The organism is Streptomyces sp. NPDC090083 (assembly GCF_044747445.1).
Classification (GTDB): Bacteria; Actinomycetota; Actinomycetes; order Streptomycetales; family Streptomycetaceae; genus Streptomyces.
This window is the reverse complement of sequence record NZ_JBIVED010000013.1, coordinates 170,667-226,096: the sequence shown is the minus strand read 5'-3', so window position 1 is coordinate 226,096 and position 55,430 is coordinate 170,667. Positions and strand designations below refer to the sequence as shown.

Annotated in this window: 54 protein-coding genes (2 of these 54 cut by a window edge); 27 read left to right on the top strand and 27 right to left on the bottom strand. The window is 71.6% G+C overall.

From position 1 onward, the window contains the following. Positions 1-135 carry the start of a hypothetical protein gene (locus ACIPTO_RS35765; RefSeq protein ID WP_401199001.1) on the bottom strand. 2,208 nt of this gene lie to the left of the window's left edge, so the window shows 135 of its 2,343 coding nt (coding positions 1-135); the start codon lies at positions 133-135; its stop codon lies beyond the left edge, outside the window. A 289-nt stretch (positions 136-424) separates the two neighbouring features. Here ACIPTO_RS35765 and ACIPTO_RS35760 point away from each other — a divergent pair, with 289 nt between their 5' ends. Together ACIPTO_RS35760 and ACIPTO_RS35755 are read left to right on the top strand one after the other, a co-directional pair. Further along, the gene (locus ACIPTO_RS35760; protein WP_366320288.1) at positions 425-1,252 is read left to right on the top strand and encodes a DeoR/GlpR family DNA-binding transcription regulator; all 828 of its coding nucleotides are present in this window, start codon (positions 425-427) and stop codon (positions 1,250-1,252) included. Between the two features lie 70 nt (positions 1,253-1,322). Next, positions 1,323-1,793 carry an SRPBCC family protein gene (locus ACIPTO_RS35755; protein ID WP_401198999.1) on the top strand — a complete coding sequence of 157 codons (471 nt, stop codon included), beginning with the start codon at positions 1,323-1,325 and terminating at the stop codon, positions 1,791-1,793. Between the two features lie 45 nt (positions 1,794-1,838). On the opposite strand, the gene ACIPTO_RS35750 is transcribed toward ACIPTO_RS35755, so the two are convergent. Continuing rightward, complete coding sequence (locus ACIPTO_RS35750; RefSeq protein ID WP_401198997.1) at positions 1,839-2,963, bottom strand: PLP-dependent cysteine synthase family protein; 1,125 nt, start codon at positions 2,961-2,963, stop codon at positions 1,839-1,841. A 342-nt stretch (positions 2,964-3,305) separates the two neighbouring features. Between ACIPTO_RS35750 and ACIPTO_RS35745 the strand changes: the two genes are divergently transcribed. Together ACIPTO_RS35745 and ACIPTO_RS35740 are read left to right on the top strand one after the other, a co-directional pair. Then, the gene (locus tag ACIPTO_RS35745; RefSeq protein WP_266774568.1) at positions 3,306-3,629 is read left to right on the top strand and encodes a hypothetical protein; all 324 of its coding nucleotides are present in this window, start codon (positions 3,306-3,308) and stop codon (positions 3,627-3,629) included. A gap of 443 nt (positions 3,630-4,072) precedes the next feature. Next, positions 4,073-4,618: an ATP-binding protein gene (locus tag ACIPTO_RS35740; RefSeq protein ID WP_366320294.1), complete on the top strand. Its 546-nt coding sequence runs from the start codon at positions 4,073-4,075 to the stop codon at positions 4,616-4,618. Positions 4,619-5,035: 417 nt separating this feature from the next. On the opposite strand, the gene ACIPTO_RS35735 is transcribed toward ACIPTO_RS35740, so the two are convergent. Genes ACIPTO_RS35735 through ACIPTO_RS35725 form a run of 3 tightly spaced genes read right to left on the bottom strand, consistent with a single transcriptional unit; the run spans position 5,036 to position 8,654 of the window. After that, on the bottom strand, positions 5,036-7,597 hold the full coding sequence (locus ACIPTO_RS35735; protein WP_401198994.1) for an ABC transporter permease: 2,562 nt from the start codon (positions 7,595-7,597) through the stop codon (positions 5,036-5,038). Further along, complete coding sequence (locus tag ACIPTO_RS35730; protein WP_401198992.1) at positions 7,594-8,346, bottom strand: ABC transporter ATP-binding protein; 753 nt, start codon at positions 8,344-8,346, stop codon at positions 7,594-7,596. The genes ACIPTO_RS35735 and ACIPTO_RS35730 overlap by 4 nt, the downstream gene beginning before the upstream one ends. Continuing rightward, positions 8,343-8,654 carry an SHOCT domain-containing protein gene (locus ACIPTO_RS35725; RefSeq protein ID WP_366320300.1) on the bottom strand — a complete coding sequence of 104 codons (312 nt, stop codon included), beginning with the start codon at positions 8,652-8,654 and terminating at the stop codon, positions 8,343-8,345. Before ACIPTO_RS35725 ends, ACIPTO_RS35730 begins: the two co-directional genes overlap by 4 nt. Positions 8,655-8,956: 302 nt before the next feature. Here ACIPTO_RS35725 and ACIPTO_RS35720 point away from each other — a divergent pair, with 302 nt between their 5' ends. The 6 genes from ACIPTO_RS35720 to ACIPTO_RS35695 all read left to right on the top strand — a co-directional run bounded on the left by ACIPTO_RS35720 (position 8,957) and on the right by ACIPTO_RS35695 (position 13,238). Further along, a complete protein-coding gene (locus tag ACIPTO_RS35720; protein ID WP_401198990.1) occupies positions 8,957-9,517 on the top strand; it encodes a TetR/AcrR family transcriptional regulator in 561 nt (186 codons plus the stop codon). Positions 9,518-9,529: 12 nt separating this feature from the next. Continuing rightward, a complete protein-coding gene (locus tag ACIPTO_RS35715; RefSeq protein ID WP_401198988.1) occupies positions 9,530-9,925 on the top strand; it encodes a cupin domain-containing protein in 396 nt (131 codons plus the stop codon). Positions 9,926-9,936: 11 nt separating this feature from the next. After that, positions 9,937-10,521, top strand: a complete 585-nt coding sequence (locus ACIPTO_RS35710) for a DUF4865 family protein (protein WP_401198986.1) — start codon at positions 9,937-9,939, stop codon at positions 10,519-10,521. Between the two features lie 8 nt (positions 10,522-10,529). Beyond that, complete coding sequence (locus ACIPTO_RS35705) at positions 10,530-11,429, top strand: phosphotriesterase (protein WP_401198984.1); 900 nt, start codon at positions 10,530-10,532, stop codon at positions 11,427-11,429. 67 nt (positions 11,430-11,496) lie between these two features. Further along, positions 11,497-12,507 (top strand): permease, encoded by a 1,011-nt coding sequence (locus ACIPTO_RS35700; RefSeq protein WP_366320310.1) that lies wholly within the window; start codon positions 11,497-11,499, stop codon positions 12,505-12,507. After that, positions 12,504-13,238: a TIGR03943 family putative permease subunit gene (locus tag ACIPTO_RS35695; protein WP_401198982.1), complete on the top strand. Its 735-nt coding sequence runs from the start codon at positions 12,504-12,506 to the stop codon at positions 13,236-13,238. Before ACIPTO_RS35700 ends, ACIPTO_RS35695 begins: the two co-directional genes overlap by 4 nt. On the opposite strand, the gene ACIPTO_RS35690 is transcribed toward ACIPTO_RS35695, so the two are convergent. Beyond that, entirely contained in the window at positions 13,195-14,730 is a 1,536-nt protein-coding gene (locus ACIPTO_RS35690) for a ketol-acid reductoisomerase (protein WP_401198980.1), read from the bottom strand. The genes ACIPTO_RS35695 and ACIPTO_RS35690 overlap by 44 nt on opposite strands. 88 nt (positions 14,731-14,818) lie before the next feature. On the opposite strand from ACIPTO_RS35690, the gene ilvY reads away from it, so the two are divergent. Continuing rightward, positions 14,819-15,670 (top strand): HTH-type transcriptional activator IlvY, encoded by an 852-nt coding sequence (gene ilvY / locus ACIPTO_RS35685; RefSeq protein ID WP_401198978.1) that lies wholly within the window; start codon positions 14,819-14,821, stop codon positions 15,668-15,670. A gap of 96 nt (positions 15,671-15,766) precedes the next feature. Here ilvY and ACIPTO_RS35680 read toward each other — a convergent pair whose 3' ends face one another. From ACIPTO_RS35680 to ACIPTO_RS35665, 4 genes are all read right to left on the bottom strand, one after another. Beyond that, positions 15,767-16,948 carry an SPFH domain-containing protein gene (locus ACIPTO_RS35680; RefSeq protein WP_401198976.1) on the bottom strand — a complete coding sequence of 394 codons (1,182 nt, stop codon included), beginning with the start codon at positions 16,946-16,948 and terminating at the stop codon, positions 15,767-15,769. A gap of 10 nt (positions 16,949-16,958) precedes the next feature. Continuing rightward, positions 16,959-17,210, bottom strand: a complete 252-nt coding sequence (locus ACIPTO_RS35675) for a hypothetical protein (RefSeq protein WP_366320320.1) — start codon at positions 17,208-17,210, stop codon at positions 16,959-16,961. Between the two features lie 119 nt (positions 17,211-17,329). Continuing rightward, on the bottom strand, positions 17,330-18,571 hold the full coding sequence (locus ACIPTO_RS35670; protein ID WP_366320322.1) for an ROK family protein: 1,242 nt from the start codon (positions 18,569-18,571) through the stop codon (positions 17,330-17,332). Between the two features lie 115 nt (positions 18,572-18,686). Then, the gene (locus ACIPTO_RS35665; protein WP_401198974.1) at positions 18,687-19,328 is read right to left on the bottom strand and encodes an alpha-ketoglutarate-dependent dioxygenase AlkB family protein; all 642 of its coding nucleotides are present in this window, start codon (positions 19,326-19,328) and stop codon (positions 18,687-18,689) included. A 77-nt stretch (positions 19,329-19,405) separates the two neighbouring features. On the opposite strand from ACIPTO_RS35665, the gene ACIPTO_RS35660 reads away from it, so the two are divergent. Next, the gene (locus tag ACIPTO_RS35660; protein ID WP_401199087.1) at positions 19,406-20,539 is read left to right on the top strand and encodes a methyltransferase; all 1,134 of its coding nucleotides are present in this window, start codon (positions 19,406-19,408) and stop codon (positions 20,537-20,539) included. A 7-nt stretch (positions 20,540-20,546) separates the two neighbouring features. On the opposite strand, the gene ACIPTO_RS35655 is transcribed toward ACIPTO_RS35660, so the two are convergent. Beyond that, positions 20,547-21,395, bottom strand: coding sequence for a ketose-bisphosphate aldolase (locus tag ACIPTO_RS35655; protein WP_401198972.1), 849 nt, complete (start codon positions 21,393-21,395; stop codon positions 20,547-20,549). 232 nt (positions 21,396-21,627) lie between these two features. On the opposite strand from ACIPTO_RS35655, the gene ACIPTO_RS35650 reads away from it, so the two are divergent. Next, positions 21,628-22,407 (top strand): DeoR/GlpR family DNA-binding transcription regulator, encoded by a 780-nt coding sequence (locus ACIPTO_RS35650; protein ID WP_401198970.1) that lies wholly within the window; start codon positions 21,628-21,630, stop codon positions 22,405-22,407. Between the two features lie 25 nt (positions 22,408-22,432). Here ACIPTO_RS35650 and ACIPTO_RS35645 read toward each other — a convergent pair whose 3' ends face one another. The 4 genes from ACIPTO_RS35645 to ACIPTO_RS35630 form a co-directional block, all read right to left on the bottom strand. Then, positions 22,433-23,023 carry a dihydrofolate reductase family protein gene (locus tag ACIPTO_RS35645; RefSeq protein ID WP_401198968.1) on the bottom strand — a complete coding sequence of 197 codons (591 nt, stop codon included), beginning with the start codon at positions 23,021-23,023 and terminating at the stop codon, positions 22,433-22,435. A 49-nt stretch (positions 23,024-23,072) separates the two neighbouring features. Continuing rightward, a complete protein-coding gene (locus tag ACIPTO_RS35640) occupies positions 23,073-23,525 on the bottom strand; it encodes a phospholipase (protein ID WP_401198966.1) in 453 nt (150 codons plus the stop codon). A 240-nt stretch (positions 23,526-23,765) separates the two neighbouring features. Beyond that, complete coding sequence (locus ACIPTO_RS35635; RefSeq protein WP_401198964.1) at positions 23,766-24,533, bottom strand: TIGR03943 family putative permease subunit; 768 nt, start codon at positions 24,531-24,533, stop codon at positions 23,766-23,768. Further along, positions 24,530-25,573 carry a permease gene (locus ACIPTO_RS35630; protein ID WP_401198962.1) on the bottom strand — a complete coding sequence of 348 codons (1,044 nt, stop codon included), beginning with the start codon at positions 25,571-25,573 and terminating at the stop codon, positions 24,530-24,532. Before ACIPTO_RS35630 ends, ACIPTO_RS35635 begins: the two co-directional genes overlap by 4 nt. Positions 25,574-25,690: 117 nt before the next feature. On the opposite strand from ACIPTO_RS35630, the gene ACIPTO_RS35625 reads away from it, so the two are divergent. Then, positions 25,691-26,548 (top strand): PhzF family phenazine biosynthesis protein, encoded by an 858-nt coding sequence (locus ACIPTO_RS35625; RefSeq protein WP_401198960.1) that lies wholly within the window; start codon positions 25,691-25,693, stop codon positions 26,546-26,548. Between the two features lie 98 nt (positions 26,549-26,646). Further along, positions 26,647-27,120 carry a DUF5990 family protein gene (locus ACIPTO_RS35620; protein ID WP_366320340.1) on the top strand — a complete coding sequence of 158 codons (474 nt, stop codon included), beginning with the start codon at positions 26,647-26,649 and terminating at the stop codon, positions 27,118-27,120. A gap of 7 nt (positions 27,121-27,127) precedes the next feature. Here the strand turns inward: ACIPTO_RS35620 and ACIPTO_RS35615 are convergent, their stop codons facing one another. The 3 genes from ACIPTO_RS35615 to ACIPTO_RS35605 form a co-directional block, all read right to left on the bottom strand. Further along, positions 27,128-28,858 (bottom strand): LCP family protein, encoded by a 1,731-nt coding sequence (locus tag ACIPTO_RS35615; protein WP_366320342.1) that lies wholly within the window; start codon positions 28,856-28,858, stop codon positions 27,128-27,130. Positions 28,859-29,040: 182 nt separating this feature from the next. Next, complete coding sequence (locus ACIPTO_RS35610; RefSeq protein ID WP_401198957.1) at positions 29,041-30,795, bottom strand: hypothetical protein; 1,755 nt, start codon at positions 30,793-30,795, stop codon at positions 29,041-29,043. Between the two features lie 211 nt (positions 30,796-31,006). Then, positions 31,007-32,773 (bottom strand): esterase, encoded by a 1,767-nt coding sequence (locus tag ACIPTO_RS35605; RefSeq protein ID WP_401198955.1) that lies wholly within the window; start codon positions 32,771-32,773, stop codon positions 31,007-31,009. Positions 32,774-33,133: 360 nt separating this feature from the next. Here ACIPTO_RS35605 and ACIPTO_RS35600 point away from each other — a divergent pair, with 360 nt between their 5' ends. Continuing rightward, positions 33,134-34,084 (top strand): serine protein kinase RIO, encoded by a 951-nt coding sequence (locus ACIPTO_RS35600; RefSeq protein ID WP_401198953.1) that lies wholly within the window; start codon positions 33,134-33,136, stop codon positions 34,082-34,084. A 161-nt stretch (positions 34,085-34,245) separates the two neighbouring features. Here the strand turns inward: ACIPTO_RS35600 and ACIPTO_RS35595 are convergent, their stop codons facing one another. Beyond that, positions 34,246-35,121: a PhzF family phenazine biosynthesis protein gene (locus ACIPTO_RS35595; protein WP_401198951.1), complete on the bottom strand. Its 876-nt coding sequence runs from the start codon at positions 35,119-35,121 to the stop codon at positions 34,246-34,248. Between the two features lie 486 nt (positions 35,122-35,607). On the opposite strand from ACIPTO_RS35595, the gene ACIPTO_RS35590 reads away from it, so the two are divergent. Beyond that, positions 35,608-36,744, top strand: coding sequence for a sugar ABC transporter substrate-binding protein (locus tag ACIPTO_RS35590; RefSeq protein ID WP_401198949.1), 1,137 nt, complete (start codon positions 35,608-35,610; stop codon positions 36,742-36,744). Between the two features lie 436 nt (positions 36,745-37,180). Beyond that, complete coding sequence (locus ACIPTO_RS35585) at positions 37,181-38,482, top strand: MFS transporter (protein ID WP_401198947.1); 1,302 nt, start codon at positions 37,181-37,183, stop codon at positions 38,480-38,482. A gap of 77 nt (positions 38,483-38,559) precedes the next feature. Here ACIPTO_RS35585 and ACIPTO_RS35580 read toward each other — a convergent pair whose 3' ends face one another. Continuing rightward, entirely contained in the window at positions 38,560-40,140 is a 1,581-nt protein-coding gene (locus ACIPTO_RS35580) for an MFS transporter (protein ID WP_401198945.1), read from the bottom strand. A gap of 309 nt (positions 40,141-40,449) precedes the next feature. On the opposite strand from ACIPTO_RS35580, the gene ACIPTO_RS35575 reads away from it, so the two are divergent. The 3 genes from ACIPTO_RS35575 to ACIPTO_RS35565 all read left to right on the top strand — a co-directional run bounded on the left by ACIPTO_RS35575 (position 40,450) and on the right by ACIPTO_RS35565 (position 43,935). After that, the gene (locus tag ACIPTO_RS35575; protein ID WP_401198943.1) at positions 40,450-41,238 is read left to right on the top strand and encodes a peptidoglycan-binding protein; all 789 of its coding nucleotides are present in this window, start codon (positions 40,450-40,452) and stop codon (positions 41,236-41,238) included. After that, on the top strand, positions 41,235-42,113 hold the full coding sequence (locus tag ACIPTO_RS35570; RefSeq protein WP_401198941.1) for a DUF2690 domain-containing protein: 879 nt from the start codon (positions 41,235-41,237) through the stop codon (positions 42,111-42,113). Before ACIPTO_RS35575 ends, ACIPTO_RS35570 begins: the two co-directional genes overlap by 4 nt. 229 nt (positions 42,114-42,342) lie before the next feature. After that, on the top strand, positions 42,343-43,935 hold the full coding sequence (locus tag ACIPTO_RS35565; RefSeq protein WP_366320364.1) for a peptidoglycan-binding protein: 1,593 nt from the start codon (positions 42,343-42,345) through the stop codon (positions 43,933-43,935). A gap of 91 nt (positions 43,936-44,026) precedes the next feature. Here the strand turns inward: ACIPTO_RS35565 and ACIPTO_RS35560 are convergent, their stop codons facing one another. Next, the gene (locus tag ACIPTO_RS35560) at positions 44,027-44,983 is read right to left on the bottom strand and encodes a DUF4232 domain-containing protein (RefSeq protein WP_401198939.1); all 957 of its coding nucleotides are present in this window, start codon (positions 44,981-44,983) and stop codon (positions 44,027-44,029) included. 180 nt (positions 44,984-45,163) lie between these two features. Between ACIPTO_RS35560 and ACIPTO_RS35555 the strand changes: the two genes are divergently transcribed. Then, the gene (locus tag ACIPTO_RS35555; RefSeq protein ID WP_401198937.1) at positions 45,164-45,772 is read left to right on the top strand and encodes a flavin reductase family protein; all 609 of its coding nucleotides are present in this window, start codon (positions 45,164-45,166) and stop codon (positions 45,770-45,772) included. Positions 45,773-45,859: 87 nt separating this feature from the next. Beyond that, complete coding sequence (locus ACIPTO_RS35550; RefSeq protein WP_401198935.1) at positions 45,860-46,498, top strand: TetR/AcrR family transcriptional regulator; 639 nt, start codon at positions 45,860-45,862, stop codon at positions 46,496-46,498. Between the two features lie 67 nt (positions 46,499-46,565). On the opposite strand, the gene ACIPTO_RS35545 is transcribed toward ACIPTO_RS35550, so the two are convergent. Both ACIPTO_RS35545 and ACIPTO_RS35540 read right to left on the bottom strand, forming a co-directional pair. Further along, complete coding sequence (locus tag ACIPTO_RS35545; protein WP_401198933.1) at positions 46,566-48,203, bottom strand: MFS transporter; 1,638 nt, start codon at positions 48,201-48,203, stop codon at positions 46,566-46,568. A gap of 302 nt (positions 48,204-48,505) precedes the next feature. After that, entirely contained in the window at positions 48,506-48,961 is a 456-nt protein-coding gene (locus tag ACIPTO_RS35540) for a transcriptional regulator, SarA/Rot family (protein WP_366320374.1), read from the bottom strand. 213 nt (positions 48,962-49,174) lie between these two features. On the opposite strand from ACIPTO_RS35540, the gene ACIPTO_RS35535 reads away from it, so the two are divergent. Next, complete coding sequence (locus ACIPTO_RS35535; protein WP_401198931.1) at positions 49,175-50,143, top strand: alpha/beta hydrolase; 969 nt, start codon at positions 49,175-49,177, stop codon at positions 50,141-50,143. Positions 50,144-50,171: 28 nt separating this feature from the next. Here the strand turns inward: ACIPTO_RS35535 and ACIPTO_RS35530 are convergent, their stop codons facing one another. After that, positions 50,172-50,549: a MarR family winged helix-turn-helix transcriptional regulator gene (locus ACIPTO_RS35530; protein WP_401198929.1), complete on the bottom strand. Its 378-nt coding sequence runs from the start codon at positions 50,547-50,549 to the stop codon at positions 50,172-50,174. An 87-nt stretch (positions 50,550-50,636) separates the two neighbouring features. Here ACIPTO_RS35530 and ACIPTO_RS35525 point away from each other — a divergent pair, with 87 nt between their 5' ends. Both ACIPTO_RS35525 and ACIPTO_RS35520 read left to right on the top strand, forming a co-directional pair. After that, positions 50,637-52,118 (top strand): MFS transporter, encoded by a 1,482-nt coding sequence (locus ACIPTO_RS35525; protein ID WP_401198927.1) that lies wholly within the window; start codon positions 50,637-50,639, stop codon positions 52,116-52,118. A 100-nt stretch (positions 52,119-52,218) separates the two neighbouring features. After that, positions 52,219-52,506, top strand: a complete 288-nt coding sequence (locus ACIPTO_RS35520) for a DUF6332 family protein (RefSeq protein WP_401198925.1) — start codon at positions 52,219-52,221, stop codon at positions 52,504-52,506. Here ACIPTO_RS35520 and ACIPTO_RS35515 read toward each other — a convergent pair. The 3 genes from ACIPTO_RS35515 to ACIPTO_RS35505 form a co-directional block, all read right to left on the bottom strand. Beyond that, a complete protein-coding gene (locus ACIPTO_RS35515; RefSeq protein WP_366320384.1) occupies positions 52,467-53,132 on the bottom strand; it encodes a response regulator transcription factor in 666 nt (221 codons plus the stop codon). The two genes, ACIPTO_RS35520 and ACIPTO_RS35515, sit on opposite strands and share 40 nt — an antisense overlap. Beyond that, positions 53,129-54,337, bottom strand: a complete 1,209-nt coding sequence (locus ACIPTO_RS35510; protein WP_401198923.1) for a sensor histidine kinase — start codon at positions 54,335-54,337, stop codon at positions 53,129-53,131. Before ACIPTO_RS35510 ends, ACIPTO_RS35515 begins: the two co-directional genes overlap by 4 nt. Positions 54,338-54,507: 170 nt before the next feature. Then, positions 54,508-55,200, bottom strand: coding sequence for a TetR/AcrR family transcriptional regulator (locus ACIPTO_RS35505; protein ID WP_401198921.1), 693 nt, complete (start codon positions 55,198-55,200; stop codon positions 54,508-54,510). Positions 55,201-55,367: 167 nt separating this feature from the next. Between ACIPTO_RS35505 and ACIPTO_RS35500 the strand changes: the two genes are divergently transcribed. Further along, positions 55,368-55,430 carry the 5' portion of a nitroreductase family deazaflavin-dependent oxidoreductase gene (locus tag ACIPTO_RS35500; RefSeq protein ID WP_401198919.1) on the top strand. 387 nt of this gene lie beyond the right edge of the window, so 63 of the gene's 450 nt are visible here — the first part of the coding sequence; the start codon lies at positions 55,368-55,370; its stop codon lies beyond the right edge, outside the window.

Here is a 55,430-nt window from a genome sequence, read left to right as displayed (position 1 = left end):
ATCGCCGAGCATCTCCTCGGGTGTGGTGCCGCCGACTCCGTGGACCAGGAGTTCGAGCGCGGGTTCGGTCTGATCGGGCCGTCCGGCGGGGCTGTCGGCCTCCGTGGTGGCGGCAAGGTCCTGTACACGCTCCACTGTTCGCACATCCCCCGTGACGCACTGTTCGTCTGTGTTCCGTGTGCACACCAGGATCGTCTCTTCCGTCGCGTCGCACACGCCCCGTCACCGAATTTCCCCGATCCGGGTGACACACGAGGGACGACGGGTGGCCGAATGACATGTGCGCGTCGGGACAGGCGGTGGCGCGGTGATTGCGGAGGCGTGCGAGGATGGGACGTCCGCGTGCCGCCGCCGCGAAGAACGACCTGGTCGGGGCGGGTGCGTCGGCAGTCTGACGGGTTGCGGCGAAAGGACCGGAGCGTACGTGAGTGAGAATCAGAACCTCCTCGCGGAGCAGCGGCGCGCCCTGATCCTCGACGAAGTCCGACGCCGCGGCGGTGTCCGCGTCAACGAACTGACCCGCAAGCTCGGCGTGTCGGACATGACCGTCCGTCGCGATCTCGACGCGCTGGCCCGCCAGGGCGTCCTGGAGAAGGTGCACGGCGGAGCCGTCCCGGTCGTCGAGGCGAGCACCCACGAGCCGGGCTTCGAGGCGAAGTCGGGCCTGGAGCTGACCGCCAAGGAGGACATCGCGCGCGCCGCGGCGGAGTTGGTGGCACCGGGCACGGCGATCGCGCTCTCGGGCGGTACGACGACGTACGCGCTCGCCCACCATCTGCTGGAGGTCCCCGACCTCACCGTGGTCACCAACTCGGTGCGTGTCGCCGACGTGTTCCACGCGGCGCAGCGCACGTCGGGGCAGCGGCAGGGTGCGGCGACGGTCGTCCTGACCGGCGGAGTGCGCACCCCCTCGGACTCGCTGGTGGGTCCGGTGGCCGACCAGGCCATCGCGGCGCTCCATTTCGACATGCTGTTCCTCGGTGTGCACGGGATATCGGCCGAGGCCGGCCTGTCGACGCCGAACCTCGCGGAGGCCGAGACGAACCGCAGGCTCGTGCAGTCCGCGCGGCGGGTCGTGGTCGTGGCTGACCACACCAAGTGGGGGACGGTGGGCCTGAGTTCGTTCGCCGCGCTGGAGCAGGTGGACACGCTGGTGACCGACGCGGGGCTGCCCGCGGAGGCACGCGCGGAGATCTCGGAGCAGCTGCGGCTGGTGGTGGCGGGCGAAGTCACTGACGGGGCAGACATCTGACGGACCGCCAGCTATCGTGACGTCGCCCACTCTGGTCAACTTCCCTCAACCGTCAAGGGGGTCAGCGTCCATGGCCAACCAACTGCGGCCCGTCGGGCTCGACTTCATCGATACCGCCCCGGTGCGCCTGGTCTTCGCCCAGGACATGTCCGCGGCGCCGGACGCGGTCTTCCACGCCCTCAACGACGATGTGCCCGGGTGGGCGGAGTGGTTCTCCGCCGTCACCAGCGCGCGGTCCGTCGACGACGGGGCCGGGCGTGACATCCGGCTGACGGGTGGCGGGCACTTTCGCGAGACGGTGATCGCGGCGAAGCCCGCGGAGGTGTACGCGTACCGGGTCGACGTCACCAACGCTCCGGGCGCCCGCGCGATGGCCGAGGAGTGGCGACTGAGCCCGGCCGGGAGCGGGACGCGGGTGCAGTGGACGTTCGCCGTGGACGGGAACGCCGTGTTCCGAGGTGCCGTGCGGGTGGCCCGGCCCGGGTTGAGACGGGCGTTCAGAGGTGCGGTGACGGAGCTGGACCGCCGACTGGCCGGCTAGGAGCCCGCGGACGTACGTCCCCCTTCGGCGGCGGCGCCCATCGGTTCAGGCCGGCCACACTCCCGTGGCCAGCAGCGAGGTGATCGCCGCGCTGTACGGAGTGATGTCCATGCCCTGCTCCGCGAGCCACGTGTCCGAGTAGTACTTGTCCAGGTAGCGGTCGCCCGGGTCGCACAACAGGGCCACCACGCTGCCCTGTTGGCCTGCCGCCACCATCTCGGAGATGATCTTGAGCGCGCTCCAGAGACCGGTGCCGGTCGAGCCGCCCGCCTTGCGGCCGATGGCCTGCTCCAGGGCTCTCACGGCGGCGACGCTGGCCGCGTCGGGGACCTTCATCATGCGGTCGATCGCGCCGGGAACGAAGCTCGGCTCCATACGAGGGCGGCCGATGCCCTCGATACGGGAGCCGCAGTCGCAGCTGACGTCCGGATCGCCGGTGGTCCAGCCCTCGAAGAAACAGGAGTTCTCCGGATCGGCGACACAGACGCGGGTGTCGTGCTGCATGTAGTGGACGTAGCGCGCGAGGGTCGCCGACGTTCCGCCGGTGCCGGCCGTGGCGACGATCCACGCGGGCTCCGGAAAACGCTCCAACTCCAGCTGGCGGAAGATGGATTCGGCGATGTTGTTGTTGCCGCGCCAGTCCGTGGCCCGCTCCGCGTAGGTGAACTGGTCCATGTAGTGGCCGCCGGTCTCCACCGCGAGGGCGGCCGACTCCTCGTACATCCTGCGCGGGTCGTCCACGAAGTGGCACTGCCCGCCGTGGAACTGGATCAGGCGGATCTTCTCGGCGCTGGTCGTGCGCGGCATGACCGCGATGAAGGGGACGCCGATCAGTTTGGCGAAGTACGCCTCGGAGACGGCCGTGGAACCGCTCGACGCCTCGATCACCGGCCGGGCGGGCCGGATCCAGCCGTTGCAGAGGCCGTAGAGGAAGAGCGAGCGGGCGAGGCGGTGTTTGAGGCTGCCGGTGGGATGGGTCGACTCGTCCTTCAAGTACAGGTCGATGCCCCAGCTCTCCGGTAGCGGGAAGCGGAGGAGGTGCGTGTCCGCCGAGCGGTTGGCGTCGGCCTGAACCTTGCGGACGGCTTCTTTCAGCCAGCTCCGGTAGGCCGCGTCACTGCGGTCGACGTCGAGGGTGGCACCGGTCAGGGCCTGTGGGGTGGTGCTCACGGCGGGGCTCCTTACGCTTCGCGCCGACGGCGCGTCGCGCGGCCGACACCTCGATCATATGCACCTTCCGCACGCTTCTCACCTGCATAAACACACCTTTGAGGAGGTCAAAGGCGACCCTGGGGCAGAGCGCGGGAGGACGGGCGCGGCAGCGATTCGGCGGACCTCGGGCCGAGCCCGGGGGCGCACTCGCGCGAGTGCTCCGGATACTCACCGTGACCGCGTCGTGCGTACTGGTGCTCGACGCCCTTGGCGGGCAGACTTCACCGCAGCGGGACGAACGTCCACAACGGGGGCGCACACTGGATCACCAGATGTCCTGGACCAAGGGGGCGGGGAAGCATGGCGGAGCCGGAGTTCACGGCCACGGGCGTGCGGATCGGGAAGCGGCTGCGTTCGCTCACCCGGGCCGGACAGGTCCGGATCAACGACGGCAGGCTTGAGCTGCTCACCAGCTACGGCAGCGAGATCGACAGCGCGCCGGTACAGGCGGTGCGCGCGTCGAAGCCGTGGTTCGCGCCCGAGGACCGGGCGCTCGCCGACCTCAACGGCAACAGATACCTGCTGACCCTCGGCGAGCACGATCCCGCGCCGGGACAGCCGGGGCCGCCCGCGGCCCGCCGGTTCATCGAAGCCGTGCGCAAGGCGGCGGGGCGGGGCGCGTGACCCGTGCGGCGGGGGCGATGCCCGTGCGGCACGAGGGGCGCGAGGTGCCCTTGCGGCGAGGGGTGCGGCGGTGTGCCGGCGCTGAGGGCCGCGGCGGAGGCGGCGACGGCCGCGGCGCGGGGCCGTCGTTGCGGAAGCGGTCGTCGTGGGGGTAACGGCCGTCGCGGAAACACCGCCGGCGTGGAGATGGCATCCGCCGTGGAAGCAGCCGTCGCGGGGATAGCCCTCGCGGGAGCGGTTCATTCGCGGCATTGACCAGCGGGGGCCTACCGCGAGTTGCGCGACCGTGACCCCTGAGTCACTCTGGTCTCACGTCACTCTGGGTTTACCGGCGATAACGCTGCGAACCAGCCCGCCGGACACAACAGCAGGCGGCCGTCCTTGACCTCCCTGCTGGATCCGAACTCCGTGTTCTTCCGGACCTAAGTCGGGGAGTCGCAGCCGTGATCAGTCACCCAAGCAGGCACTGCACGGTGGAGCTCCAAGCCCTGCCGTCGCGGATCGGCCAGGTCCGCAGAATCGTATCTGCGCAGTTGCGCTACTGGCATCTGGATCCTCTGATAGACCGGGCCGCGCTCGGTGTGACAGAGCTCCTCACCAACGTCCACCGGCACGCCCAGCCCGACAAGACGTGTGTCGTCGAGATCGAGCTGCTTCTCGACCAGCTCATGGTCTCGGTGCGCGACCACGATCCCCGGCTTCCCGTGGTGGGCGAGATCGACGAGGTCTCCCCTACGGCCACGTGTGGGCGCGGGCTCGCGATGGTCGCCGCCGTCAGCGAGACCTGGGGCGTGCGGCCGGACGGGGACTCCGGCAAGGTCGTGTGGTTCACGCTCACAGCGCCGGCGCCCGCCGCGGCCACGCCGAGCCGCCCTCCGCGCCGTGCGGCCACCGAGAAACCCGCGCACCGGTTCGTCACCGAGGTCGAGCACCCGGTCGACGCCCATCGGCCTCAACACGCTCCCGCCCGGTCGGCCGTTGCCGGTTGATCGGGCGGTGATTCGTTGCGGGTGGTTGTGTATGCGGGGGGGGAGGCGGTTCCTGCGGCCGTGGGTCGGCTGGGTGGGAGCGTGAGTGCGTGAGTGGGTGGGTGGGTGCGCAGGGGGTTTGGGACGGGTGGAGTCTCGGATTGCGGTCCGGTCCAGAAACCTCGCGTTACCTGCCCGGCATCTCAGACCAACCGCGCGCACCTCTTGTTTGTTCAGTCGCCTACGGGGCGCTGGAAGCCGGTGACTTGGGACCCACCGTGCTCGGCGCTGCGCGCCTCCGCGCGCTGGGTCCCAAGTCACCGGCGCGCCCCTACGGCTCCCTCTCGGCCGTCCGCGTGGGGGCAGTCCCGCTTGGTGGGCCCTCGCCGTCCGCCGAGGCGACGCCGTCCGCTTCTCTGCCCGGGGTGGATGGGGTGATCACTCGGTGGCGATCGCCCTGAGTACGTCCAGCCGGGCGGCCCTGCGTGCCGGGCGCAGGCCCGCGAGGGCCCCCGCAGATACGCCTACCAGGGCCACTAGTACGAGTTGGACGGGTGGGATCGCGAAGGCGAAGGCGCTGTCGCTCGCGCCGTCCGAGGCCTTGACCAGGACCCAGCCCAGGAAGGCTCCCAGGACGAGTCCTCCCAGGGTGCCGAAGGCAGCGATCAGGACCGACTCCCAGCGGACCATGGCCCGGAGTTGGGAACGGGTCTGGCCGACCGCCCTCAACAGGCCGAGTTCCCGAGTGCGTTCGTGGATCGCCAGCGTGAGGGTGTTGGCGATGCCCAGCAGCGCGATCAGGACCGCGAGGGCGAGGAGCGCGTAGACGAGGGTCAGCATCATGTCGATGCCGGAGGCCGCGGACCGGGCGTAGTCGTGGCGGGTCTGTACCTGCGGGTTGCCGTACCGGGCCGCGATGCTCTCTACCGCCGCCTTGCCCTTGGCCGTGCTGACGCCGTTCTTGAAGGAGACGGCGACCAGCGTGTCCGAGTCCTGGGTGCGGTGCGGGGCCCAGGCGGCCCGGGTGATGACGTAGTCACCGGCGAGCTCGGAGCGGCCGTAGACCGCGCGGACCGTGAAGGTCTCCTTTCTGCCGTCGGTGAAGGTGAGCCGTGTCCTGCTGCCGGTGGTGAGGTGGTGGCTGTCCGCCTCCGTTCTGGTGATGGCGATGCCGTCGGCGCCCAGGGCGCGGAGTGAGCCCTGGACCGTGCCTAGGTCGAAGGTGCGGGACAGGGCCGCGGGGTCCGTCACCGTCAACGCCCTTCCCCGGCCGTCGACTTCGGCCACTCCTCGGCCCAGGCCCACCGCCGTGTCCACTTCGGGCAACTGGGCGACGGCTCCGGCGAGCCGGGGGCTCATACCGCTGCCGCCCGCGCCGAAGGACGGGGTGCTGACCACCACGTCACCGGCGAAGGAACGGGACACCGTCCGGTCCATCGTCGCCTTCAACGACGCGCCGAACACGGTGAACAGGGACACCACGGCCACCCCGATCATCAGCGCGCTCGCGGTGGCGGCCGTTCGGCGGGGGCTGCGCAGGGCGTTGCGGCGGGCCAGGCCGCCGGTGACGCCGCGCAGCCGGTCCAGGGGGCCGCCCAGGACACAGACCGCGGAGGAGGAGGCGACCGGGCCGAGGACCACGAAGGCCAGCAGGGCGAGGACCGCGCCAAGTCCCGCCAGCAGCAGGGTCGGTGAGACCAGCACGCCGGTGAGGGTGGCCACGAGGGCCAGGACCGCCAGGGCTGTTCCCGTCAGCGCGCGGACGCGGGACGTCCCGGACCGGTCCACCGCCGTCTCGCGCAGTGCGGCCAGGGGTGCGGTGCGACCAGCGCGGACGGCCGGCATGAGCGCGGAGGCCAGGCAGACGATGACGCCGACCGCGAGGGGCAGGGTCATGGAGAGCGGCCGGATCACCAAGTCGCCGCCGGGGAAGGGGAATCCGATCGCCGGGAAGAGGCTCTGCAGGCCTGCCGCGATCCCGATGCCGCCCGCGAGTCCCGCGGCCGACGCCGCGAGGGCGACGACGCTCGCCTCGGTGAGGGTGGCCGCCGTGACCTGGCGGCGGGATGCGCCGAGCGCCCTCAACAGGGCGTTCTCGCGGGTGCGTTGGGCGATGACGATGGCGAACGTGTTGTGGATGGAGAAGGTGGCGACCAGCAGGGCGATGCCGGAGAACACCAGCAGGAAGGTGGTGAAGACGGTGAGGAACTGGGCGGAGATCATGTCCGTGTCCTCCTGCGCCGACCGCTGACCCGTGATCGCCTCGACTCCCTTGGGGAGGTGGGGAGTCAGGCGGTCGACCAGCGTCTGCTGGCTGATGCCCGGTCCTGCCCTCACCTTGATGGTCGACGCCTCCCCCGGCTTCGCGGTGAGGTACTTCTCGGCGTCGGACCGGGTCATGCCGGTGAAGGTCACCTGGGCCATGCCGTCCTCGCCGCCGAAGGTCGCGAGGCCCACGATCGTCACCTTGACGGGGTCGGGGGTGCGCAGCGTCGTCGTGTCGCCGATCTTCAGGTGACCCTTGTCCGCGGCCCCTCGGTTGATGACAACCTCGCCCGGCCTGGCGGGAGTTCGGCCTTCCGCAAGCCGATAGGGGTTGAGTCCCGGGTCGGGGATCCAGTTGCCCGCGAGGGTGGGCGGGCCCTTGCCGCCGATGGCCTCGCCGTCGGCGCCGACGAGTTGGCCCGCCCCTTGGATGTCCGGGGCGGCCGCCGCGACGCCGGGGACCGCCTCGACGGTCTTCACCAGCGCCGTCGGCACCGGTTGCCGAACTCCCTGGCTCTCGCCGGGTGTCGTGATGGCGTCGGCGCTGCGGACCACGGCGTCCGTGCCGCTGGTGGCGTCGCCGAACATGGTGCCGAAGTCGGCGCGCAGCGTGTCGCCCATGACGAGGGTGCCGGCGAGGAAGGCGACCCCGAGGAACACGGCGAGGAACGTGCCGGCGAAGCGTCTTCTGTGGGCTCGCAGCGAGGACATGCTCAGCCGTACGGACGCGTTCATGAGCTCACGTCCTCGAAGGCCTTCAGGCGGTCCAGGACCTTCTCCGCCGTAGGTGACTCCATCCGGTCCACCAGGCCGCCGTCCGCGAGGAAGACGACCTCGTCGGCGTGGGCGGCGGCCACCGGGTCGTGGGTCACCATCACGACCGTGCGGTCGGTCCGTTCCACGGCGCGGCGGAGCAGGGCGAGGACCTCGCCGCCCGCGCGGGAGTCGAGGTTGCCGGTCGGCTCGTCGGCGAAGACGACCTCGGGCCGGCCCGCGAACGCCCGTGCCACGGCGACGCGTTGCTGCTGTCCGCCGGAGAGTTCGGAGGGGTGGTGGTGGAGCCGGTCGCGCAGGCCGACGACGTCGACGAGCGCGTCGATCCAGTCCTGGTCGCCGCTGGTTCCGGAGAGGTCCAGAGGCAGGGTGACGTTCTCCGCCACGGTCAGTGTCGGCACCAGGTTGAACGCCTGGAAGACGAAGCCGACGCGGTCACGGCGGAGGAGGGTGAGCCGCCGGTCGTCGAGGGAGCCGAGTTCCGTGTCGCCGATGAAGGCGGAACCGGAGGTGAGCGTGTCGAGGCCTGCCGCGCAGTGCATCAGGGTGGACTTGCCGGAGCCGGAGGGACCCATGATCGCGGTGAAGCGGCCGGCCGGGAAGCCGACGCTCACCCCGTCCAGGGCGCGTACGGCGGTGTCGCCGACGCCGTGGACCTTGACGGCGTCGACGACCCGCGCGGCCGTGCGGGTGGTGGTCACGGTGGTCATGCGGGGCCGCCGCCCTTGCCCGCGGCGCGGCCGAACTGCTCGTCCAGGACGGACAGACGGCGCCAGTACTCGTCCTCGTCGATCTCGCCGGAGGCGAAGCGACGGCCGAGGACGGCAAGCGGGGAGTCACCGGTGGGGCGCGGGTCCGCCATCGCGCGCCACGGGCCGCCGCGCCCGATCCCCCGGCCGCGCCAGGCGGTGCGGCGCAGGACGGTCACCACGCCGACCACCACGGCCGCCCAGATCAGCGGAAGGAACAGGATCCACGGGCCGGGACCCCCGCCGTGCCAGTTCGCCAGAGTCTGCATGTCGATTCATCTCCAAGTGGTCCGGAGCCCCGGAAGGGATTCCGTCGGCGTAGCCCTCGACGGGCTTCCTGTGATGTATCGAGACTCGCTCCGGGCAGGGGCCCGGGTCGTCGTACGGGCAGCGGCAGTGTGCGTACCTCCCGGGGAGTACGCGGGCGCGTTTCGCTTGCTCCCCAGGGCCTCGACGCCTGCGCCCACCGGATCGGCTCCCGTTCCCACCGAATCGGCTTCCGTTCCTATCGCCTCGGCTTCTGTTTCCTACCACCTCGACATCTGTACCTACTAGTATGTACAGTTCTTTCATGAGCACCCCGGAGCGACTGATCGAGTCCACGCGCGAGCTGCTGTGGGAGCGCGGCTACGTCGGTACCAGCCCCAAGGCGATCCTGGAGCGGTCCGGCGCCGGGCAGGGCAGCATGTACCACCACTTCAAGGGCGGAAAGCCGGATCTGGCGCTGGCCGCGATCCGGCGGACGGCCGAGGAGTTGCGGGCGACCGCCGAGGCGGTCCTCGACGGGCCGGGCACGCCGTACGAGCGGATTGAGGCGTATCTGCGGCGCGAGCGTGACGTGCTGCGCGGGTGTCCGGTCGGGCGGCTGACGATGGACCCGGACGTGATCGCCAGCGCCGAGCTGCGGGAGCCGGTGGACGAGACGCTCGACGCGATCCGTGAGCGGCTCGCCGGAATCGTCGAAGAGGGCAAGGAACAGGGGCAGTTCGGGCCGGAGCTGGACGGCGAGGAGATCGCCTCGGCGATCCTCGCGACCGTGCAGGGCGGCTATGTGCTGGCCCGCGCCTCCGGTTCACCGGCCGCCTTCGACGCCGGTGTCCGGGGTCTGCTCTCCCTTCTCTCGCCCCGATAGGAGCCCCGGTTCATGCACATCACCAGGCAGCGCCCCGACACCCGGCAGGGCCGGGCGGAGAACTTCACCGGCTCGGTGTGGCTCGACGAGCTGGCCGCGCCCGGACCGCCGTCCCGGCTGAGGATGTTCAGCGTGCACTTCGCGCCGGGTGCGCACACGGCGTGGCACACCCATCCGCACGGGCAGGTGCTGCACGTCGTGGAGGGCGAGGGGCTCGTGCAGCGCAGGGGCGGTGCCGTGGAGGCGATCCGCGCGGGCGACACCGTGTGGATCGAGCCGGACGAGTGGCACTGGCACGGCGCCGCACCGCGCACCTTCATGACGCACCTCGCGGTCGTCGAGGCGGCGGAGGACGGTACGACCGCGCACTGGTACGAGCACGTCGACCCGGCCGACTACCCGGCCTGAGGGGGCACTTGATGCACGCGACGCAGTACGAACTCACCCTGCCCGCCGACTACGACATGGACATCGTCCGGGGACGGGTCGCGCGGGTCGGCCGTCTGCTCGACGACTGGGACGGCCTCGGGATCAAGGCGTATCTCCTGCGGGAGCGCGGGGTGCACGGCTCGCCGGTCAACCAGTACGCGCCGTTCTACCTGTGGAACACGGTCGAGGGCATGAACCGCTTCCTCTGGGGCGGCGCCTTCCAGGGGCTCGTCGACGACTTCGGGCGCCCGGAGGTGCTGGGCTGGTCGGGGCTCGCCTACGAGGAGGGGGACGCGGCGGGCTCACCGGCGGTCGCGGCCGTGCGACGGCGTCAACCGATCGCGGACGGCGGCGAGTTGGCGACGGTCATGGAGAACGCGGTGGGTGAGACGCGGCGGTTGGCCCGGGAGGACGGTGTCGTGCTCGCGGCGGCGGCCGTGGACCCGCACCGCTGGGAGCTGGTCCACTTCTCGCTCTGGGAACACGACATGCCGAAGGCGGAGGGCGAGGTGTTCCAGGTGCTGCATCTCTCGGCGCCGGGCCGGGGCGCCCTTGCGCGAGGCCGGCAGTGGTGAGTGCCGTCGTGCGTACGGTACTTGGGGACGTGGACGCCGGGCTGCTGGGCGTGTGCGACGCGCACGACCACCTCTTCCTCAGGAGTCCGCGGCTCCCCGGCCAGGAACTGGGCGACGCCTCGGCCGCGCGGGCCGAGCTGGCCGCGTTCCGTGCCGCCGGCGGCGGTGCCGTCGTGCAGTGGACGCCGTACGGGATGGGGCGGCGGGTCGCCGATCTGCCGCTGCTGTCCCGGGACACCGGGGTGCGGGTGGTCTGCGCGACCGGGTTGCACCAGGCGGCGCACTACAGCCCTGAGGTGCTGAAGAGCCTGCGGGGCAGGCTGGCCGAGGTCTTCGTCGGCGAACTCACCGAGGGCATCGGGCCGTCGGGGGTACGCGCCGGGATCATCAAGGTCGCGGGCGGCTTCCACGGGCTCGACGCGCATGCCCGCTGGACGATGACGGCCGCCGCCGAGGCCCACCGGGCGACGGACGCGCCGATCGCCGTCCATCTGGAGGCGGGCACCGGCGCGCTCGACGTACTCGACCTGCTCTGCGGCGAGTTGGGGGTCGCGCCGCACCGGGTGATCCTCGGCCACCTCAACCGCTCCCCCGACCTCACGGTCCAGCGGCAGGCCGCCGCGTCCGGCGCCTACCTGGCCTTCGACGGACCGTCCCGCGCCCATCACGCCACGGACTGGCGGATGCCGGACGCGGTGCGGGCGCTGGCCGAGGCCGGCTACGGGGACCGGCTGCTGCTCGGCGGGGACACGGTGGTCTCGGGGGCGCGGTCGGTGGACGGCGGTCCGGGGATGCCGTACCTGCTGCGGCGGGTGGGGCCCCGGCTCGCGGTGGAGGTGGGCGAGGAGCTGGTGGGACGCATTCTCACGGAGAACCCGGCGCGGGCGTTCGCCCTGAACCGCTCCTGAGGCCGGTCGCCGAGCGCTGACGCGGGACCGCTATGTTCGACGCGAACACCGAACATGTGGAGCTCGTGTGCAGACGACAGTGGAGCCGCCGAGAACGGCGGAGGCGGAGGCCGCGACGAACGGCTGGCCCCGGTCCTGGCCGCTCATGCTGCTCGGCGCGGCGGTCGTCCCCGGGCTGCTGCTGTTCGCCGTCGGGCGCTGGCTGGACGCGCCGGCCGTGCAGGCCTGGCGGACCGTGTGTCTCGCGATCACCACCCAGGCGCTGCCCTTCCTGCTGCTGGGCACGGCGCTGTCGGGGGCGATCAACGCGTTCGTGCCCGCGCGGGTGTTCACGAAGGTGCTGCCCAGGCGGGCCGCGTTCGCCGTGCCGGTCGCCGGGGTGGCGGGGGTCGTGCTGCCGGGCTGCGAGTGCGCGTCGGTGCCGGTCGCGAACAGTCTGATCGGGCGGGGGGTCACCCCGGCCGCCGCGTTCGCGTTCCTGCTCTCGGCGCCCGCGATCAACCCGGTCGTGCTCACGGCCACCGCGATCGCGTTCCCGGCCAGCCCGGTCATGGTGCTGGCCCGGCTGCTCGCCTCGCTCGCGACCGCCGTGGTGATGGGCTGGCTGTGGCTCTGGCTGGGGCGTGAGGAGTGGCTGCGGCCGGTCGCGCGGCATACCGGGCACCAGGAGGGGCACAGCCGTTTCACCGAGTTCCGGACCGGTTTCCAGCACGACTTCCTGCACGCGGGCGGTTTCCTGGTCGTCGGCGCGATGGCGGCGGCGACCTTCAACGTGGCGGTACCGCGCTCCGTGCTGGACACCTTCGCCGGTTCGCCCTGGCTGTCGGTGCTGTTCCTGGCGGCGCTGGCGATCATCCTCGCGGTCTGCTCCGAGGCCGACGCGTTCGTGGCGTCCTCCCTCACGGGCTTCTCCCCCACGGCCCGGCTCGCCTTCATGGTCGTGGGCCCCATGGTCGACCTGAAGCTGATCGCCCTCCAGGCGGGCACGTTCGGCCGGGCGTTCGCGGTCCGCTTCTCCGCCGCCACGACGGTCGTCGCGGTGCTGTCCAGCACGCTGATCGGAGCCGTACTGCTGTGAGACGCCCTCTCCAGGTGACCCTGCTCGTCCTCAGCGGCCTGGGCCTGCTCCACGCCTCCCTCTTCACCGACCTGTGCCTGCGCTACGTCAAGCCGGGCATGCGCCCGATGCTCGTGGCCTCGGGGTTCCTGCTGATCCTGCTGGGCATCGCGGAGGCCTGGTCACGGGCACGGCAGAACCCGCACGCGGAGGACGACCACCCGGGCCACAGTCACTCCAGGGTCCCCCGCGTCGCCTGGCTGCTCTTCCTCCCGGCCCTCAGCCTCCTCTTCTACGCCCCTCCCGCCCTCGGCGCCTACACCGCCTCCCGCGCCGACACCAAGGCCGTCCCCGTGCAGGACGGCTTCGACCCGCTGCCCGCGACCTCGCCGCTGCCGATGACGCTCACGGACTTCACGACCCGCGTGCAGCAGGACCGCACGCGGGTCATCAAGGGCCGTACCGTCCAGATGACCGGCTTCGTCACGCCCCACAAGGGGGCCGAGTACTGGGACCTGACCCGGATCATGATCTCGTGCTGCGCGGCGGACGCCCAGTCCATCAAGGTCCGGGTCTACGGCATCCCGGCCCTGTCCGCGAACACCTGGGTGACGATCACCGGGACCTGGCACGCGAGCGGAACCCTGGGGACGAGTTCGGCCGCCGCCTCGCTCGACGGCGTCACCGTCCAGAAGGTCGCCAAACCGGTCAACGCCTACCAGGACGCGCTGCCGTTCGGAACTCCGCGCTGAGCCGGGCCGCTGGGCCGTCCGGCTGGGCCACCGAGATGTCCACGGAGGGGCGCAGCTTCGCCGCCGAGGCCAACGCCTCGTGCACGGGATGGGTGTCGAAGGCCGTCAACAGGGCTTCGTCCGCCGGGAGTTCGGACTCCGGGTAGGCGATCTGCTCGTAGGCCGCCTGGAAGCGCGGGCCCCAGCGGCGGGCTCCGAGGCGGGCCGTGCGGGAGCAGTTGTCGACCATGTACGCCACGTCCCGCGCGTGCATGTATGGCAGCAGGGAGTCGACCGCCTCGATGACGGACTCGTTGACGATCTCCGACCAGGGGTGACCGCGCTCGGCGAACTCGTCGACCTGGGCGGTCATCGTCGCGACGAACGCCCCGGCGGTGAACGGCTCGACGGGCAGGGCGCGTTCGGCTCGGCGTGCCCGCACCTCCGGCCCGGCCGCCCACATCGGTGAACCGCCGATCCCGCTCATCTCCCGTGCCCCGAGCCGCCGTTCGGCCAGGACGACGCTGCGCAGCTCGGTGCCGTCGGCGACCTCGTCGTAGATCTCGGCGACGATCTCGCGGGCGGGACCGTAGGTCGCGGAGTACGCGCGGTCGAAGACCTCCCGTCCGGCGGGGGTCAACTCCGCGCGGACGGCGCGGAGTCCGGCGTGGGAGATGGTGCGGGCGATGGGCCCGGTGACGTTCTCGCAGGACCGCTCGTACGAGGTCACCGCGTCGTCGCCGGCCAGCCGGTAGCGGGTGAAGAGGCTCTCGACGATGCCGTGGACGGCACCGAGGAGGATGGCGCGCTCGCCGACGATGTCGGAGCGGTACTCGCTCTCCAGCGTGGTGCGGAAGGTGTACGGCGAGCCGAGCGCGACCGACCAGGCGAGCGCGCGGTCGGTGGCGCGGCCGTCGGGGTCGGCGTGGACGGCGTAACTGCTGTTGATTCCGGCGCCGTTGATCTCGGTGCCCTGCTCGTAGAGGCGCCGCACGGAGTCGCCCATGCCCTTGGGGCAGACGGCGATGACGCCGTGTCCCGAGGGGAACTCCCCGCCCGTTTCCCGGAGATGGCCGAGCAGGAAGCCGTGCGAGAGGCCGATGGTGGCGCCGGGCTTGAGGGCGGCGAAGATCTCCTCGTGGTGGGCGGCGAGGGCCGCGTCCGCGATGAGCAGGATCACCAGGTCGCTGTCGGCGGTGACGGCGAGCCAGTCGCCGAGCGTGCCGTCCTCCTCGGTGAAGCCGTGCGCGCGGGCGTCGGCCGCCGATGCCGAGCCGGGACGCAGCCCGACGCTCACCCGGATGTCCGTGCCGGCGAGGGAGTCGCGCAGGTTGCGGGCCTGGGCCCGGCCCTGCGGACCCCAGCCGACGACGCCGATGCGACGGATGCCGTCGAAGGCCCGCGGGAGCAGCGGGAGGAGGTGCCGGCCACCGCGCAGGATGGTCTCCGTGCCGCCGGGCACGTCCATCGTCTCGACGGCGAAGACGGCGGAGGTGTACGTGGTCGAGGTCATGGTGGAGTTGTAGGCTCCGGGCGAGCGTTGCGGCAAGCGCAACCTGTGCAGCGGTCTGTTGCACGAACTGAAAGGGCCAGGTCACGGTATGCGGGACGACCATCGCGAGCTACGGCTTTTCCTGCATCTGGCGCAGACGCTGAACTTCGGGCGGACGAGTCTCGACTGCCATGTCAGCCCGGCGACGCTGACCCGGACCGTGCAGCGGCTGGAGGCGGACCTCGGACACCGGCTGTTCGACCGGGGCGCGCGCGGGGTCTCCCTGACCGCCGAGGGCCACCGCTTCCGTGCATACGCCGTCCGGTCACTTGAGTTGTGGCGCGCCTACCGCGAGGAGCATCCCGACCCGGCCGAACTCACCGGCGGACTGGCCCTGTTCGCCACGGTGACCGCCTGCCAGGCCCTGCTTCCCGACCTGTTGGCACCCTTCCGGGCCGCGCACCCCCAGGTACGGCTCGACCTGCGTACCGGCGACGCGGCGGCGGCGCTGGCCCGGCTCGACGAGGGCGAGGTGGACGTGGCGGTCGCGGGCCTCCCGGCCCGGCTCCCGGAACCGCTGGTGAGCCGCACGGTGGCGGTGACCGAACTGGTCCTGGTCACCGCTCTGGACCGCCCCGACCCGGACCTCGACGGCCCGTTCGTCCTCCCCCACCGGGGTCTGGTCCGCGAGGCCGCCGACCGCTGGTTCCGCACCCGGGGCACGGCCCCGGACGTGGTCTGCGAACCGGACGGCCACGAAGGCCTGTTGACCCTGGTCGCCCTCGGCTGCGGGACGGGCGTGGTACCCCGTCTGGTCCTGGAGAACAGCGCCGTACGGGAACGACTGGCGGTGATCACGGCGACCCCACCGCCGGAGCCGTTCCCGATCGGCCTGTGCGTCCGCAGAACGGACCTGCGCCGCCCCCTGGTAGCGGCCCTGTGGAGCCTCACGGCACCCTGAGCGCGGCCCAAAGGGACGCGGCGAACCGCGCGCCCGGCCACGACGGCACCGCACCGGACCGACGACGCACACCGCACCGGACACCCAGCGGAGCGCTCAGTCCAGGTCGACCGGCCCGTCGTTCTTCTTCTCGTCCTTCTTGGACTGCAGCTGGAGCAGGTTCTTGACCTCGTCACCGGGCCGACGCCCGTCCGGGTCCGCCCCGCTCAGGTTCCCCCGCACCGAGTCGAGGATCGTCAGCCCCTGCGAGACCAGGCCGGCCGCGATCTCACCCAGCCCGTCGGCCCCGTTGAGGACATTGACGTTGGCCCCCGCGAGACCCCCCGCCGCTTCCTTGACGATCTGCGGAAGCTGGTCGATGAGCATCCGGTCCAGCGCGACACGGTCGTACGACGCCGCCGCCTCCGCCTGGATCTTCATCCGGTCCGCCTCGGCGATGGCGAGCAGCTTGATCCGCTGAGCCTCCGCCTCGGCCGGCTTCACGATCTCGGCGACCAGCTGCTGCTGGCGCAATTCGGCCTGCCGCTGGGCCAGTTCGGTCTGCGCGGCCAGCACCTCCTGCTGGGCGTGGGCCTGCGCGAGCGGCCCGGCCTGGGCGGCCTGCGCCTGCGCGCGGTCGACCTCGGCCGAGTACTCGGCCTTGACGACCGCGGTCTGCCGCGCGTACTCCGCCTGGTTGCGGGCCGCGACCTGCTCGGCCTCGACGGACGCCTGGGTGGCCTGCGCCTGCGCGATCTGGGCCTGCCGCTGGATGGCCGCCTTGTGGGGTGCCGACATGGCCTCGATGTAGCCGACATCGCCGTCGTCGATCGACTGGATCTGGAGCGAGTCGACGATCAGCCCGATCTTGGCCATCTCGACCTTCGAGGTGTCCAGCACCTCGGCGGCGAGCTTCTGCCGCTCCGTGACGATCTCCTCGACCGTCATCGAGCCGACGATGGCCCGCAGGTGACCGGCGAAGATACGGCCGGTCAGCACCGACATCTGGTCCTGGTCGGAGAGGAAGCGCTGGCCCGCGTTGATGATGCTCTCGGTGTCGTTGCCGACCTTGAACGCGATCACGGCGCGGACGTGCAGCGCGATGCCCTGCCGGGTCACACAGGTCTCGGTGACCTCGGCCTCGCACATCGACAGCGTGAGGAAGCGGGTCTTGCGGAAGATCGGCAGCACGAACTTTCCGTGCCCTGTGACCACTCGGAACGGCGCGCCCCCCAGTCCCCGCCTGCCACCCGAGATCAGCATCGCCTCGTCGGGGGCGGGAACGCGGTAACCGAACATGTCTTGCTCCTCACTCTGCGCCGACGGGTTCGCCGCCCAGCGCGTCCAATGGATCCGCCCACTCGATGACATGCACGGCACGCCGTCCACGGGACTCGATCACGAGCACCGTGGCCCCCGTGGGCAGGGGATCATCCGACCAGGCCAGGAAGGTCTCGGAGCCGCCTCGGACCCGCACGAGGATCTCGCCGGGGCCCGCACTTCCCCGGGTCTCGATGATCACCTCTCCCGTGCATCCGATCACGGCCTCGTCCTGCGGCATCACCGGCCGCCTCCATCCTCTGGCCTTAGGTTTCCGACGATAGACCCACTGGGGTCACGGACCCAACGGGCCCGCCACAGACCTTTTCCACGGCGTCCGGGGGGCGGCTGCGCGCACGGTCAGGACAGGGCGGCCAGCGGGTCGTCGAGGACCGGCTGCCACGCCAACTCGGCCGCTCCGACGAGGCTGTTGTGATCCAGGGTGCAGGCCAGGATCGGCACGCCCCCGCTCTGCCCCCACAGGCTCCGGTCGGCGACGACCGCGCGCAGCCGGTCCGGGTCGGCGTCCAGGAGCGTACGGTGCAGTCCGCCGAGGATGATCCGGTCCGGGTTGAGGATGTTCACCAGCCCGGCCAGCCCCAGTCCGAGCCGGTCGATCAGCGCCTCGGCGGCCTCCCGGACGGACGGGTCGTCGTAGTGTCCGCGGATCAGTTCGTTCGACTGCTGGAGGAGGGACACCTCGGGGCCCGGCTCGCGACGCGCGGCCGTGAGGAAGGCGAGCGGGTCCGCCTCGACGTCGAGACAGCCGCGGCTGCCGCAGTGGCAGGGGCGGCCCTCGGGGTTCACGGTGAGGTGTCCGACCTCCAGCGCGAGGCCCGAACTCCCGGTGTGCAGACGCCCGTCGAGCACCAGCGCGCCGCCGACGCCCCGGTGCCCGGTGGCCACGCACAGCAGGTCACGGGCGCCCCGGCCCGCGCCGTGCCGGTGCTCGGCGAGGGCGGCGAGGTTGACGTCGTTGCCCGCGAACGCCGGTCCCGTGAGCCCGGCGGCGCGCACGCACTCGGCGAAGATCCGCCGTACGGGCGCGCCCGCGGGCCAGGCCAGGTGGAGGGGGTTCAGGGCCAGCCCGTCGGGCTCGGCGACGGCGGACGGTACGGCGAGTCCGGCGCCCACGCAGCGCCGGCCGGTCTCGCGCAGCAGATCGGCGCCGGCCTGGACGACCGAGCCGAGCACCTTCGCCGGGTCGGCGTCCACGGCCTCGCAGCCGGGCGCGGTCGCGACGATCCGGCCGCCGAGCCCGACCAGCGCGGCGCGGAAGCCGTCGGCGTGCACCTGCGCGGCGAGCACGACGGGGCCGTCCTCCGCCAGGGCGAGCCGGTGCGAGGGGCGGCCCTGCGAACCGGCCGCGGCGCCGGGCCTGGCGTCGACCCTGATCAGGCCCAGCGCCTCCAGTTCGGCGGCCACCGCGCCGGCCGTCGCCCTGGTCACGCCGAGTTCGGCGGTGAGGACGGCGCGGGTGGGGGCGCGGCCGGTGTGCACGAGCTCCAGCGCGGGGCCGAGGGCGCCACGGCCCCGGTCCAGTCGCGCTCTTGAGGTGGTCCCATCCCCCGCCGGCCGGGGGTCCGCCTTGCCGCCGCTCATGAGGGCGAGTCTCCCATGATCCGCAGAGGTGATGACCCTGAGTGCCACACCGTCCGCTCAGGGTCGTGCTCACGGTGCCGGCCGGCGGCGGCCGGTCGCACGGTGCCCCGCGCCTCTAGAAGCCGCTCACCCTGAGGGTGACGTTCAGCCTGCCCTTCAGGCCCAACTCCCCTGGCGCCGTGCCCTCGTGGACCTTCGGCACCCCGTGGTACGCCAGCCTGGACGCGCCCCCGAAGACGAACAGGTCTCCGCTCCTCAACTCCACGTCCGTGTAGGGCTTCGTGCGGGTCTCGGGGTTGCCGAAGCGGAACACGCAGGTGTCGCCGAGGCTGAGCGAGACGACGGGCGCGTCCGAACGCTCGTCGGCGTCGCGGTGCATGCCCATACGGGCGGCACCGTCGTAGAAGTTGATGAGGGCGATGTCGTACGACGCCGTCGGCGTCCCCAGTGCGTCGGTGACCGCTCGCCGCGCGAGGTCGTCGAGCCAGGCCGGGAAGGGTTTCACCGGGGTGCCGTCGCCGTCGGTGACCGTGCGGGCGTAGGCGTACGGGTACCAGTGCCAGCCGAGGCAGACCTGGCGGGCGGTCATCGTGCCGCCGCCGGGGGTACGGACCGTGCGCAGACCTGCAGGGGGCCTGGCCCACTCCCGGCAGGCCGTCAGGAGGTCGCGCTGCCGGCCGGGGTCCAGCCAGTCCGGAACGTGCACCGCGTCCGGCGCGATCTCCGTGCGGGTCCGCGAAAAGAGCTCGGCGTCCATGGCTCCATCCTGCCCCGACCGGCCGTGAGCTGGGACTCGGTTAGCCTTGGCGCACGATGGACGACCGTATCGACCGAATGACGACTCCGTGGGGCGAGCGCGCCCTGTCCCGCTTCCCCGAGGATCCCCGCGACCGGCTGCGCGCCTGGGACGCCTCCGACGAATACCTTCTGCGGCGGCTCGCGGAAGAGGACACCCCGCCGTCCGGGACGGTCGTGATCGTCGGCGACCGCTGGGGCGCCCTGGCAACGGCGCTCGCGGAGCACCGCCCGGTGCAGATCACCGACTCGTTCCTCGCCCAGGTGGCGACGAGGGCGAACCTCGCCCGCAACGGCGTCGACGCGGATTCGGTACGGCTGCTCACGACCCAGGATCCGCCGCCCGAGCGGGTGGACGTGCTGCTGGTCCGGGTGCCGAAGAGCCTCGCGCTGCTGGAGGACCAGTTGCTGCGGCTGGCGCCGGGGGTGCACGCGGACACGCTGGTCATGGGCACCGGCATGGTGAAGGAGATCCACACCTCCACGCTGAAGCTGTTCGAGCGGATCCTCGGCCCGACCCGGACCTCGCTGGCCGAGAAGAAGGCCCGGCTGATCCACTGCACGCCCCGGCCGTCGGCGTCCCGCGCCGTCAACCCCTGGCCGCACAGCTACGCCCTGCCCGACGGCATCGGCCCGGTCTCGGGACGGACCGTGGTCAACCACGCGGGCGTGTTCTGTGCCGAGCGCCTCGACATCGGCACCCGTTTCTTCCTCCAGCACCTGCCCGCGGACCGCGGACCGCGCCGGGTGGTGGACCTCGGGTGCGGCAACGGTGTCGTCGGTACGGCGGTGTCGCTGGCCGACCCGGAGGCCGACGTCCTGTTCGTGGACGAGTCGTTCCAGGCCGTGGCCTCGGCGGAGGCCACGTACAAGGCCAACGGGGTGCCGGGGCAGGCCGAGTTCAGGATCGGGGACGGCATGGCCGGGGTGCCGGCCGACAGTGTGGACCTCGTGCTGAACAATCCGCCGTTCCACTCCCACCAGGCGACGACGGACGCGACGGCCTGGCGGATGTTCTCGGGCGCCCGGCGCGCGCTGCGGCCCGGCGGTGAGCTGTGGGTGGTCGGCAACCGCCATCTCGCCTACCACGTGAAGCTGAAGCGGCTGTTCGGCAACAGTCAACTCGTGGCCAGCGACGCCAAGTTCGTGGTCCTGAAGGCCGTGAAGAGGTAGCGGGTCCTCAGCCGAGCAGCGCGATGATCCGGGACACCGCCCCGACCATCGCCTCCCGGCCCACGCTCAGGTACTTGCGGGAGTCGACCGCCTCGGGGTGCGCCGCGAGGAAGGTGCGGATGGCGCCGGTCATCGCCTGGTTGAGGGCGGTGCCCACGTTGACCTTGGTGATGCCGCCGGCGACGGCCGCGGTCAGTTCGCCGTCGGGGACGCCCGAGGAGCCGTGCAGGACGAGCGGGACCTCCGCGGTGGCGGCGAGCCGCTTGAGGAGATCGTGGTCGAGGGTGGCCGTGCGGGTGGTCATGGCGTGCGAGCTGCCGATGGCCACGGCGAGCGCGTCCACGCCGGAGTCGGCGACGAAGGCGCGGGCCTGGGCGGGCTCGGTGCGGGCGCCGGACGCGTGCGCGTCGAGGGGCGGCTCTCCGTTCTTGCCGCCGACCTCGCCCAACTCGGCCTCGATCCACAGCCCTTGGGCGTGTGCCCAGTCGGCGGCGGCACGGGTCGCGGCGAGGTTCTCGGCGTAGGGCAGGCGGGCCGCGTCGTACATGACGGAGCTGAATCCGGCACCGGGCGCCTGCCGCAGCAGGTCGTCGCTCTGGACGTGGTCGAGGTGCAACGCGACGGGCACGGCGGCCCGTTCGGCGGCGGCGACGGCCGCGCGGGCGAGCGGGAGGAGGCGGCCGTAGCGGAACTTGACGGCGTTCTCGCTGACTTGGAGGACGACGGGCGCCCGCGCGGACTCGGCGCCGGCTATGACGGCCTCGACGTGTTCCAGCGTGATGATGTTGAAGGCGGCGACGGCGGAGCGGGTGGCGGCGGCGCGGCTGACGAGTTCGCCGGTGGTGACGAGGGGCACGGCCTGTCCTTTCCTGGCCTGGGATGCCGGGAGTTCGGGCGTCAGGGGGAGAGGATCACCGAGCGGGTGAGGTGGCGCGGCCGGTCAGCTCGTCCTCGACGTACGTCATGGCGCACCCCTCCCCGTTTATGATTGTTGCTGCAAGATATAGCGAGCTTTCAAGCACAATCAAGCATGCGGACCAAGAGGCTGTGCGCTAGGGTCGCGGAGGATCGAGGAACGGAGAGTGCGGATGTCGCGCGACGCCCGCTGGAAGGCGCTGCTGGACCTGCTCGTCGAGCGCGGTCGGCTGGACGTCGAGGAGGCCGCGGCCGACCTCGCGGTGTCGGCGGCGACGATCCGCCGCGACTTCGACCAGCTCGCCGAACAGCAGATGCTGGTGCGCACCCGGGGCGGCGCCGTCGTGCACGGAGTGTCGTACGAACTGCCGTTGCGGTACAAGACCGCCCGGCACGCCTCGGAGAAGCAGCGCATCGCCAAGGCGGTGGCCGAACTCGTCGCGCCCGGCGAGGCGGTGGGCCTGACCGGTGGCACGACGACCACGGAGGTGGCCCGCGCGCTGGCCGTCCGCAGTGACCTCACCTCCGGCACGCCCGCGCTGACGGTCGTGACGAACGCGCTGAACATCGCCAACGAGCTGGCCGTACGGCCCCAGTTCAAGATCGTGCTGACGGGCGGGGTCGCGCGCCCGCAGTCGTACGAACTCGTCGGTCCCCTCGCGGACGGGGTGCTCTCGCAGATCACCGTCGACGTGGCCGTGCTCGGTGTGGTCGCCTTCGACGTGGCGCACGGCGCTGCGGCCCACGACGAGGCGGAGGCCGCGATCAACCGGCTGCTGTGCGAGCGGGCCGAGCGGGTCGTCGTCGCGGCCGACTCCAGCAAACTCGGGCAGCGGGCATTCGCCCGGATCTGCCCGGCCGAGTCGGTGAACACGCTGGTGACGGACACGGCGGCGGAGCCGGAGACGGTACGGCGGTTCGAGGACGCGGGGGTGCGGGTCGTCGTCGTGTGACGAGCGCACCGCACCGATCGCCTCGTCAGGGCCTGGCCAGCACCTCGAAGCGCAGGTGGGTGATGTCCGGCGACTCGCGCGACCAGAGCCGGCGGAGTTCGACGGGACCGCCGAGGTGGTCGAAGAGCCGCTTGCCCGCGCCCAGCAGCACCGGGACGAGCATGATGTGCACCTCGTCCAACAGACCTGCGTTCAGGGCCTGTTGGGCAACGGCCGCACCGTGGACCCCGACGGTCCGGCCATGGGCGGTCGCCTTGGCGCGGGCCACCGCGGACTCGATGCCGTCGGTGACGAAGGTGAACACGTCGGGGGCGACGACGTCCGCCGGGTCGGGGGCGTGGTGGGTGAGCACGACGCAGGGGACCTTCCCCACCGGCCCTCCGTCGCCCCAGCCGCCCTCGCCCTCGCTGATGTCGTAGGAGTGGCGGCCCATGAGGACGGCGCCGATTTCGTCCGCCATCTCGGCGAGGACCTTCGCGTCGGCGTCGTCCATGTCCCGCACCCACTGGTGCAGGCGGTCGCCGCCGATGCCGAGGGGATGGGCGCGGGTGTCGTCCGGGCCGGTGATGAACCCGTCCAGGGACATGGACATTCCTGAGATCACTTTGTCGGTCATGTCAGGTAGACCTCCCGCGCCCTCCGAACTCATCGGTCGTCGCGGTCCGTCAGCCGAAGACCTTCACGGCCTGGTAGTACGTCCACGCCGTGCTGTTGCAGGCGGTCGCGGTGGCGCCGCCGTAGCCGGCGCAGACGCGCTTGAGATCCTCGTAGAAGGCGCTGTCCAGCCGGGACTTGTTGGCGTCGAAGGCGTTCGCGGCCTTGTAGTTGCGGTAGCCGAAGTCGTGGCGGGCGCAGGAGGTGGCGAAGGGGAAGCCGAAGGGGTTGTCGGGTGAGTCGGAGCAGTAGTCGGTGGACCAGTCGAACCCGTAGGCGGACCAGGCGCCCTGGTTGGCGCGGGCCGCGGCCCAGAGGTTGTAGCTCGACGCGCTGGTCTGCGTCCAGTTGGAGAGGATCTGGGGCTTGTCGGCGGGAGCGGCGTCGGCGGCGGTCGCGGTGGCGACGACGGCTGCCAGGGCCAGGGTCGAGGCGGCTAGTCCGGTGGCGAGTCTGCGGTGCATCCAACACCTCCATGAGACCGCGATCCGCTCGTCGGATCACAGGTTCATGACAAGAGCATCGGCATGTGGACCCCCTCTTCACACCACAGGTGCCCGAATGACCCGTTAACTCTCGGACGTGCCAGGCGATCGGAACGTGAACCCGGCGAGCGGGTCCGGTGCGGGGCCGGTGCGGAGACCGGCAGCAGGGTCGCCCGACTCCCCTGCTGCCGAGCGGAGTTCACCTCCGCACGCCCCTTCTCAGGACGGCGTCAGCGGCAGGTCGTCCGTGAAGGCGTTGACCGGCTGGGCGATGTTCCGGGTGGCGTGGACGTCGAGGGCCGCCGCCGCGGTGCGCGTTCCGAGCGAACCCTGCGTGTGCCAGGTTCCGGTGACGGCCAGCCAGGTGTTGGCGGGCGGGGCCGGGGTGCCGTACATGCGGACCTTGACGGTCTGGGCGTCCGCCGCGCAGCAGGTGAAGATGATCCGGGTCAGGTCCCAGCCGCCGCCCCTGACCGGTGTCGCGAACCCGGTCATCTCGACGCTGCGGCCCTTGATGGCCAGCTCCTTGTCCTGCTGGACCCGGGTGGTGAAGTCCGTGAGGGTCATCGGCAGGGGTGAGGTCGCGGGCAGGGCGGCGAACCCCTTCTGCTTCTTGACGGTCTCGCTGCCCGCGTGGGAGGCCGTGTAGGCGCCGAGGGCGGGTGGCGCGTAGAAGAGGAGGCTGAGCGCGGGGAGGAAGAGGAGCCAGGCGATGCGGGGAGCGGTGGAGTGGTCGTGGCCGTGATCGTGTCCGTGGCCGTGTCCGTCCGCATCGCCGTGGCCGTGGTCGTGGTCCTCCGTCTTCGCGGGGCCTCGGTCGAGCATCGCGTGTGCCAGGCCCAGGAGCAGGAGGAGGACGCCGGAGATGATCAGGAGCGGGCGGAGGCCCTCCTTGACGTAGCGCAGGTAGAGATCGGTGAAGAGGGCGGTGTGCAGGAGGCCCAGGCCGGTGAGGACCAGGAGGAGTACTTGCGCGGCGCGCTTCACAGCAGGGCGCCTCCGATCAGGACGCTGGCGGCCACGGCCACCACGGTGGTCGCGGTGGAGAAGCGCACGGCGAACGCCCGGCCGAAGGTGCCCGCCTGAAGGGCGATCAGCTTCAGGTCGACCATCGGGCCCACGACCATGAAGGCCAGCCGGGCGGTGGGCGAGAAGCCGGTGAGCGAGGCGGCGACGAACGCGTCGGCCTCCGAGCAGACCGCGAGGACCACGGCGAGACCGGCCAGGAACAGCACGGACAGCCAGGGCGAGCCGGAGAAGGTGTCGAGGACGGAGCGCGGGACGGTCACGTTGAAGGTGGCCGCGGCCATGGCGCCCAGCACGAGGAAGCCGCCGGCGTGCAGGAAGTCGTGCTGGAAGCCGAGCCGGAACTCGGTGAAGCGGCTGTGGCCGGACCGGTGTCCGGTGTGCCGTACGACGGGCCGCAGCCATTCCTCGCGCCCCAGCCAGAGCCAGAGCCAGCCCATGACGGCGGCGGTGGCGAGCGAGGCGAGCAGCCGGGCCAGCACCATGGCGGGGCTGCCCGGGAAGGCGACGGCGGTGGCGGTCAGCACGATCGGGTTGATCGCGGGCGCCGAGAGCAGGAACGCGAACGCGGCGGCCGGGGTGACCCCGCGCCGGATCAGGCTGTTGGCGACCGGCACGGACGCGCATTCACAGCCGGGCAGGACCGCGCCCGCGACCCCGGCGACCGGCACGGCGAGCGCCGGGTGCCTGGGCAGCACCTTGGTGAACAGGTCCGCCGGGACGAAGGCGTTGATGGCCCCGGACAGGGCGGTGCCCAGCAGCAGGAAGGGCAGCGCCTGCACGGTGATGGCCAGGCAGACCGTCCGCCAGGCCGCCACGGCGGGGTCGTTCAGCCAGGGCGTCTCCGACAGGACGAGGACGGCCGCGGCCAGGGCGAGCGCGGTCACGACCGCCGTTGCCGGCGGGGGCCTGCGGAGAAGGCGGCGCCGTCGCCCGGGTGCGTGGACGGCGGCCGGGAACACCGCCTCCGTCACATCAAGCAGCTCATCCGTTTTTGGCATTTTTGCTCCGAATGTCTGATGTTGTGACCGAACATAGCGAGGAGTACGGCCGCTGCCGCGCCCACACGCCGTCAGGAGCACAGGTCGGGCCGCGGGGTTCGGGCGTACGGTTCCGGTGTGATCAGCCGACTGCCCGTCACGATCGTCCGCGCGTGTCTGCGGGAGGGCCGGGGCGGGAGCCCGACCGCGGTGCTGGACGAGACGGCGCTGAGCGACGCCGAACGGCGCCGGGTGCCGGTCCTCGCCGGGACCTCGCACGCCGTCTTCGTCGCCCGACGCGGACCGGCCGTGTCCCTGCGCTTCTTCACCGCCGAGGGCGAACTGCCCGCGTGCGGCCACGGCACGGTCGCCGCGCTCGCGTTCCTCGCCGAGCGGGCCGGCGGCACGGAGTACCGGGGCGCGCTGCGGGCGGCGGGGCGCGAGTTCGCGGGCCGGGCGATACGCGAGGACGCGCTCTTCCAGGCCTCCTTCACCTCGGCGCCCGTCGAGTTGCGCGACCCGACCGTCGCCGAGTGCGGGCTCGTCCTCCCCGCGCTGGGCGTCACCCCGGACCGGTCCGCGCCCGGTGTCCGGGTCGCCTCGGTCGGACGGGCGCGCCTGCTGGTGCCGGTCGCGACGCGTTCCGCCCTCATGGCGCTCGCCCCGGACTCCGGCCGACTCGGCGCGGTCTGCGACCGGTTGGGGTTCCTCGGCTGTTACGTCTACTCGGTGCCGGCGCGCTCGGGCCGGATCGCGGCGCGCATGTTCGCGCCGTCCATCGGTGTCCCGGAGGACATCGCGAACGCCAACAGCACGGCCTGCCTCGCCGCCGACCTGGCCGGCCGGGGCGCCACCGCGATCACCGCGATCACCGTGGACATGGGCGACTCGCTCGGCGCTCCCGCCACGATCACCGCGTCGGCGCGGGGCGGTTCGGGGGTACGGCTGGGCGGTGCCGCGGAGATCGTGGGCGTGGACGTGGTCCGGCTGCCCTAGGCGGCTCCAGGACGGCCGCCTCCTCTTGATCGGCCAGGGGTGCGGAGGACGCCGAGGGTACGGAGAGTGCGGAGAGTGGGCGCGGCATGATGGGCCGCATGCGCATCCGTATCGACGCCGTCGAGCTGCCCGGCCGAACCTTTCCCGCCCCCGCCGACAAGCCCGTCGCGACGTACGACAACGTCCATGTCGCCGTGCAGCGCCGGGACCGGCCGGCCGAACTCCTCGACCCGCGGCCGGGGGACGCCCCGTCCGCGACCTGGACCCTGGAGTGCACCGCGGAGGCCACGCCGGACGGCATCGTGGTCACGGGCCCCTATGTGCAGCACCGGATGGGTCTGCGGTTCGTGTACCTGTCGTGGGGAACGGTCGACGCGGCCGGGGTCTTCACCATGTTCCGGCGCGCCAAGCTCATGCTGGACTCCGTGCCGGACGAGGTGCTGGCCGCCGCCGCGCCCGACGGGCTGCTGGTGGGGCGGCTCGGGCTGACCGACGCGAACGGCGGCCCGCTGTGCGCGCGGGTCGATCCCCCGCACATCACCTGGACCGCCGAGAGCGTCGTCAGGCCGTAGCCCCGGGTCAGTCGGCCGAGTCCTTCTTGTTGGTCGCCGCCTGGTACGCCTGGATCGGGGTCATCGGGACGCCGTTGAGACTGACCGTCTTGTACCGGCTGACCTTGGCGCAGGACTTCGACTGGTCGGCGGTGGCGGCCTGGGCGTTGGACGTGGCCGCCTTGGTGTCGGCGGGCGCCGGGGACGAGCCGCCGCCGGGGTACGTCGTACCGCTGGGCCAGTCCGTGCCGATCACCAGGGTGAGGCCGGTGCCGGTGCCCTGCTTGAGGTGCGAGGAGGCGAGGCCGATCGCCTTGGCCACCGTCTGCGCCTCGGCCTTCTGGCCGGAGCCGTAGGTGAGTGTGGTCGAGGTGGCGCTGACGGAGGCGTTGCCCGTGGTGGTGCCGGAGCTGAAGCCGCCGTCTATCAGCGAGGTCGCGACGGTGGACGCGCGCCCGCTGATGCTGGTGCCGTTCTCCACCGTCACGGCGATCTGCGCGGCGGGGACGGACGCGGCGGCGGTCGCGGTGGCCGCCGAGGACTTCTTGCCGGAGCCGGTGGTCAGCGACTGGTCGTTGGCGATCGTCGCGAACAGACTCTTGGCCGCCGCCGCGGGCACCACGCGGTCCGCGTTGCTCGGGTCGGCGCCGGTCTGCATCGTGGTGAACGTCATGCGCTTCGTCGGGACCTTGTCGAGGTCCGCGGCGAGCCCGATCAGCTTCTTGACGGTGCCGAGGCCCGTGTCCACGGTGAGCGCCTTGGTCGCCGCGTCGGCCAGGTTGTAGACCGCGGTCGGGTCGGTGAGCGTGCCCGCGCTCTTGAACTTGCGGATCATCGCGCTCAGGAACAGGTGCTGGGAGACGGTACGGCCGAGGTCGCTGCCGTCGCCGAAGCCGTGCCGGGAGCGGACGAACTCCAGCGCCGCGGTGCCCTTGAGGGTGTGGGTGCCCTTGGCGAGCTTCAGATGCGAGTAGGTGTCGTAGACGTCGGCGTCGACGCACACGGAGACACCGCCGACCGCGTCGGACATCTTCACCACGCCGGAGAAGTCCATCTGCACGAAGTGGTCGATGGTGATGCCGGTGAGCTGGTGGACGGTCTTGACCTGGCACTCCTGGCCGTACTGCAGTGCGCTGTTGATCTGGCCGTAGTAGCCGGCCGTCGACTGGCTGCTGTCCGGGTCCTTGCAGGCGGGGACCTGGGTCATGGTGTCGCGGGGGATGCTCATCACCGTGGCGTTCGAGCGGTCGGCGGAGATGTGGACCACCATCTCGACGTCCGCGTTGCCGTTGCCGGTCTGGACGCCGGTCGACGAGCAGCCGCCGCCCAGCTTGCAGTCGGTGGCGCTGCTGCGGGCGTCGCTGCCCATCACGAGGAGGTTGATCGGCGTGCGGCCGAAGGCGTCGGCCTTCTCCTTGCCGCCCGCGCCGTCGTCGATCGCGATGCTGTTGATGTTGCCGTTCAGGTGCTCGTAGAACCACCAGCCGCCGCCCGCTGTCACCAGGATCAGCGCGGACAGGGATATCGCGCTGATCTTCAGGACGCGCTTGCCCCGGGAGGTCGGCTTGGCGCGGCGGCGCGTGTCGGCGCGTCCGCGTGCGCGGGATCCGCCGCGCGGGGCCTGGCGGGCCGCGGCGCGGGTGGCGGCCCGGCCGCCGGTGGGCAGGGGCTCGTCGGTGTCGACCTCGCGCGGCCTGGGCACCCCTCGTGTGCGACTGCGCGTGGCGTGTCCCACGGGGCCGTCCCCGAGGTCGGTCATCTGGCACTCCCACAAAACGGTCGGGCCGGTCGGGCCGTCGAAGCTGCGGCCTGGGGCTCGCGGCCGTGTCGGGCGAGGCGGGGTTCCCGTCTCTCTTGCGTGGTTGCGCAATATAACAATCTCAGATGAGAACCTCGCAGGGCCTTTCTCATTTACGGGATATCCTTTTACGTCAAACTCGGTCAACTGAGCGGAATCCGTGCGGTGGTGATGGTCATCGGGGTACCGGTGACGGCGATCAGGTAGTAGTGCGGGTCCGACCCTCCGGGCGCCCGCCGCACACCGCCCGGGGGCCGTACGACGTAGGTCGCGGAGCCGTGTGCGGCGAGGGTGTGCGGGCCGTCGGAGGCGGTCCACCAGTCGGAGGCGCCCTGGCCGAGACGGCTGGCGAAGTGAGGGGTGAGCCGGGTGCCGGTGATGTTGACGACATGTACCGCGAGGCGCGTGATGTCCCGGTGGCCGGCCCGCTCCACGAAGCTCGGTGCGACCTTCATCCGCAACGGCGGCGCACTGGCCGCGGCGACCGTCGCGCACACCACGGCGGGTGCGACGAGCGCCGCCGCGAGGACGGCCCTGGCCCGGTGTCCGGTCAGGTGCGGGAGGCGGGGCTGCCATGCCGAGGTGAACGCTGCGGCGGGGACGGTGGCCGCCGCCGCGAGCCACAGCGGGGTCATCATCAGGAAGTAGCCGTCCTGGGACCGGGTGGCGAGGTAGAAGCTCAGCCAGGGCAGCACGGTGATCGCCGGGCCCAGCCGCCGCATGAAGAGCAGCGTGGCCGCGAGCAGGCCGAGCAGGAGCAGCACGCTGGCGTACGAGTAGTAGTCGAGGTGCCTGCTGCCCGCGGTGAAGTAGTACGAGATCCCCATGAGGCCCTGGCCGTGCAGGATCGCCTTCTGGGTGAGCGGGAGCAGCAGGCCGTGCAGCCAGGTGGGGAAGTCCTGGGTGGCGAAGAAGGCGTTGATCGCGGCCCAGGCGAGGGCGGCGGTGCCGGTGTAGCGGGCGACCACGCCCAGGGCGGCCCTGGGGCCGAGGTCGCCGCGGCGCACGGCGTAGAGGCCGACGAGCAGGAACGGCGTGAGGAACCAGGCGAGTTGCTGGGAGGCGCAGGCCGCGCCGAGGCAGAGGGCCCGGACCACTCCGGGCAGTGCGAGCCGGCCGCCGGCTCCGGTGTCGGTCCAGCGGACCACCACGGGGATCAGGAGGGCCAGGGCGAGGACGGCCGGATAGCCGGAGTAGGCGTAGCCCGGCAGGAAGCCGAAGCCGAGGCACACGGCGGTGGCGCCGGACCGCCAGGGGGCGGGCAGCAGCCGCCACAGCAGGACGGCGCCGCCGAGCAGCGCGGCGGTGGTGACGAGGGTGGCGGCGGCCGTCGAGTGGATCACCGCGTACACGGGGGCGGCGAGCAGCGCGGTCAGCGGCGGATAGCCGTACGTGTAGTCGGCGCCGCCCGACATGGTCTTCGTGATGCCAACCGAGGAGCTGTCGAAGAGCCACGGCCAGGGCTGGCCGTAGATCGGGTGTCCCCGCAGGATCTCGTGGGCGGCCTGGGCGGTGAGGACTCCCTCGTCGGTGCCCGCGTGGTCGAGCCAGTAGCCGCAGAGCACCAGGACGACGGCGAGCAGCAGGACGGCCGCGTCGACCCGGGTGAGGGCGCGGCGGGTGCGGGTGGTGAGGGCGAGGACGCCCGCGACGAGTATCCCGGCGTAGCAGACGGAGATGATTCCGGCGACGGGCGGATGGGAGGCCATCGCCCTCGTCCAGGCGTCGCGGGTGCCGATGAACAGGCTGATCGCGGCGACCAGTGTCATCCCCCGGTGCAACTGCTGCGGCGCGGCGGGGCCGGGTGCGGGCGGCCGGACCTGCGGCGGACCGGCCGTGGCGGGCGCGTCGCGCAGTCTCACCTGCGGGCCGGCGCCGGCACGGTGACCGTCATCCATGGCGTCCTTCTCCTCGCTCTCCTCGTTCCGCCCCCCGGGGCTCGGCAGTTCACGCCGGGGTCACCTCCACTACATGTCGTAGAGGTGAAAGGGGGCGGTGAGGTTCATCGGAGAGAGGGAAGAGCCGGGCAAGAAAACGGTGGCCGGAGGATCATGCCGGGCGCCTGAGCGAGGGGGTCGCTCAGGCGCCCGGCGGGGCCGGAGCGGCCGGTCAGTTCCTGACGACGGACTCGACCCAGGTGATGAAGTTCGCCGTCGGGTCGCCGGTGCGCTCGGCCATCGTGTGCGCCTCGGCCCACACGGTGGCGAAGTCGACGTCACGGACGCCGTAGTTCCGCAGCGCCAACGCGAGGTTGATCTCGGTGGTGTTGGCCGTGTCGCCCTGCATGATGCCGGTGCGGATGCGCCAGTGCCGTGCCACCCGCGACTGCCGGTAGCCGTCGAACGCGGGCGAGAGGAAGTACATCGGGTTGTACGCCTGCCCCCGCCAGGCCATGTCCTTGCCGACGCTGTCCTTCTTGGCGAAGTCGCTGTCGTACGCGGCGACGCCGTAGTCGGCGTTCCAGTCGGAGTAGGTGGCGTACGTCGTCTGGTTCGCCCTGACGACGTCGCGGGTGAGCGGCGCGAAGTGCGCCGGGAGGTTCAGTCCCATCGCGAAGACGCTGTTCTCGCCCTGTCCCCGGGCGTATCCGTCGAACGCGCCGACCGGCTTGTTCGCCGTCTTCTGGCTGCGCACGAAGCCTTCGAGGCCGGACACCGTCGCCGTGTTGGTCGTGGCGTCGTAAGTGACCCATGTACTGGCGGAGTTGAGGTACGCGATGTAGTCGTCGACCGTCTCGTACGTCGTCGAGGTCCCCGTCGAACCCGATCCGGGCGGGCCGCCCATCGTCGTGACGGTGTACGGGAAGGTGTTGTCCGACAGGAAGTTGTTCAACGAGGTGGTGATCACCCCGATCAGGTGGTCGTGGTAGCTGCCGGCCAGGTAGGTGCCGCTGCCGGACGGGGTCAGTTCCAGGCGCCTGCCGTGCTCGTCGCGCAGGCCCAGCCGGTTGACGTACGTGGGCCAGGCCTTCGCGAGGTCCGCCGAGTAGGCGCTGGTCCACGTGCTCGACGCGCGCGTGCCGGTCGACGCGAACTGGCCCATGTTCCACTCGTAGGACAGGTTGGCCTCGTGCAGGTCGGTGATCGGGCACCAGGCCATGACACCGGCGACCGCGTCGCTGAGGGGGCGGCCGTCCGCGTCCTCCATGGCGGCGCCGATCGTGCGCAGGTAGGGGTGGTAGAGGGGGCTGTCGCCCGACGTGCCCGCCACGGTGTCCTGGGCGCCGCCGCCGCTCATGCCGAACAGGACGATGTCGTCCGTGCTGCCGGGCAGGACACTCCGGTTGTACCGGAGGAACCGGACGGCGGCCTTGAGGTCGGTGACGCCCCAGGGGGCCGCGTCGGAGCGGGTGCTGGTCGAGCTGTCCCGGCCGCGCAGCCCCGGCCACACGTAGATGAGCCCGGCTTCCAGGTACTCCGACACGCTGTCGTAGCGGTACGAGGTGGCGGGCGCCTGCTGGGCGTAGCCGGGGGTGTTCACCGGGATCACGATCGGCGCCGTGCGTCCCGAGTACCGGCCGACCGTGCCCTTCGGGTCGGTCCTCGCGGTGTACGTGGTCCCGTCGCTGTTCGCGGTGGCCTTCAGATAGGCGCCCGGAACGTAGACCGACAGGTTCTCGTAGTCCGTCGCGGCCGGGTTCCCGACGTACACCTTCCCTATCTGGTAGTACACGTCGTTGGTCGCGTCGTACGACCACGCGGTCGGGTCGAACTCCAGCGAGTACGCCGCGGACGTGCTCGCGGAGCGGCTCGACGAACCGCCCGACGACGAGGTGGCGGCGAAGGCCGTGGCCGTCGCGCCCTCGGCGATTCCGAACGTGGCCAGGGCAGCGGCGCCCGTGACGCTCCGGATGACGGTTCTGCGGTTGATCTCCACCCGTGGACCTCCTTGTGCGGCGAGTTGCGTGGTCACAGCCGTCCTTGGGCACCGCCCCGGCGACGCCGCGGGCACATCGGGCTGTGCGGCTCGTACGAGTCCCAGACTGTAGGCCGGGATCATGAGCCGGCGCCGCACGATTGTTGACAATTTCGATGATAATTTTGTTAGAAGAAATCCGGATCCCGTCGGCCGACCGTCGGCGTTAATTCGGTTGTCGCTCCCGGTGTCCGGCCCTCACCATGGGCGGGACACCGGGAGCTGCCCGGTGCTCCACGAGAGGAGGCGCGACTGTGACCACGACTGTCGTCGGCATGCCCGTAGCCCGCCTTCCTCTCACCCCATGGAGCACCTCCAGCGATGTCTCGCGACGATCTCCCGCAGCACCCCGAGAACTCCCGACACCCGGCGTTTCCTGACGACTTCGGCACCTCGCCGCACCTCGGTGACCCACCGTCGGACGGCATGGACGACATCGACGACCGGTTCGTCTTCGACTTCCACGCGTACGACGACGACCTCGCCGACGGCCGGCGCTGGTCGACCTGGCTCAGCGTCGAACCCCTCAGCCGCGGCCCCGAGCCGCTCCCGGACTGGGTCGTGACCTCCCAGGGCGCGATCGACACCGAGCTGGGCGTCCTCAAGACCGGCAAGGAAGCCGACGTCCACCTCGTCGAGCGCGCCGACCCGCTCGACCCCGACGCCGGCGTGGTGATGGCCGCCAAGCGGTACCGCTCCTCCGAGCACCGGAGCTTCCACCGCGCCGCGTCCTACACCGAGGGCCGCTCGATGAAGCGCTCACGCGACGAGCGGGCGGTCAAGCGGAAGAGCACGTTCGGCCGTCAGGTCGCGGCCGGCGAGTGGGCGGTGTCCGAGTGGGCCGCGCTGGTGCGGTTCTGGAAACTCGGGCTGCCGGTCCCCTATCCGGTCCAGATCGACGGCACCGAGATCCTGATGGAGTGGATCACCGTCACCGACGAGGACGGCACCGTCCGGACCGCGCCCCGGCTCGCCCAGACCCGCCCCTCACCCGAGCTGCTGGCGTCCTACTTCGCCCAACTCACCGACGCGCTCGCGACGATGGTGCAGAACGGCATCGTGCACGGCGACCTCTCGGCGTACAACATCCTGGCGGCGGGCGACCGGCTGGTCGTCATCGACCTCCCGCAGATCGTCGACCTGGTCGGCAACCTCAACGGGATGAGCTTCCTCCAGCGCGACTGCGCCAACATCTGCGCCTGGTTCCGTTCCCGGGGCCTCGACGCCGACGAGGACGCCCTGTTCGGCGAACTGATGGCACACGCCTTCTGAAACACCGGGCGCGGTGGGCGCCGTGACGTGGCGGGGGGCCGGTGTCCGGCAGGGCGGTGGGGAGGGCCGGTGTCTCGAAGGGCGGTGGGGAGGGCCGGTTCCCGCCTCACCGCCCTGGCGCGGCGCGCCGCCGTGGCCGACCTTCCGCAGTCGCCGACCCGTCAGCCGATACGGGTCCCCGTGCCCCCGACACGGACGCGCGGGTCGCCGGCGCGCAGCGTCACGGTGAGTTCGCCGGGGCGGCCCAGGTCCTCACCCTGGTGCAGGGTGAGGACGGCGTCCTCGGGGACGAGGCCCAACTCCCGTACGTACGCCCCGAACGCGGCGGCAGCGGCACCGGTCGCCGGGTCCTCGACGACACCGCCGACGGGGAACGGGTCGCGGACATGGAAGACGGTGGCCGACTCCCGCCACACCAACTGGACGGTGGTCAGGTCCAGTTGGTGCATCAGCGCTTCGAGGCGCGCGAAGTCGTAGGCCAGATCGGCCAGTCGGGCGCGGGTCGCCACGGCGAGGACGAGATGGCGGGCTCCGGCGAAGGCGATGCGGGGCGGGAAGGCGGGGTCGAGGTCGGCCGCCGGCCAGTCGAGCGCGGCCAGGGCCTCCACGAGGTCGGCCTCCGCGACCTCCTCGACCTGCGGTTCCACGCTCGTGAGGGTGGCCCGCAGCGTCCCGTCCTCGTCGACCACCTCGACCGGTACGACACCCGCGCGGGTCGCGAACACCAGCTCCCCCGGCCCGACCCGCTCGGCGAGCGCAAGGGCGGTGGCGACGGTGGCGTGCCCGCAGAACGGCACCTCGGCCTTGGGACTGAAGTAACGGATGCCGTACGCGCGCCCCTCCTCGCCGCCGAGTCCCTCCGGCGGTGCGGTCAGGAACGCGGACTCCGAGTACCCGAGATCGGCGGCGATCGCCAACATGGCGCTGTCGTCAAGGGCGTTGGCGTCCAGGACCACGCCCGCGGGGTTGCCGCCGTCGGGGTCGCTGGAGAAGGCGGTGTAGCGCAGGATCTCGGGCCGCGGCGCGTTCGTCGTCATACCCGCCGCAACGTGGGACAGCTCGCGGCCATTCCCCGTGCGGGTGAGGTGAGCGGCGGTGATCCGGGCGGAGGCGGCGGCCGGATTCACGACCTGGCGGAGAAGTGACGGCTTCTGCCGCGGAACGGACAGAAGCGGCGGATTCCTCCGCGACTCCCCGCCGTCCTCAACACCCGCCGCGACACTCAGGGTTACGACATCAGCCGGAACTCCGCGCCCCCGCCCGAGCACCGCCACCACCCCGCTCGCGAACGGCCCGCGCCCCTCCTCCGCGGAGCCCACCAGCACCTTCCCCACGGAAGTCCCGCACACCTTCTCCATCAACGGCCGCCCGAACACCTCCCACCCCGAACCCGCCACAACCTCTCTCCGTGAGCACCACACCCTCCACATCGAGGAAGTGCGACGGTGACGTTCACCCACAGATCCCGCACAGCCGAACCCCCTCCCCCCTCTCCCCCCCCGCACACTCGAAAGGCGCCCGCCTTGAGCGCTCCTGTCCTTTGTGGAATCCCCGTACGTCGTCTCGCGACAGCCCTGACCGCCTCCGCGTCCGCGCTGGCGCTCACCGCGTGCGGCGTCGTCGACGGAGTAGGCGGAAGCGACAGCTCCGCGTCTCCGGAGAAGGGCGACGACATCACGGTGGGTCTGCTCCTGCCCGACAAGGACACCGCACGCTTCGAGAGCTTCGACCACCCCGTCATCGAGAAGGAGGTCGCCGCCCTCACCCACGGCAAGGGCAAGGTCGTCTACACCAACGCCGAGGCGAGCCAGGACAAGCAGAGCCGCCAGTTCCAGCAGATGGTGGACCGGAAGGTCGACGTCATCCTCGTGGACGCGCTGGACGCGAAGGCCATCGCGCCGGACGTACAGAAGGCGAAGGACGCCGGCATCCCCGTCATCGCCTACGACCGCCTCGCACAAGGTCCGATCACCGCGTACATCTCGCACGACAACGAACTCGTCGGCGAGATCCAGGCCCGCGCGATCATCACGGCACTCGGCAGCAAGGCGCCGTCCAGCAAGATCGTCATGATGAACGGTGACCCCTCCGACACGAACTACGCGAAGTTCAAGGAGGGCGCCCTCGGTGAATTCAAGGACACGGTCCGGATAGCCAAGCAGTACGACACCGCCAAGTGGTCACCCGCGGTCGCCGAGGCCAATATGAAGGACGCGATCAAGACCATCGGCCTCAGCAACATCGCCGCTGTCTACGCGGCCAACGACGGTCTCGCGGGCGCCGTCGTCAAGGCCCTGAAGGACGCGGGCGCCACGAAGATCCCACCGGTGACCGGCCAGGACGCGAACCTGGACGCGGTGCAGCGGATCGTCTCCGGCGATCAGTACATGACCGCGTACAAGCCGTTCATCGAGGAGGCGACCCGTGCCGCGGACATGGCCGTCTACAAGGTCCAGGGCCACGACATCCAGTTCGACGCGCTGACCCGTGACACGGTCGACAGCCCCACGGAGCGGAAGATCCCCACGATGCTGGTCCCGGTCGTCGCCCTCACCAAGGACAACATCAAGGACACGGTGATCACGGACGGCGTCTACTCCGTCGCGGACATCTGCACCCCGAAGTACGCGACGGCTTGCGCGACGATCGGTCTGAAGTAGGGGACGGCCGCCCCCAGCGGAGGTTCCGGGGGGAACGACTGCTGGGGGCGGCCGACCAGGGCCCTGCGGCCGGGGGCGCGGCCGACCCGCAGGGGCACAGCGGACGGGGTCTGCGGCTCCCGGGGGCGAGGCGATGGCGGTTGCGGTTGCGGTTGCGGTAAAGCCGCAGTGACCTGAGACCTCCTGGCGGTCAGCGGAACATCGGGCCGAAATGCCGCGCGCCACGGAGGCAGCCTCGGTTTCAGCGTCGGTACCGGCCACGGCTTCGGCCTCGGCCCTCAGCGTCGGCAGCGGCCTCACCCCCTTGCACCCCGGCACCCCGACACCCCGACACCCCGACACCCCGGCACCAGCCCACCCCGCCCGACGCCCCCGCGCAGCCCACCCCACCCCCAGCGCCCTTGTCCCCGTCCTCCCACCCGCCTAGCCTGGGTTTGTGCCGCAGATAAACAAACCCCGAACGCACAACGTCGTGCCGGGCGCCCTCACCGACCTCACCCGCCTCCGGATCACCCTGACCGCGTTCTTCGCCCTCGACGGCTTCATCTTCGCCGGCTGGGTCGTCCGCATCCCCGCCATCAAGGAACAGACCGGCGCCTCCGCCAGCACCCTCGGCCTCGCCCTGCTCGGCGTGTCCGCGGGCGCCGTGATCACCATGATGCTCACCGGCCGCCTCTGCCACCGCTACGGCAACCACCAAGTCACCGTGGTCTGCGCCGTGTTGCTCTCCCTGAGCGTCTCCCTTCCCCCGCTCACCCACTCCGCGCTCACCCTCGGCCTCGTCCTCCTGGTCTTCGGCGCGGCCTACGGCGGGATCAACGTCGCCTTCAACAGCGCCGCGGTCGACCTCGTCAGGGCCATGCGGCGGCCCATCATGCCCAGCTTCCACGCCGCGTTCAGCCTGGGCGGCATGGTCGGCGCCGGGCTCGGCGGACTGGTCGCGGGCGCTTTCACCCCGACCCAGCACCTGTTCGGCCTCACCCTGATCGGCCTGCTCGTCACCGCGCTGGTCGGCCGCAGCCTGCTGCGCCAGAAGCCCCCGGCGTTTCCCGACGACGTAGCGAAGGACTCACCAGAAGGCTCACCGGAGGATTCACCGAAGGCCTCGCCGACCGCCTCACCGGAGCAAGCCCCCGGGCAATCGCCCAACACCTCGCCCACACCAGCACCCTCACCCCGCCGCCTGAACCCCCGCACCCGAGGCCTCGTCTTCACCTTCGGCCTGATCGCCCTCTGCACCGCCTTCGGCGAAGGCGCCCTCGCCGACTGGAGCGCTCTGCACCTGGAGCAGGACCTCGACGCCACCGCGGGCGCCGCGGCCATCGGCTACTCCTGCTTCGCGCTGGCCATGACCGTCGGCCGGCTCTCCGGCACCCGGCTCCTCGAACGCCTCGGCCGTACCCGCACCCTCGTGTCCGGCGGCACGACCGCCGCCGTCGGCATGCTGCTCGGCGCCCTCGCGCCCGCCCTGTGGCTCGCCGTCCTCGGCTTCGTGATCACCGGGCTCGGCCTCGCCAACCTGTTCCCCGTCGCCGTCGAACGCGCCGGCACCCTCGCGGGCCCCGACGGCGTCGCCATCGCCTCCACCCTCGGCTACGGCGGCATGCTCCTGGGCCCGCCCGCCATCGGTTTCATGGCCGACTGGTACTCCCTCCCCGCCGCCCTCACCAGCGTGGCCGTACTGGCCGCCGTCGCGGCCGGCATCGGCTTCCTCACCCGGCGCGCGGCGGAGGGCTGATTGCACGTCACCTGGCGCGGTGAACAGGCCAACGAGCCCGCCGCGCAAGGCTGAACGGCCTCCGCGGGACACCACCGTCAGCCCGCCTCCGCGGGAACCGCCGCCTCCCCGCTCTTCTCGGTCAGGTCGAGACTGCTGCGCAGACTGACCGGCTTCAGCAGGATCGCGGCGATCACCGCGAGGACGGCCGCGGCGGCGGAGAGCAGGAAGATCCGCGCGGTGGCATCGCCGTACGCGACACGGATGATCTGCTGTACGGCGGCGGGCTGTGCGGAGACGTCGGTGGTGGCGCCCGTGGTCCGCAGTCCGGCCGAGGCGAGTCCGTGCGCGATCTGGTCCTGGACGCGCCGGGCGAGCACGGCGCCGAGGACGGAGACACCGATCGTGCCGCCGAGCGAGCGGAAGAACGACACCGTCGAGCTGGCCGCCCCGATGTCCTTCAACGGCACGGTGTTCTGCACGACGAGGACCAGGTTCTGCAGCGTCATGCCGACACCCATCCCGACACACAGCATCGCCACGCCGAGCAGCACCATGGACGTCCTGGAGTCGATCGTGCCGAGGACGACGAACCCGACGGTCAGCAGGACGGCTCCGGTGATGATGAACGGCTTGATCTTCCCGGTCCTGCTGATCAGCCGGCCCGCGACCGTCGAGGCGACGAGGATGCCCGCCATCATCGGAATCGTCAGCAGTCCCGCCTCGGTCGGACTGTGCCCCCGGCTGAGCTGGAAGTACTGGCTGAGGAACACGGCGGCCCCGAACATGGCCGTACCGACGGCCAGGCTCCCGACGATCGCGAGCGCGGTGGTCCGCTGTCTCACGATGCCCAGCGGTACGACGGGTTCGGCGGCCCGCGACTCCACCCGCACGGCCGCGCCGATCAGCAGCAGCCCGCCGGCCACCATGGCCGCGCTCTGCCACGAGACCCAGCCGAAGGAGTTGTCGACGAACGACACCCACACCAGCAGCACGCTGACCCCGGAGGCGATGAGGGTCGCCCCGAGGTAGTCGATGGTGACGTTCTCACGCCGGAGGACGGGCAGGTTCAGCGTCCGCTGCAGCAGGAACAGGGCTACGGCGGCGATCGGCACGCCGATGAAGAAGCACCATCGCCAGCCCAGCCACGAGGTGTCGACGACGACCCCGCCGAGGAGGGGCCCGCCGATGGTCGACATGGCGGTGACGCTGCTCAAGTAGCCGCTGTACCGGCCGCGTTCGCGGGGCGGGATCATCGCCGCGAGGGTGATCTGGACGAGGGCCTGCACGCCTCCCACCCCGACGCCCTGCAGCGCTCGCGCGGCTATCAGCTCCCCTGCGGTGCGGCTCGCCCCGGACGCCACGGCACCCAGCACGAAGACCCCGATGGAGATCTGCACGAGGGTCCGCTTGCTGAACAGGTCGGCGAGCTTGCCCCAGATCGGCGTCGTCGCCGTGGTCGTGAGCAGCGTGGCGGTGACGACCCACGTGTACTGGGTCTGCGACCCGTGCACCGCCCCGATGATCTTCGGGAGCGCGCTGGAGACGACCGTACTGCTGAGCGTGGAGACGAACAGCGCGAGCAGCAGCCCGCTGAGCGCCTTCAGCACCTTCCGACGATCGGCGGCCGAAGCCCCGGCCGTATCCGACCCGTTCACGCCATTCGCTGCCGTGCTCATACGACGGTCTCCAAGCCACGCGCTCGCTATACGCCGCGTATAGCGAAGTCGGCTCACCATACATGGCGTATGGCGACGGGAGACAGAGCCGATACGGAGCGATATGCCTGGCCCGTCGAGCTCACCCGGCCCGCCTGGTCCGCCCGACCCCCGTGCGGCGGGGACCTCGTCCGTGTCGCTGGTCAACGCCTGGGCAACACCTGGTAGTTGGGGCCGGATCGGCCCGGGTCGCGACGGTCCGAGCCGTTATGCTTCGCGCCGGAAGAGGGCGCAGTCTTCAAAGGGGGCGGGATGGCGCGGTGGCGTGCCTTGCCTGCGGGGATCGACCCGGCGGTGGCCGCACTGGTGGCGCACCTGCGTAAGGCCAAGGACTTCAGCGGGTTGCCGATCAAGCGACTGGCCTCGGCGACCGGGTACAGCGCCTCGTCGTGGGAGCGCTATCTGAGCGGTCGCGCGCTGCCGCCGCCCGCGGCCGTGCGGTCCCTGGCGGAGGTGGTGGGCGCCGATCCGGTGCGGCTCCTCGCACTGCTGGACGCGGCGGTGAGCGCTCGACGGTCGGGACCCGCCGAACCGGAGTCGCCCGCCGGGCCGTCGACCCCGCCGCCGGAGCCCGCGGCGCCCGAGCCCGTGGCAGCGGGAGCGAGCGGCGACCGTCCGGACTCCCGCGTGGGCGGGCACCGTCACCACCTCACCGGATGGCGGCAGTTGGGCCTGCTCGGCTGCGGCATGGTCATGGGAGCGGTGACGGTTCTGGTGCTCGTACAGCCCACCCAGGTCGCCGCCGCCCACGGCGTCAGCGGTACGGCGCCGGTCGCGGTCCCCACGCAGACGGCCTTCACCTGCGCGTACACCCGGCGGGACGGGCGCTGGTACGCCGGGAACAGCACGACGCGCGCACAGCAGCTGGCCGTCGACATGTCCGGACCGGCCGTCGCCGAACTGCAGTGTCTGCTCCAGCGGGCCGGCATCACCCCCGGTGGCATCGACGGGAACTTCGGGCCCCTGACCGAGTCCGCGGTGATCCAGGCGCAGAAGAGGTTCCACCTGGACGTGGACGGACAGGTGGGGCCGTCGACCTGGGCCGCCCTGCGCGGATGAGCGGGGCCCGCCCGGAATTCGCCCTGCTGGCCGCCGAGTTGCGGGCCCTTCGGGAGCGCACCGGGCTGTCCATCACGGAGCTGGCCGGCAAGTCCGCGTACAGCAGGTCCTCCTGGCACCGCTACCTCGGCGGTACCGTGCTGCCGCCGTGGCTCGCCGTACGCTCCCTGTGCCGGCTGGCCGACGAGCCCACGGCCCGGATACGGACGCTGTGGGAGCTGGCCGAGGCCACCACCAGCGGACGCGGCGCGGTGCGGGAAGCGCCGGTGGCGGTGGTGCCGATCGAGTCAACTGTGGCTGCGGACACGGCCGTTGCTCCCGAGCGGCGCCTCGCGGCGCCGGAATCCGGTGCCGGCCCGCGTCGATCCGAGCGCGGCCGGTGGAGTGTGCGGGCGTGGGCGGTCGCCTGCGTACTGGCACTGTGCGTGGCCCTCGCCCTGACGTCGGTCTGGCGGCGGGGCGGGACGCCGGAAGCCGTCCCGTCGGGAACGCCCACGCCCGGCGTGTCCGTCTTCCACGTCGGCTGTGTGGGCGGCGCCTGTACCGGCCACGATCCGGGCGTGACCCTGTGCGGGGTGGAACCGCAGACGCTGCTGCACCGGCTGACCCCGAGCGGTGCCGGACTCGAGGTCCGTTACAACCCGCTGTGCCGGGCCGTCTGGGCGCGGGTCTGGAACACGCGCCTCGGCGACAGGCTCACGCTGGCCGAGCCCGGGCAGCCCACGCAGAGCGTCACGGTGCACACCACCCACCAGCTGAACGCGTTCGTCTACACCCCGCTGCTCGGTCTCCGCGCCGGCAGCGCGCGCCTGACCGCGTGCCTGGCGCGGTCCGCGCACGCCCCGGCCACCTGCTACCGCGTCACCGCGCACTGAGGAACCGTCCCGCCCAACCGTCACATCACCGTGCGTCCCCGCAGGTCAGCGCCGGTGTCGTCCCGTCATCCCACCAGATCCCCGCCCGTTGTGGACACGGGCGGGACCGGAGCCCAAAGATCACCTGCAGCGCTGCTCACGACTCGCACCGCGCAAGGACTCGAACGCCGCGTCGCCCAGCGGCCCCGCCCCGCTCACCGCATTCGGACGTCAAGGATTGGAACGTGTCATGGACCTGTTTGACAATGGCCGTCAGCTGTCTCGCCGCAGACTCCTGACTCTCGCCGGCAGCGCCGCGGTGGCCACCGCGACCGGCATCGGATTCGCCCGGTCGGCATCGGCCGCCACCACCGCGGCCACGACGACCAGTTACGGGATCGACTACTCCGACGCGTCGCTCACCGCCGGTTCGGTCGCCTCGGCGGGCTACGGCTTCGCGTGCCGTTACCTCAGCTGGCTGCCGAACCCGAAGGTCCTCACCCTGTCCGAGGCGCAGGCGCTGACCGCCGCGAATCTGGGCATCGTCTCCAACTGGGAGTCCGACGGACTGCAGGACTGGCAGAGCGGCGTCCCCGCGGACCCGTACTCCCAGGGGGCCGGGCACGCCACCGAGGCGCAGCGGCAGGCGCTGGCGAACGGGATGCCGTCGACGCGGCCGATCTACTTCAGCGTCGACTTCGACCTCCAGTCCTCGATGTACTCCGCGCTCAACTCCTACTTCGACGGCGTCGCCTCGGTGATCGGCCGGTCCAGGACCGGTGCGTACGGCGGCTATCACGTGATCAAGGAGCTCTTCGACAACGGGAAGATCACCTGGGGCTGGCAGACGTACGCGTGGTCCGGCGGAAGCTGGGACAGCCGCGCGCAGTTGCGGCAGGTCCAGAACGGCATCTCGGTCGCCGGTCACGACGCGGACCTCGACCAGGCGATGGCCGCCGACTACGGGCAGTGGGGCGGCGAGGGCGGCGGCGGTACCGGCGTCATCCTGCCGTCCTGGCCGAACATCACCGACGGCATGTCGGGACCGAACGTGCAGGCGGCGCAGTATCTGCTGCGGTACCACGGCGCCTCGATCACCGCCGACGGCCAGTTCGGGGCGGACACCCTCGCCGCGACGAAGAGCTTCCAGTCCGCCAAGGGCCTCGGTGTGGACGGCCAGATCGGCCCGCAGACCTGGTCGGCACTGGTCGTCCAGGTGCAGTCGGGCTCCAGCGGCGACGCGGTCCGGGCGGCCCAGGTGGAGCTGAACCGGTTCGGCTACAACCTCACCGTCGACGGCAACTTCGGCTCCGGCACCGACACCGCGGCCCGCGCCTTCCAGTCCGCGCACGGCCTGGGCGTCGACGGTCAAGTCGGCCCGCAGACCTGGCAGATGCTCGTCGGCACCGGGAGCGGCGCCTCGGGCGGCAGCACGGTCGCACCGCCCTGGCCGAACGTCATCGAGGGCGACACCGGGAACAACGTACTGGCCGCGCAGTACCTGCTGCGCTACCACGGCGCCTCGATCAGCGCGGACGGCCAGTTCGGGTCCGGCACCCTCGCCGCGGCCAAGAGCTTCCAGTCCGCGCACGGCCTCGGTGTGGACGGCGAGATCGGCCCGCAGACCTGGTCCGCGCTCATCGTCCAGGTGCAGACGGGCTCCAGCGGCGACGCCGTCCGCGCCGCCCAGGTGGAGCTGAACAAGTTCGGCTACGGCCTCACCGTCGACGGCGACTTCGGCTCCGGCACCAACAGCGCGGCCCGCGCCTTCCAGTCCGCGCACAGCCTCGGTGTGGACGGCCAAGTGGGGCCGCTGACCTGGCAGATGCTCGTCGGCAGCTGACCGCCGGGCCCTGCGGTGGCGGGCGGGTGCGGGGCGGGACGACCACGGCGGTCGCCGTCGTCCCGCACGTGCCCGCCACGGCGGGGTCGGTTCAGTCCTTCGCGGGCCGCCAGGCGGTGACCCCGAGCTTCCCGGTGGTCCCGAGGTCCAGGTTCGGGGTCACGATCACCGGAGGGGCACCGGCCTTCGCCCGCACCCGTACATGGGGCACGTTCACCGCTGTGCCGAAGTCGGTGGTGTTGCGCCAGGTCAGGGTGGCGAGCGCCGACTCGCCGGGCTTGAGCGTGACGGGACCGGCCGGCTCGTCGTCCGCGTCGCCGAAGGTGATCCCACCGCCGCCGTCGAGGATCTTGATGCCGTCGACGTGCTGGAGGTCGTCGTCGAGGAGTTCCAGCACGGGGTACCCGTCGACGGAGTAGTCGCGCGTGCCGCAGTTGTCGAGATGCAGGCCGACGACCCGCAGCCCCATGGCCGCGTCGCCCCGGTCCGCGCTGACCCGGATCCCCGAGGCGGGGCACGTGCCCGGTGCGGCCGGTGCCTCGCCCGAGGGGACCTTGGTCACCTCCAGCACCTTGGCGCCCGTCACCCTCGGTGTGCCGGGCGGGAGCACACCGGCCCGGACCGTGCCCCGGACGGTCCTGCCGGGACCGACGGCGCGGACGGTCACGGTCTGGTTGCCCATGGCCCCGCCGTCGGCGCTCGTGAAGGTGATGACGATCGTGTACGTCAGGGTCGCGGTGCCCTTGTTGGTGACTTCGTAGGCGGCGACGATCCCCGAGTCCCCGGGGAGGCTGTCGGCGGAGACGGAGTAGCTGCGGGTGGGCGAGGGTGAAGGCGACGGCACTGTGAGCGAGGTGACCCGTACGCCGTCCTTGCCCGGGTCGTCGATCTGCGTGCGGGCCGCTGCCCCGGCCGCGCCCGCCCCGGTGCCGCCGGCACCGCCGTGCTCCGTGCCGCAGGCCGTGAGCAGCAGGGCGGTCGCGGCGAGAACCGACAGGAGGGGCACGGTGCGGCCGGGGGCCGGGCGGGGTGGGGCGGGTCTGCGCATCCGGTCATCCGATCAGCGCGCCTACTTCGCGCATGTGACGGAGGCCATAATTCCGGTCACAGGGTTGTCACAAGTTCGGCGTGTGCAGGGGCAGTTGGGGGTTTCCGGGGCGCCGGCTCCCCCGCCGCGGCCTCACCACCACCGGCCCGGTGTCCCCTGGGCGTCTGATATATCGCTGCTATGCGCACTGAATTCAACCCGGCCCGGATGGATCCGTCCGCGGTCTACCGGCTGCTCACCGCGACGGTCGTCCCCCGGCCCATCGCCTGGGTGTCCACGGTCTCCGCCGACGGCGTCGACAATCTCGCTCCCCATTCCTTCTTCACGGTGTCGTCGGCCAGGCCGCCGATCGTGCAGTTCACCTCGGTCGGCCGCAAGGACTCCCTGCGCAATGTCGAGGCGACCGGGCAGTTCGTGGTCAACCTCGCCCCGGAGCCGCTCATCGACGCGGTGAACAGGACCGCCACGGACTTCCCGGCGGGCGTGAGCGAGTTCGACGCGGTGGGGGTGGAACGCGAGGCCTCGGTCCAGGTGAAGCCGTCCCGCGTCGCCGGTTCCCCCGTGGCGCTGGAGTGCGAACTGCACAGCACGCTCCGGCTGGGTCAGGACACCGTGGTCTTCGGCCGGGTGGTGCATCTCGCGATCGACGAGCACGTCCTCGTCGACGGCCACCCGGAGATCGACCGGCTGCGCCCGCTGGCCCGTCTCGGCAAGGACGAGTGGAGCACCGTGGGGGACGTCGTCGACCTGCGCCGCATCCGGTACGCCGACTGGCCCCCGTCGAGCTGAGAGGTTCCCCGGACCCTGAGCCGTGCTCGGCCCCGCCGGCCCGGCGCCCGCGATCACGGAGCGCTGTCCATGCAAGACACTGGTCGGATGGAGCCGACGCCCCGGAGGAACCTCCGCGAAGAACAGAAGAACCTGACCCATCGCCGCCTGCTCGACGCGGCCGTCACGGTGCTCACCGAGAAGCCGTTCCTGGACGCGCGGATGGAGGACATCGCCCGGGCGGCGGGGGTGACACGGGCCACGGTCTACGCCCATTTCCCCGGCAAGGCCGAGATCGTCGACGCGCTGGTGGCGCGGGTGTACGGCGTGATGGGCGAGGCCTACGCGGAACTGGCCGCGCTGCCGCGCTGGACCCGGGTCGGCATCCGCGCCTGGCTGGACGAGGCGGCGGCCGACTGGCGCGCGATGGCACCGGTACGCCGGGTCGCCAACGCGGCGGCCCCGGCGGCGCTGCGGAGTCTCGGCGAGGGCCGGGTGCAGTACGTCGAGGCTCACGAACGCTATGTCGCGATGCTGGTCGGCCCCCCGGAGCGGTGGCGGGGCGTCGACCCGGCGGAGGCCCGCCAGCGCGCGCTGATGGCCGTGCTGCAGACGGAGTCGTTCTTCGCCGCGTGGATCGCCGTCGAGTGGCCGTTGGAGACCGACGATCCGCTGCGGCTGCTGGCGGACTCGCTGTGCCATCTGCTCGCCCCGGCGGTGGAGAACGACAGCACGGGAGGGGCGTAGCGCCGGGACGGTCGGCCTCCGGAGTCACGGCCGGAGGCCGACCGTCCCTCGGAACGGCGGGTGTCGGTCAGCCGGTCTCGCCGAGCGCGGTCGCTCCGGCGGCGGGGTGGGTCGCCGCCGTGGCCTCCGGTTCGCCGTGGGGTGCGCGGGCGCGGACGCCGATGGTGGTGATCGCGACGGCCGCGGCGACCAGCATGCCGATGCCGCCGACGAGGGCGCAGGTGTGCAGCGCGTCGGTGAAGCTCGCTCCGTAGGCGGCGAGGGCCCGGCCGGTCGCCTCGCCGGAGTCGAGGTGCAGGAAGGCGCCCGCCTGGATGCCCGCGCCGTTGACCATGCCGATGACCTGGCCCTGGTCGGCGGGGTCGAGGCCGGACGCGGCGACATGGGCGGGCAGGGCGTCCAGGGTGCGGTGGGTGAGGATGACACCGAAGATCGCGGGGCCGAGGGCGCTGCCGATCTGCCGGAGCGCGCTGTTGGCGGCGCCCCCGGTGCTGGCCAGACGGCGCGGCAGGCTGTTCATGGCGATGGCGGTGATCGGGGCGACGGCCAGCGCGATGCCGATGCCGAACACCGCGATGACCAGGGCCGCTTCGCCGGTTCCGGTGCCGGCGTCGAAGAGGTTGACCAGGAGCGCGCCGGTGCCGCCGACGAGCAGGCCGGTCACCAGCACGAGGCCGGGCGAGAAGCGGTGCATCAGCCGGCCGACCAGCGGGCCGAGGACGACGGTGAAGCCGTTGAGCGCGAGCAGCCGCACTCCGATGTCCCAGGTCGAGGCGTGGTGGACGAGCCCGAAGTACTCGCTGAGCGAGAAGACCAGACCGACCTGCGCGAAGAGTGTGAGCGCCATGACGAGCGCCGCGCCGGAGAACGCCGATGACGTGAACAGCCGCATGTCCAGCATCGGGCAGGGCGAGCGCAGTTCGACCAGGACGAAGACCGGCAGGGCGAGCGCCGCCACGACGAACGCGGTCACGACCTCGGCGGAACCCCAGCCCGGTGCGCCCCCGCCCTCGATCACGCCGTAGACGACGGCGGTGATCGCGACGACGGCGAGGAGCTGGCCGGGGATGTCGAGGTGGCGTTCGCGGTCCGCGCGGGAGTCGGTCAGGACGACGGACCCGACGAGGACCGTGACGGCGCCGATGGCCAGGGTGGGCAGGAAGATCCAGCGCCAGCCGGTGTGCTCGACGATCAGGCCGTTGAAGAGCGGGCCGAGCGTCAGACCGAGGCCGAGGGCGGCGGTCCACAGGGCTATCGCCGTGCCGCGCGCGCGGTGGTCGGGGCAGACATGGCTGATCAGCGCGAGGGTCGCGGGCAGCAGCGCGGCGGTGCCCACGCCGGTGAGCGCCTGGCCGACGCAGACCTGGACGACGCCGTGCGCGGTCAGGGCGACGAGGCAGCCGAGACAGGACAGGGTCAGACCGATCAGGTACATCTTCTTGCGGCCGAAGAGGTCACCGATGACACCGCAGGTCAGGAGGAGTGCGGCGGTCGGCAGGATGAAGGCGTCGGTGATCCACTGGAGCCCGGTGGTGGACGCGTCGAGCGCCTGCTGGATCACCGGGAGCGCGACCGACACTCCGACGACCGGCAGATAGGAGACGAAGACTCCCACGCAGGCCAGGGCGATGGTGGCGGTGACGTTCCGGGCCGGGGCGTCCGGCTGGGGGGACGGAGGCGGTACTTCGGGAACCAGGGTCGGCATGGCACCTCTCAACGTCGTTGTACGGGCGGCGGGTTGACCGGGTGTGCGGTGCGCGAGGCGTTCCGTGCGCGGCTACGCCGGGGATGACGGTGCCGACTCCGTCGGTCGCGTTCCGTGGTCCGGAAGGTGACGTGGTCGTTCGGCTTGAATCTCCGTTGACGTAAGCCATGTCCGTGCGGGAAATCGCTTCGGACCGTATACGGGGACCCGGTCCCGGAGATGCCGTCGGGCCTGCAAACTAAGCTGAACCGCCGCGACGACACATCGCCCGGCGGAGCGGGGACGCGCGGGTGGCGGGTGGTTCAGCCGGCGCTGACGTTGGCGGTGATCAGCCGGAGGAGCTGCTTGGCCAGGGCGTCCTGAGCGGGCGTCAGGCCCATGGCGTCGCCGATGGCGAGGGGTACGGAGCCGGCCCGCTCGCGCAGCCGCTCGCCGGCGTCGGTGAGTCGGATGGCGACCGACCGCTCGTCGTCCCGCCGCCGCTCCCGGCGCAGCAGTCCGCTCGCCTCCAGCCGCTTCAGCAGCGGCGAGAGGGTGCTGGACTCCAGTTGCAGCGCGGTGCCCAGGTCCCGCACGGAGATCGAGTCCTGCTCCCAGAGCACGAGCATGACGAGGTACTGCGGATAGGTCAGCCCCAGGGCGTCCAGCAGTGGCCGGTACCGCGCGGTCACCGCACGCGAGGCCGCGTACAGCGCGAAGCACAACTGGTCGTCGAGCAGCAGCGATCCCTCGGCCGGTCCCTCGGCGGCTGGGCTCATGGCGCGACTCCTCGCTCGGGCAGGCGGCTTCTTCGACGTCCACGGCGCCCGACGGGGCGATCCAGGCCACTTTACCGTTCAGGTCCAGCCGATCCTATCGAGCACGCTTTAGTTGTGCACGACTTAATCGAGCGCTACTGTAATCCCCGTGCCGCACACCGGCCCGGTCCCCGCCGGAATCCCGCCCGCGGCACCCGATCCGAGGAGATCGCCATGACCGACAACACCCCCCGCCGCCCGGTTCTCGAACCCGCCGCCCAGGCCTTCGTCGAGGCGACCGCGAACCCGCCCTACCTCTTCGACCTCGCCCCCGCCGAGGGCCGCAAGGCCGTCGACGAGGTCCAGTCCGGCGAGATCGCCAAGCCCGCCGTCGACGAGGAGTGGATCACCGTCCCCGGCGGCCCGACCGGCCAGGTCAGGACCCGCATCGTCCGCCCCGCCGGAGTCACCGGCACCCTGCCCGTGATCATCTACATCCACGGCGCGGGCTGGGTCTTCGGCAACGCCCACACCCACGACCGCCTCGTCCGCGAACTCGCCGTCGGCGCGCACGCCGCGGTGGTCTTCCCGGAGTACGACCTCTCCCCCGAGGTCCGCTACCCGGTCGCCATCGAGCAGAACTACACGGTCGCCCGCTGGGTCGTGGAACAGGGCGCGTCCAAGGACCTGGACCCGGCGCGCATCGCGGTGGCCGGCGACTCGGTGGGCGGCAACATGACCGCGGCACTGACGCTGATGGCCAAGGAGCGGGGCGATGTCCCCCTGGTCCAGCAGGTGTTGTTCTACCCCGTCACCGACGCGAACTTCGACACCGGCTCCTACGACCAGTTCGCCACCGGCTACTTCCTGCGCCGTGACGGCATGCAGTGGTTCTGGGACCAGTACACGACCGACGAGGCCGAGCGGGCCCAGGTCACCGCGTCCCCGCTGCGCGCCACGACCGAGCAACTCACCGGCCTGCCCCCGGCGTTGGTCATCACCGGTGAGGCGGACGTGCTGCGCGACGAGGGCGAGGCGTACGCCGACAAGCTGCGCGAGGCGGGGGTCGCGGTCACGGCCGTCCGCTTCCAGGGGATCATCCACGACTTCGTGATGCTCAACGCCCTGCGCGAGACCCACGCCGCCGAGGCCGCGATCACCCTGGCCGTCGGCACCCTGCGCACGGCACTCGCCGCCAACTGACCCACCAGCGACCGGACCTGACGAGCACTCAGCCGGTCAGCATCTTCGTCAGCACCGCACGCTGCACCGGGAGTACCTCGCCGTGCAGCGTGCGGCCTTTTTCGGTGAGGGTGACACGGACGCCCCGACGGTCCTCCGCGCACATGCCGCGCTCGACGAGACCGTCCTTCTCCAGCCGGGCGATCAGCCGGGACAGGGCGCTCTGACTGAGGTGGACCCGCTCGGAGATCTCCTGGACGCGGAACGCGCAGGGCTCGGCGGACAGCACGTCCAGCACCTCGAAGTCGCTGCCGCACAGGCCGTGTTGATGGAGGGCACGGTCGAGTTCGCACTGCGTGCGGGCGTGCAGCGCCAGCATCTCCCGCCACTGGTCCACGAGCGCCTGCTCGGCCTTCTTCGCCGCCATGACAGCGCACCGTAGCAGAGAACCGGGTTTGTTGCATCGTAATTAAATGCGTTTGCATTCGATGCATGCGCATGTAGTGTCTGCGGCATGACCTCTCCGCTCTCCCCTCCGCTGTCCGAGGGACGTTGGACCCCCCGGCTGTGGGGCACCCTGCTGGTGCTCTGCGCCGCGATGTTCCTGGACGCGCTCGACGTGTCGATGGTCGGTGTCGCCCTGCCCTCCATCGGCTCCGAACTCGACCTCTCCACCTCGACGCTCCAATGGATCGTCAGCGGCTACATCCTGGGATACGGCGGGCTGCTCCTCCTCGGCGGACGCACCGCCGACCTGCTCGGCCGCCGCCAAGTCTTCCTGGTCGCCCTGGGTGTCTTCGCCGTGGCCTCGCTGCTCGGCGGGCTCGTCGACTCGGGCCCGCTGCTCATCGCCAGCCGCTTCGTCAAGGGCCTCAGCGCGGCCTTCACCGCACCGGCCGGCCTGTCCATCATCACGACGACCTTCGCCGAGGGCCCGCTGCGCAACCGCGCCCTCTCCATCTACACCACCTGCGCGGCCACCGGTTTCTCGATGGGCCTGGTCCTCTCCGGCCTGCTCACGGAGGCGAGTTGGCGGCTCACCATGCTGCTCCCCGCGCCCATCGCCCTGCTCGCCCTGCTCGCCGGCCTGAAGCTGCTGCCGCGCAGCGAACGCGAGAAGGACCACAACGGCTACGACGTCCCGGGCGCGGTGCTCGGCACGGGGGCGATGCTGCTGCTGGTGTTCACCGTCGTGCAGGCACCGGAGGTCGGCTGGGCGTCGGCCCGTACCCTCCTCTCCTTCCTGGCGGTCGCCGTCCTGCTGACCGTCTTCGTGTTCGTCGAGCGGCGCTCCGCGGGGCCGTTGATCCGGCTCGGGGTGCTGCGGTCCGGGAACCAGATCCGGGCCCAGCTCGGGGCGATGGCCCTCTTCGGGTCGTACGTCGGCTTCCAGTTCCTGGTCACCCTCTACATGCAGCAGCTGCTCGGCTGGTCGGCGTTGCACACGGCGCTCGCCTTCCTGCCGGCCGGTGCGCTGGTGGCGGCGTCCTCGACGAAGATGGGGGCGATCGTCGACCGGTTCGGCACCCAGCGGCTGATCGTGGTGGGCTTCGCGCTGATGGTGGTGGGGTACGCCCTGTTCCTGCGCGTCAGCGTCGATCCGGTGTACGCGTCGGTGATCCTGCCCTCGATGCTGCTGATCGGCGGGGCCTTCGCGCTGGTCTTCCCCTCGCTCAACATCCAGGCCACGAACGGGGTCGACGACCACGAACAGGGCATGGTCTCCGGGCTGTTGAACACCTCGGTGCAGGTGGGCGGCGCGATCTTCCTCGCGGTCGTCACGGCCGTGGTCACCGCCCACGCCCCGGCGCACGCCACCCCGCAGGCGGTACTGGACAGTTACCGTCCCGGGCTGGTCGTGGTGACGATCGTCGCGCTGGCCGGACTGCTGGTCTCCCTGCCCGGGCTGCGTGTGCGCCGCTCCCAGCAGTCCATCGTCGTGGCCAAGTCCACGGTGACGGCGGCGGAGACGGAACGCGTGGCGGTCCGCGACTAGGGGCTCCGCCAGGCAGCGTGTGCCGTTCGCGCCGCATCCCTGAGTGCGCGCCCGGCGGGGTCGATCGCCCCGCCGGGCGCGCGCGTGTGAGACTTGCGGGATGACCACATACGGGGGACGGCGCACTCAGGCCGAGCGGGACGCGGTGACCGTGGAGATCGGGTACGCGCTGGTCAGCGCGGCGTTCGTGGCGGCGGTGCTGTTCGGGGCCGTCGCCGGGCCCGCGCTCCTCTTCGAACTGCCCAAGTCCGTAGGGGGGTTGCTGATGCGCGCGGGACTCGTGCTCGCTCCGGTCGTGTTCCTCGTACGGGTGGCGACCGTGCTGTACCGCTGTCGGCCGGGGACCGGTCAGCCCAGCCAGCCGGGGCGCACCAACCCCGACTCGTAGGCCAGCACGACCAGTTGGGCCCTGTCCCGCGCGCCGAGTTTGACCATCGTGCGGCTGACGTGGGTCTTCGCGGTGAGCGGGCTGACGACCAGCCGGCGGGCGATCTCCTCGTTCGAGAGGCCGATGCCGACGAGGGCCATCACCTCCCGTTCCCGCTCGGTGAGCCGGGTGAGGGCGTCGGCGGTCGCGGGTTCCTTGGAGCGGGCCGCGAACTCGGCGATGAGCCGTCGGGTCACCCCGGGCGACAGCAGCGCGTCGCCGTCGACCACCGCCCTTACGGCGCGCAGGAGTTCGTCCGGCTCGGTGTCCTTCACCAGGAAGCCGGACGCGCCGGAGCGGATCGCCTCGAAGACGTACTCGTCGAGTTCGAAGGTCGTCAGCATGACCACCCTCACGTCCTTCAGTTCACCGTCCCCGGTGATCCGGCGGGTCGCGGCGAGGCCGTCGAGCAGGGGCATGCGGATGTCCATCAGGACGACGTCGGGGCGCAGTTCGCCCACCGCGCGGACGGCCTCCTCGCCGTCGGCGGCCTCACCGGCCACCTCGATGTCGGACTGGGCGTCGAGCAGCGCCCTGAACCCGGCCCGCACCAGGGACTGGTCGTCGGCGAGCAGTACACGGATCACCGGTGGTCCTCCTTCGGCGCGACCTTCAACGGCAGGACGGCGAGCACCCGGTAGCCGCCGTCCGGGCGGGGACCCGCCTCGATCGTGCCACCGAGCGCGGCGGCGCGTTCCCGCATCCCGGCCAGCCCATTGCCGCTGCCGCCGGCGTCCGCGCCGGTAGCGGGTCCGTCGTCGTCGACGCGCAGCCGCAGCTCGCGGGGATCGTGCTCGACGTGCACGCGCGCGTGCCGTGAGCCCGAGTGCCGAACGACATTGGTGAGTGCCTCCTGGACGACGCGGAAGGCGGCGAGGTCGGTGCCGGGCGGGAGACGGGGCGGGGTGCCGTCCAGTTCGACGGTGAGGCCGGCGCTCGCCGCCTGCTGGACGAGTTCGGGGAGCCGGTCGAGGCCGGGGGCCGGGGCGCGCGGGGCGTCGCCCGGGGCGCGCAGGGTGTCGAGGACCTGGCGGACCTCGCCGAGCGCCTCCTTGCTGGCGGCCTTGATGGTGGTCAGGGCCGTGCGGGCCTGTTCCGGGTCGGAGTCGAGGAGGGCGAGGCCGACGCCCGCCTGGACGTTGATGACGGAGATGCTGTGCGCGAGGACGTCGTGGAGTTCGCGGGCCATCCTCAGCCGTTCCTCGTCGGCGCGGCGGCGGGCCGCCTGGGCGCGCTCGGCACGGTCGCGGGCCCACTGGTCGCGCCGGGTGCGGGCGAGTTCGGAGATCGCGGCGATGGCCACCACCCAGGTGGCGACGGCCAGTTCACCGCCCCAGGGCATCGCGTGGTCGTGCCGCGGCGGCAGCCATCGGTACAGCCAGTGCGAGATCAGGAGGTGTGCCGTCCACAGCATTCCGAGCGCGGCCCAGGCGGCCCATCGCCGTCCGGCGACGACCGCGCTGAAACATCCGAGGGCGACGGTCAGGAAGACCGGGCCGTACGCGTATCCGGCGCCGATGTAGAGCACGGTGGCGACCACCGTGCCGAACGCCACCCCCACGGGGTAGCGGTGCCGCCACAGCAACAGTGCCGACCCGGCGAGGAGCAGCAGGCGCCCGATGAGGTCGAGGTGGACGCGGTCGGGCTGGCTGTGCGAGGCGAAGTTGCTGCCGCCCAGCACCACCACGGTCACCAGCAGCGTCGACCGCCAGGGCCACCGCGCCGAGTCCCCCCACGGGGGCCCGTGCCGCCACCACGGCGACCCCGTACCGCCGACCCGCTCCTCGTCCATGCACGTCACGCTAGACGCCAACCCGCAGCGACGACGTCAGCCGGGCGGCGTGATCACGCGTACTCCCTGGGAAGTACGTCCACTGCAGCGCCCCTGGAAGAGGCGCGGGGAACTGCGCGACCGGCCCCCACCGGCGCGGACACGGAAGATCCACGCACCCTCCAGAGCCCTCACACCTCCGCCAGCCCCACCCCCACCGCAAGCCGTCTCGCCGCCTCCCGGAAGAACACGTCCCGCTCCTCCACCACCCGCCGGAACTGACCGAACAGCTCAAAGCTGACCAGCCCATAGAGCTCGGCCCACGCGCCCACAAGAGCCACGGCCACCGCAGGCGGCAGATCATCCGCGAAGTCCGCGACCATCCGCTCGCCCTCGACACGAAGACCGGCGGCGAGCGGAGGCTCGGTCAGGCTGCCCTCCCGGTGCGCATCCCGCGCGGCCCCGATCAGGAGCAGAGCGACCCGCGCGGCGGACGCCACGGTCGTCTCGGGAGCGACATATCCCGGAACGGGCGATCCGTAGATCAGCGCGTACTCGTGCGGATGCCCGAGCGCCCACCGCCGCACCGCCTCGCACACCGCGACCCACCGCCGCAACGGCCCCGCGTCCACGACATCGGCATGCGCCACCTCCGCGGCCTCCCCGAGGGAGTCGTACGCGTCGATGATGAGAGCGGTCAGCAGGTCGTCACGGCTGGGGAAATACCGGTACAGCGCGGAGGACACCATGCCCAGTTCGCGCGCCACGGCACGCAACGAGAGCTTCGAGGCCCCTTCGGCGGCGAGCTGTCTGCGCGCCTCGTCCTTGATGGCCGCGGTGACCTCGATCCTGGCTCGGGCGCGGGCGCCTTGTGTGGTGCTCATACGGCCCAGTGTGGCACGGAATCAGAGCACCGCACACAAACAAGAGCGGCGAACAAAAAAGAGAGCACCGCTCTTGCATCGGAACGCCGTGCCGATGCAGACTGTTCACGACAGCGAGAGCAGTGCTCACAAAAGTGAGCCGCGCTCTCCATAACCTGGGAGAAGTCATGACCACGCACGTCCAGAAGCCCGGCTGGTTCACCGTGAACATCCTCAACCGCACCGTCGCC

Bases quoted from the DNA above. Each gene is read 5' to 3' on its own strand.
- ACIPTO_RS35755 (WP_401198999.1), top strand. From the start codon at position 1,323: ATGGCCAACCAACTGCGGCCCGTCGGGCTCGACTTCATCGATACCGCC.
- ACIPTO_RS35745 (WP_266774568.1), top strand. From the start codon at position 3,306: ATGGCGGAGCCGGAGTTCACGGCCACGGGCGTGCGGATCGGGAAGCGG.
- ACIPTO_RS35735 (WP_401198994.1), bottom strand. From the start codon at position 7,597: ATGAACGCGTCCGTACGGCTGAGCATGTCCTCGCTGCGAGCCCACAGA.
- ACIPTO_RS35730 (WP_401198992.1), bottom strand. From the start codon at position 8,346: ATGACCACCGTGACCACCACCCGCACGGCCGCGCGGGTCGTCGACGCC.
- ACIPTO_RS35725 (WP_366320300.1), bottom strand. From the start codon at position 8,654: ATGCAGACTCTGGCGAACTGGCACGGCGGGGGTCCCGGCCCGTGGATC.
- ACIPTO_RS35720 (WP_401198990.1), top strand. From the start codon at position 8,957: ATGAGCACCCCGGAGCGACTGATCGAGTCCACGCGCGAGCTGCTGTGG.
- ACIPTO_RS35715 (WP_401198988.1), top strand. From the start codon at position 9,530: ATGCACATCACCAGGCAGCGCCCCGACACCCGGCAGGGCCGGGCGGAG.
- ACIPTO_RS35710 (WP_401198986.1), top strand. From the start codon at position 9,937: ATGCACGCGACGCAGTACGAACTCACCCTGCCCGCCGACTACGACATG.
- ACIPTO_RS35690 (WP_401198980.1), bottom strand. From the start codon at position 14,730: ATGACCTCGACCACGTACACCTCCGCCGTCTTCGCCGTCGAGACGATG.
- ilvY (WP_401198978.1), top strand. From the start codon at position 14,819: ATGCGGGACGACCATCGCGAGCTACGGCTTTTCCTGCATCTGGCGCAG.
- ACIPTO_RS35680 (WP_401198976.1), bottom strand. From the start codon at position 16,948: ATGTTCGGTTACCGCGTTCCCGCCCCCGACGAGGCGATGCTGATCTCG.
- ACIPTO_RS35675 (WP_366320320.1), bottom strand. From the start codon at position 17,210: ATGCCGCAGGACGAGGCCGTGATCGGATGCACGGGAGAGGTGATCATC.
- ACIPTO_RS35670 (WP_366320322.1), bottom strand. From the start codon at position 18,571: ATGAGCGGCGGCAAGGCGGACCCCCGGCCGGCGGGGGATGGGACCACC.
- ACIPTO_RS35665 (WP_401198974.1), bottom strand. From the start codon at position 19,328: ATGGACGCCGAGCTCTTTTCGCGGACCCGCACGGAGATCGCGCCGGAC.
- ACIPTO_RS35660 (WP_401199087.1), top strand. From the start codon at position 19,406: ATGACGACTCCGTGGGGCGAGCGCGCCCTGTCCCGCTTCCCCGAGGAT.
- ACIPTO_RS35650 (WP_401198970.1), top strand. From the start codon at position 21,628: ATGTCGCGCGACGCCCGCTGGAAGGCGCTGCTGGACCTGCTCGTCGAG.
- ACIPTO_RS35645 (WP_401198968.1), bottom strand. From the start codon at position 23,023: ATGACCGACAAAGTGATCTCAGGAATGTCCATGTCCCTGGACGGGTTC.
- ACIPTO_RS35640 (WP_401198966.1), bottom strand. From the start codon at position 23,525: ATGCACCGCAGACTCGCCACCGGACTAGCCGCCTCGACCCTGGCCCTG.
- ACIPTO_RS35630 (WP_401198962.1), bottom strand. From the start codon at position 25,573: ATGCCAAAAACGGATGAGCTGCTTGATGTGACGGAGGCGGTGTTCCCG.
- ACIPTO_RS35620 (WP_366320340.1), top strand. From the start codon at position 26,647: ATGCGCATCCGTATCGACGCCGTCGAGCTGCCCGGCCGAACCTTTCCC.
- ACIPTO_RS35615 (WP_366320342.1), bottom strand. From the start codon at position 28,858: ATGACCGACCTCGGGGACGGCCCCGTGGGACACGCCACGCGCAGTCGC.
- ACIPTO_RS35610 (WP_401198957.1), bottom strand. From the start codon at position 30,795: ATGGATGACGGTCACCGTGCCGGCGCCGGCCCGCAGGTGAGACTGCGC.
- ACIPTO_RS35600 (WP_401198953.1), top strand. From the start codon at position 33,134: ATGTCTCGCGACGATCTCCCGCAGCACCCCGAGAACTCCCGACACCCG.
- ACIPTO_RS35595 (WP_401198951.1), bottom strand. From the start codon at position 35,121: ATGACGACGAACGCGCCGCGGCCCGAGATCCTGCGCTACACCGCCTTC.
- ACIPTO_RS35580 (WP_401198945.1), bottom strand. From the start codon at position 40,140: ATGAGCACGGCAGCGAATGGCGTGAACGGGTCGGATACGGCCGGGGCT.
- ACIPTO_RS35570 (WP_401198941.1), top strand. From the start codon at position 41,235: ATGAGCGGGGCCCGCCCGGAATTCGCCCTGCTGGCCGCCGAGTTGCGG.
- ACIPTO_RS35565 (WP_366320364.1), top strand. From the start codon at position 42,343: ATGGACCTGTTTGACAATGGCCGTCAGCTGTCTCGCCGCAGACTCCTG.
- ACIPTO_RS35560 (WP_401198939.1), bottom strand. From the start codon at position 44,983: ATGCGCAGACCCGCCCCACCCCGCCCGGCCCCCGGCCGCACCGTGCCC.
- ACIPTO_RS35555 (WP_401198937.1), top strand. From the start codon at position 45,164: ATGCGCACTGAATTCAACCCGGCCCGGATGGATCCGTCCGCGGTCTAC.
- ACIPTO_RS35550 (WP_401198935.1), top strand. From the start codon at position 45,860: ATGGAGCCGACGCCCCGGAGGAACCTCCGCGAAGAACAGAAGAACCTG.
- ACIPTO_RS35545 (WP_401198933.1), bottom strand. From the start codon at position 48,203: ATGCCGACCCTGGTTCCCGAAGTACCGCCTCCGTCCCCCCAGCCGGAC.
- ACIPTO_RS35540 (WP_366320374.1), bottom strand. From the start codon at position 48,961: ATGAGCCCAGCCGCCGAGGGACCGGCCGAGGGATCGCTGCTGCTCGAC.
- ACIPTO_RS35535 (WP_401198931.1), top strand. From the start codon at position 49,175: ATGACCGACAACACCCCCCGCCGCCCGGTTCTCGAACCCGCCGCCCAG.
- ACIPTO_RS35530 (WP_401198929.1), bottom strand. From the start codon at position 50,549: ATGGCGGCGAAGAAGGCCGAGCAGGCGCTCGTGGACCAGTGGCGGGAG.
- ACIPTO_RS35525 (WP_401198927.1), top strand. From the start codon at position 50,637: ATGACCTCTCCGCTCTCCCCTCCGCTGTCCGAGGGACGTTGGACCCCC.
- ACIPTO_RS35520 (WP_401198925.1), top strand. From the start codon at position 52,219: ATGACCACATACGGGGGACGGCGCACTCAGGCCGAGCGGGACGCGGTG.
- ACIPTO_RS35510 (WP_401198923.1), bottom strand. From the start codon at position 54,337: ATGGACGAGGAGCGGGTCGGCGGTACGGGGTCGCCGTGGTGGCGGCAC.
- ACIPTO_RS35505 (WP_401198921.1), bottom strand. From the start codon at position 55,200: ATGAGCACCACACAAGGCGCCCGCGCCCGAGCCAGGATCGAGGTCACC.